Below are 54,731 nucleotides of genomic sequence, written 5' to 3'. Positions count from 1 at the left end.
GCGATCAGGTCATGCAGGATGCTGACGGTTTCACCTAGTTCAGACATATGTTCAGTCCTTCACGTATAGCTGCCGGGGACGGTCGCAAAACGGCTCTGCCGGGCCGCTGTCCCGAATCAGAATCGATTCGGTAATCTCCAACCCCCAGTCATCCATCCACAATCCGGGCATGAAATGAAAGGTCATGCCCGGTTGCAGGACGGTCTCGTCCTCCGGGCGCAGCGAGATCGTGCGCTCGCCCCAGTCCGGCGGATAGCTCAGCCCGATAGGATATCCGCAGCGCCCGGTGCGGTCGATCCCGGCCTTTTTCAGCGCGCCGTTGAGCGCGTTGGCGATGTCACAGGCGCGGTTGCCCACGCGGGCGGCATCGAGCCCCGCTTCGAGCCCCGCCACCAGCGCCGCCTCGGCGCGGCGCATGTCATCGGGCGGCGTGCCCAGGAAGATCGTGCGGCAGAGCGGCGCGTGATAGCGCCGGTAGCAGCCCGAGATCTCGAAGAAGGTCGCCTCGCCCCCCTCGAAGGCGCGCCCGTCCCAGGTCAGGTGCGGCGCGGTCGCATCCGCGCCCGAAGGCAGCAGCGGCACGATCGCCGGGTAGTCGCCCCAATGCCCGTCCGCGCCACCGACCGCATCGCGGTAGATCTCACCCACGACCTCGTTCTTGGGTGCGCCGGGCGCCACACGCTCCACCAGGCCGTCGATCATCCGCTCGGTGATGCGCGCGGCGCGGCGCATGAAGACGATCTCTTCCTCGGACTTGATCGCACGCTGCCAGTTGACCAGCGCGGTCGCATCGACAAGCTCGGCCTCCGGCATTTCCTCGCGCAGCACCAGGTAGGCCTTGGCGGAGAAGTAGTAGTTCTCCAGTTCCAGCCCCAGCCGGGCGGCGCCCAGCCCCATCGCCTTGAGGTCGGCGGCCAGCGCCTGCATCGGGTGATAGACGGTCGATTGCACGAAGTGGTCGGCATAGGAGGTCACGCAGCCATCCTCCATCCAGACGGTGCGCCGTGCGCCGTTGCCGTCCTGCAGCCGCCCCCACCAGATCGGATCGGTGTCATGGGTGACGATCACCCCCTGATGGACATAGAAGGACCAACCGTCATAACCGGTCAGCCAGGCCATGTTCGACGGGTCCTCGACGAAGAGCACGTCGATCCCGGCCGCTTCCATTGCGGCCCGCGTCCTGGCCAGGCGGCGCTGATACTCCTGCGCGCTGAACGGGGCATTCTCGATAGGCATTGCTCGATCTCCTTCCTGGCCTGCGGGCCGGAACGCTCAGGTCCGCACGAGGCCAGACTGCAAGGCAGTTGACTTTCGCGCGGCCGACATGCTGCTTTGGGTCGCTGCCCGCCCTTCCGGTCGTTTCGCTTCGCTCCGGAACGCGGGGCAGTGGGTATGGACATAAAAATGCTGCTTGGGGGGCAGGTTACCCCAACGAAGGCGACCAAAGATCGCCCGGTAGCGACAAGGGATCGGATCGGTGCTGAAACTCGACGCCCGCGATATCGAGATACTTCGTGTACTCTCCGCCGAGGGGCGGATCACGAAGGCCGAACTTGCGCGCCGCATCAACCTCTCGCCCACGCCCTGCTGGGAGCGCCTCAAGCGGCTCGAAGAGGCCGGCGTGATCGCGGGCTACCATGCCGAGATTTCGCCGCGCGCGCTCGGCCCGCATGTGACAATCTTCGTCGCGGTGGAGCTGGAGGGGCATAAAGCCGAAGCCTTTCAAGCATTTGAACGTGGCGTCATGGCCTACGAGGAAGTCACCGGCTGCTGGGCGCTGGGTGGCGGGTTCGACTACCTCATGCAGGTCGTGACCACCGATATCGACACCTATCAGCGGCTGATCGACACCATGCTGGAGGCCCGGATCGGGCTTGCCCGCTACTACACCTACATCGTGACCAAGCCAGTCAAATCCTCTGCCGGCATACCTCCCGGACTGCTGCCTGACCCCGGCTGACAGAAGAATCCACTGCCACCCCCGGCCAAGTTTGGAGGAATCCTCTGCGCGGGCCGCAGGCTTTGGAGCCACTTTCGCCAAGCCGCGACTTAGGCTGCGCACAAACCGCATTCCCCACCGGAGGATCGAATGACGCAGACGCAACCGCTGCCCAACAGCCCGCTTGGCCATCTCTCGGACCCGCGCCTCGTGCGGCAGTTCTCATACATAGACGGCAAATGGTGCGGCGCCGCCGACGGCGCCACGATCGACGTGACCAACCCGGCCGACGGAAGCTGGCTGGGCGAGGTCGCAAGCCTTTCGGCCGACGAATCCCGCCTTGCCGTGGACGCCGCCCATGCCGCCTTCCCGATCTGGTCCGGGCTGCTGCCGCAGGAACGTTCGCGCATCCTGCGCCGCTGGTACGAGCTGATGATCGAGCACAAGGAAGATCTGGCGCTGATGATGACGCTCGAGCAGGGCAAGCCGATCTCGGAATCGCGCGGCGAGATCGACTATGCCGCCTCCTTCGTGGAATTCTACGCGGAGGAGGCCAAGCGCCCGAATATCGAGGGCGTCACAAGCCACCTGCCCGATGCCGAGGTCGAGGTCTGGCGCGAGCCGATGGGCGTGGCCGCGCTCATCACTCCCTGGAACTTCCCCTCTGCCATGCTGACCCGCAAGGCCGGCGCGGCGATGGCGGCGGGTTGCACGGTCGTGGCGCATCCCTCGGGCGAGACGCCCTTCTCAGCCCTGGCGCTGGCGGAACTGGCCGAACGCGCCGGCATGCCGGCGGGCGCCTTTAATGTCATCACCGGCCGCGCCAGCACCGTGGTCGAACCCTGGACCAGCGACAAGCGCGTGCGCGCGCTGTCCTTCACCGGCTCCACGAATATCGGGCAGTTGCTCTACCGCCAATGCGCCGACACCGTGAAACGGCTGGTGATGGAGCTTGGCGGCCATGCCCCGTTCATCGTCTTCGCCGATGCCGATCTCGATCAGGCCGTGGCCGAGGCGGTGAAGGCGAAATTCGCAACCTCGGGCCAGGATTGCCTGGGCGCCAACCGATTCTATATCGAGCGGCCGGTCTACGACCAGTTCTGTCGCAAATTCGCCGACGCCACCGCCAAGCTGACCGTCGGGCCGGGCCTCGACGATCCCGATATCGGGCCGCTTATGAACGCCGCCGCCATCGCCAAGCAGGAGGAGCACGTCGCCGACGCCCTGAAACAGGGCGCGCGCTGCCTGGTCGGCGGCAACCGCCACGCCGCGGGCGATCTCTTCTTCGAGCCGACGGTGCTGGCAGATGTGCCGGACGCCGCCTGCATCATGCACGAGGAAACCTTCGGGCCGGTCGCGGCGCTGACAGCCTTCGACACCGAGGAGGACGTGCTGGCGCGCGCCAACGACACCGAGTACGGGCTGGTCGCCTATCTGCACACGATGGACCCGCGCCGCATCTACCGCGCCTCGCGCGCGCTGGAATACGGCATGGTCGCGGTCAACCGGACCAAGGTCACGGGTGCGCCCATTCCCTTCGGCGGCTACAAGCAGTCGGGCATCAACCGCGAAGGCGCCCGGCTGGGCATGGAAGCCTATACCGAAGTCAAGTATGTCTGCCGCGACTGGGCCTGACACCCGCATGGATATCAAGCCGGGGGCCGCAGTCCGCCCCCGCGGAACAAGCAAGAGGAAACCGAGATGCTGACCAACGATCAACTGAGCCAGTGGGACCGCGAAAACTTCTTCCATCCCTCCACCCACCTGGCGCAATTCGCCCGCGGCGAGGCCCCCAACCGCATCATCTCCGGCGGCAAGGGCGTCTATATCGAGGACCGCGACGGCGTGCGCCTGCTCGACGCCTTCGCCGGCCTTTACTGCGTCAATGTCGGCTATGGCCGGCCCGAAATCGCCGAGGCCATCGCCACGCAGGCGCGCGAACTGGCCTATTACCACGCCTATGTGGGACACGGCACGGAAATCTCGATCACGCTGGCCAAGATGATCCTGGACCGCGCACCCAAGAACATGTCGAAGGTCTATTTCGGTCTCGGCGGGTCGGACGCGAACGAGACCAACGTCAAGCTGGTCTGGTACTACAACAACGTGCTGGGCCGCCCCGAGAAGAAGAAGATCATCTCGCGCTGGCGCGGCTATCACGGCTCGGGCCTGATCACCGGCTCGCTGACCGGGCTGGAGCTGTTCCACAAGAAATTCGATCTGCCGATGAGCCAGATCATCCACACCGAGGCGCCCTATTACTATCGCCGCGCCGATACCAGCCTGTCGGAGTCGGAGTTCGTGGCCCATTGCGCCGCCGAGCTTGAGGCGCTGATCGAACGCGAGGGCGCCGATACGATCGCCGCCTTCATCGGCGAGCCGGCGCTGGGGACCGGCGGCCTGGTGCCGCCGCCGGCGGGCTATTGGGAAGCGATCCAGCCGATCCTGCGCAAGCACGACATCCTGCTGATCGCCGACGAGGTGGTGACCGGCTTCGGGCGCCTGGGGACGATGTTCGGCTCCGACCATTACGGGATCGAGGCGGACATCATCACCATCGCCAAAGGGCTGACGTCGGCCTATGCGCCGCTCTCAGGCTCCATCGTTTCCGACAAGGTCTGGAAGGTGCTGGAACAGGGCGCGGACGAGCTGGGTCCGATCGGCCACGGCTGGACCTATTCCGCGCACCCGATCGGGGCCGCCGCGGGCGTAGCCAACCTCAAGCTCATCGACGAACTCGGTCTGGTGTCCAATGCGGGCCAGACCGGCGCCTATTTCAAAGCCGCGATGCAGGACGCGATCGGCGCGCATGCCAATGTCGGCGACGTTCGGGGCGAGGGCCTTCTCTGCGCCGTCGAATTCGTCGAGGACAAGAAGAGCCGCACCTACTTCGACCCCGCCAGCAAGGTCGGCGCCCGACTGGCCGCCGCGCTGCTGTCTGAAGGCGTGATTTCCCGCGCCATGCCGCAGGGCGATATCCTGGGCTTCGCGCCGCCGCTCTGCATCACGCCCGACGAGGCGGATATCGTGGTCGACAAGACCGCGAAAGCCGTCAAGGCGGTCCTGGGCTAACCCGCCGCAACGGGACACAAAAACCGCGTCGAATCGGCCAGTCTCCCGCCGGAGGCTGGCCGTATTTTCATAGCCGGCGCACTAACCGACTGACGGTGAAAGAAAATCCGGAATCACGGCGTTATTGGAAAAATAATATTACCAATTACCACCGCTCACGTTATGATCGCCCGGCGAGGGCTGCGCGACGCAAGCGCGGCTGCCAAAGCCGACTCAAACGGGAGGATGACCATGAAGACATCACTGACAACGCGCCGCGGCGCGATGCTGAAATTCGCCGGAGCCGGGGCGGCCGCGCTTGCCGCACCGCATGTGGCCGGCGCGCAGGCCAACGGCACGACCTGGAAGATCCAGACCTCCTGGCCCGGCGGCGCCGGCCTTCAGATTTTCAAGGACTGGTGCGGCACGATTGCCGAAAAGACCGGCGGCGAACTGGCCTTCCAGCCCTTCGGCGCAAATGACGTCGTGGGCGATTTCCAGCTTTTCGACGCGGTGAAGAACGGCGTGCTCGACGCCGTGAACCCGTTCACGATCTATGCTCAGGGCATCATTCCCGCCGCGACCTTCCTGACCAGCTATCCGCTGGGCCTGCGCAACCCGCATGAGTGGGACGTGTTCTTCTACGGCCTCGGCGGGCTGGAGATCGCGCGCGAGCTTTATGCCAAGCAGGGTATGTATTTCGTGGGTCCGGTCCATCACGGCCCGAACATCATCCACTCCAAGGTTCCGATCCGGTCAATCGACGACTTCCGCGGCCGCAAGATGCGCCTGCCGGGCGGCATGGTGGCCGAAGTCTTTACCGAAATCGGGGCGGAAACCACCGTGCTTCCGGGCTCCGAGATCTTCCCGGCGCTGGAGAAGGGCACCATCGACGTGGCCGACTACGTGGGTCCGGCGGTGAACTACTCGCTCGGCTTCAGCCAGGTGACCAAGTATATCTCGATGGGCCCTCCGGGCTTCATGTCGCTTTACCAGCCGGTCGACCTCATGGACATCACCGTGGGCCAGGCCGCCTGGGACGCGCTGAGCCCGGAAATGCAGCAGTTCGTGGAAATGGAAACCCATGTCTATTCGGACATGCACCATGCCGCGATCCAGGCCGCCGACCAGGAAGCTTGGGGCAAGTTCGAGGCCGACGGCACCGAAGTGACGCGCCTGACGCAGGACGACGTGGAGCTGATGACCGAGGTCGCGGTGCCGATCTGGTTCAAATATGCCAACCGCGATCCCGATGCGGCGCGAATCTTCAAGATCCAGCTCGACTACATGCAGTCCGGCTCGCTGGGCTACGTGGACCCGGCGCAGACCGAGGGGCTGACGCTCGATCTCTGATCGGTTATGAGGAACCGGCCGCCGCTGCGGCCATAGACCGCCCGCCCCGCCTGTCGGGGCGGGCGGTGACACAAGAACCCGCTAGAAAACATTGGATGCCCGCATGCCTGGTCTCAGCTTCACGCTGCCGCATTGGTTCTACTGGGTCGGACTGATCGTCTTTCCCATCGTGGCGATGATACTGTCGCGACGTCCGAAACCCGCCCGGCGCACCTATTCGGTCGCCCTGGGCTACCTGATCCTCGTCACCGGCGGCATCGTCGGCCTGCACCGGTTCTATCTCAAGAACCTTCTGGGCCTCGTATTCCTGCCGATCTTCATCTTCATCCTTGCAGCCAACGGCTACGAGCGCGATGCCCGCAGCGAACAGTCGGACGCGAACAACCTGCTTCGCGTCGCGCAGAGCACGATCGCACGGGAAGAACCCCGGATCGAAAGCGCCCGCGCGGATGTCGAAAAGCTGGAGGCGGAACTGGCGCAGGTCGAGCCCGGCTCCTTCGCGGAACGCTCCGCCGAGCGCCGGTTGGAACGGTCGCAGAGGCAGATCGAGACCGGCGAAGCGCGGCTGGAAAGGTCGCGCGCGGACCTGGAAGCCGCCCGCCCGGTGGCCGAGGACGCCGGCGAGCGCCGCGCCTTCTGGTCGAACGCCGCGCGCTATGCCTTCTTCCTGATCCTGGCCATGCTGGCGGCCGACCTGCTGCTGATGCCCGGCATGGTGCGCCGCGCCAATGCGACCCTGCCCGAGGCGGAGGAGATCAGCGACGAGGAGCGCGCGCTGCGGGCCCTTGAGGAGGAAGACAGCCCGAGGCACGACAGCGAATACGCGGAGAACTGGATCGACCGGCTCTCGCTCTTCTGCGGTGAATTCGTCAGCTACTGGGCCGTAATCGCAGTCTTCGTCTACTATTACGAGGTCATCGCGCGCTACGTCTTCAACAGCCCCACGAACTGGGCGCATGAGGCGATGTATCTGATGTTCGGCATGCAGTATTTGATCGCCGGCTCCTATGCGATGCTGACCGAAACCCATGTACGGGTGGACATCTTCTATGCCCCGATGCGGCGCAAGAACAAGGCCATCGTCGACCTGGCCACGTCGGTCTTCTTCTTCATTTTCGCCGGCACCTTGCTGGTGACCTCCTGGATTTTCGCGATGGACGCCATCGCGGTGCCGTCCGGAAACGCGGTCATATCCGACTGGGCGCGCGGCGAGATCGGGCTGGGCACGATGCTGGGCAGCCTGTCGCTGAGCGATTGGACCGACCCGGCGATCCGCTGGGGCGAGATCAGCTTCAACGAATGGGAAGTGCCGCTCTGGCCGATGAAATGGGTAATGGTCCTGGGCGGACTGCTTCTGGTGCTTCAGGGCATCTCGAAGCTCGCCAAGGACGTTCGCGAAATCGCGCGGGGGAACTGACGGATGGGTATCGACATTTCGATCGAGCTTCTGACGCTCATCATGTTCGGCAGCCTTCTGGTGCTGCTGATGGCGGGCCTGCCGCTGGCCTTCGTGACCGGCGGGCTGGCCTGCGTGTTCCTCTTCGTGCTGGGCGACGAGCGCGCGCTCAACATCGTGCCGAGCCGAATATTCCCGCTGATGACGAATTATCAGCTATCGGCCATTCCACTCTTCATTTTCCTGGCCGCGATGCTGGAAAGGGCGGGGATCATCAACGAGATGTTCGACGTCATCTACAAGCTTCTGGGCGGTGTGCAGGGGGGCCTGGCCTCGGCTACGATCATCGCCTCGACGATCCTGGCCGCGATGGTGGGGGTGATCGGCGCGGCGGTGGTGACGATGGGCATCATCGCCCTGCCCGCGATGCTCAAGCGCCATTACGACCCGAAGATCGCGATGGGCTCGATCATGGCCGGCGGAACGCTGGGCATCCTGATCCCGCCCTCGATCCTGGCGATCATCTATGCCGTGGTCGCGGAACAGTCGGTGGGCGAGCTATTCATCGGCGCGGTGCTGCCGGGCCTGATGCTGTCGGGCTTCTACATTCTCTATGTCACGGTGATGTGCTACATCGACCCGCGCAAGGGCCCGCCGATCCCGGTGGAGGAGCGCGTGAGCAACGCCGAGAAGCTGCGGCTGCTGGGCAACATGGCGGCACCCCTGATGCTGATCGTGGTGGTGCTGGGCGTCATCTTCACCGGCGTCGCCACCCCGGTGGAGGCCGCGGGCATCGGCACGTTCGGCGCCTTCATCGTGGCGGCCATCCACCGCAAGCTGGACTGGCAGACCGTGCGTGAAGCCTCGATCACGACGCTGAAAGCCTCGGCCATGGTGATCTGGATCATGTTCGGCGCGACGATCTTCGTCGGGCTCTACGTACTCGAAGGCGGGCAGCAATTCGTTCAGGAAAGCCTGGCGGCGACCGGCATGGGCCCCTGGGGCATCCTGATCATGATGCAGGTGATCCTCATCGTTCTGGGCATGTTCCTGGACTGGGTGGGTATCCTGCTGCTGGCGGTTCCGATCTTCGTGCCGATCATCAAGGCGCTTGGCGCGGAGGCTTTCGGCTTCGACAACCCCGACGACCTGGTGCTGTGGTTCGGCGTGCTCTACCTGGTGAACATGCAGATGAGCTTCCTGTCGCCGCCCTTCGGCTATGCGCTCTTCTACCTGCGCGGCGTGGCGCCCGAGGAGATCCCGATGTCAGACATCTTCCGGTCCGCCCTACCCTTCCTGTTCCTGCAACTGGTCGGGCTGGCGATCTGCATGCTCTTCCCGCAGGTCATCACCTGGTTGCCTGAACTGGTCTATGGCTGATCCGCGCCGGGGCTGCTAAGACGCGGCCCAACGGAGAGACTCACGCAGGCGGGGCTCCGGTCCCGCCTGTATCGTTTCCGCTGCATCGTTCGAAAGGGCTGCCGCCATGACCTTCACCCGCTCGATCAAGATAGCCCCATCGATCCTGTCCGCCGATTTCGCCGATTTCGGCAGGGAAATCGAAGCCATCGAGGCGCAGGACTGCGACTGGGTGCATGTCGATGTGATGGACGGGCATTTCGTGCCCAACCTGACCTTCGGCCCGCCGCTGGTCAAGGCGATCCGCCGCCATGTGACGACCGTGATGGACGTGCATCTGATGATCGCGCCGGTCGATCCCTATATCGAGGCTTTCGCCGAGGCCGGCGCGGACATCATCACCGCCCATGCCGAGGCCGGCCCCCACACCCACCGCACGCTTCAGGCAATCCGCGCCACCGGCGCGAAGGCGGGGCTCGCGCTCAACCCCGGAACGCCTGCCAGTGTGGCCGAGCCGCTTCTCGACATGGTCGACCTGATCTGCGTAATGACGGTCAATCCCGGCTTCGGGGGGCAGAAATTCATCGACTCGCAGATCGAAAAGATCCGGCAGTTGCGCGCGATGATCGGCGACCGGCCCGTGCATATCGAGATCGACGGCGGCGTGACGCCCGAGACCGCCCCGCGGGTGGCGGCGGCAGGCGCGGATGTGCTGGTCGCGGGTTCCGCCGTCTTCAAGGGCGGATCGGTGGCCGACCCGGCGCCCTACGGCGCGAATATCCGCGCCATACGCAAGGCCGCCGAAACCGCGACGCAGGCCGCCGCCGAGTGAGCCTGCCCATCATCTTCGATCTGGACGGCACGCTGATCGACAGCGCGCCCGACATTCACGGCGTGGGCAACGCGGTGCTGGCCGAGGAGGGCCTGCCGCCCCTGACCTTCGCCGAGGCGCGCAGTTTCATCGGTAACGGCGCGGGCGCCTTCGTCAGCCGCATGATGGCCGCGCGCGGAATTTCCGAGGCACCAGAGAACCACACCCGGCTGACGAAGGCCTTCATCGCGCGCTATGAGGGCGCGGTGCAGTTGACCCGGCTCTATCCCGGCGTGGAAGCGGCGTTGGATGAGTTGCGCGCGGCGGGCCATCCGCTGGGGCTCTGCACCAACAAGCCCCATGCGCCCACACTTTCGGTGCTGCGCCATTTCGGGCTGGATGCCTTTTTCGCGACCGTCGTGGGCGGCGACACGCTGGTGGTGCGCAAGCCCGACCCCGCGCCGCTGCGCCATGCGATGACCGGCCTGAAGGCCCGCGCCTGCCTTTTCGTGGGCGACAGCGAGATCGACGCCGAGACCGCACAAGCCGCGGGCGCGCCCTTCGCGCTCTTTACCGAAGGTTATCGCAAGGGTCCGGTGGCGGGCATCCCGCACAGCGCGCTCTTCGCGGAATTCAGTGACCTGCCCGCCATCGCCGCCGCGCTTTGAGCCCGTGGGGCACCCGGCCCCGGACGCTCTGTCCGGGGCCGGGTGCAATCCACGCTCAGCCGTCGACGCGGATCACCGCGTTGGACGGGTCATAGGGGCTGTCCTCGACCACTTCGCAATCCCAAAGCTGATCGAGCATCCTGACCTTCAGCTTTGTGCCGACCTCGGCTAGGTCCGGTGCGACATAGCCCATACCGATCTGACGCCCGAAGGCCACCGACCAGCCGCCGGAGGTCAGCCGGCCAACCTTGGTATCGCCGTCATAGAGCGCCTCATGACCCCAGGGATCGGCGTCCGACGGCCCGTCGATCAGCACGGTTACGCATTTCGAACGGATGCCCGTCTTCTCCATCGCGGCCTTGCCGCAGAAATCCTTGGACATGTCGATGAAGCGGTCGAGCCCGGCCTCCAGCGGGGTCGCGTCGCGGCCCAGCTCGTTGCCGAAGGCGCGATAGCTCTTCTCCTGCCGCAGCCAGTTCTGCGCCCGCGCACCGCAGAGCTTGAGCCCGTGCTTCGCACCCGCCGCCATGAGTTGATCCCACAGGTAGGCCGACATCTCGATCGGGTGGTGCAACTCCCAGCCCAACTCGCCCGTATAGGCCACGCGCACCGCCATCACCGGGCACATGCCCAGCTCGATATTGCGCATCGAAAGCCAGGGGAAGCGCTTGTTGCCCAGCACCGTGTCGGGATCGGCGTCCTTGACGATCTCCTTGAGGATGTCGCGCGATTTCGGTCCGGCGATGGCGAAGACGCCCCATTGTGTCGTGGCGTCGTGGATCTCGACATAGCCGAATTCGTCGCGCTTGTCCTCGGCCGCCTTGCGCAGCCAGTCGCTGTCATAAGCGGTCCAGGCACCAGCGGAGACGAGGTAATAATCGTCCTCGCCGCGCCGCACGATGGTATATTCGGTGCGCGTGGTGCCCGCATCGGTCAGCGCATAGGTCAGGTTGATGCGGCCCACCTTGGGCAGCCTGTTGCAGGTGAACCAGTCAAGGAAGGCCGTCGCGCCCGGCCCGCGGACGATATGCTTGGTGAACGCGGTCGCATCGAAGAGCCCGGCGCCGTTGCGCACCGCTTCGGCCTCGGCCTTGGTGTACTCCCACCAGGCACCGCGACGGAAGCTGCGGCCGTCATGGTCGAAACTCTCGGGCGCGTCCTTGGGGCCGTAATAGTTGGGCCGCTCCCAGCCGTTGACGCAGCCGAACTGCGCGCCCTCGGCCTTCTGGCGGTCGTAGACCGGCGCGGTCCTGAGCGGACGGCAGGCTTCGCGCTCCTCGTCGGGATAGTGCAGGATATAGACGTGGGAATAGGCTTCCTCGTTCTTGCGGCAGGCATATTCCGTCGTCATCCAGTCGCCGAACCGTTTGGGATCGAGCGACGCCATGTCGATCTCGGCCTCGCCCTCCACCATCATCTGCGCCATGTAATAGCCGGTGCCGCCCGCGGCGGTGATCCCGAAGGAGAAACCTTCGGCCAGCCACATGTTACGCAGGCCCGGCGCCGGGCCGACCAGCGGGTTGCCGTCGGGGGTGTAGCAGATCGGACCGTTGAAATCGTCCTTCAGCCCCACCTCTTCCGAGGACGGAATGCGGTGGATCATGGACATGTATTCCTCCTCGATCCGCTCCAGGTCGAGCGGGAAAAGGTCGGCGCGGAAACTGTCGGGCACGCCATAGGCAAACCGCGCGGGCGCGTTCCATTCATAGGGCCCGAGGATCCAGCCGCCGCGTTCCTCGCGCACGTACCACTTGGCGTCGGCGTCGCGCAGAACGGGGTGCTCGCCGTGGCTCTTGCGGTACTCGACCAGCGCGGGGTCGGGTTCGGTCACGATGAACTGGTGTTCCACCGGGATCGCCGGGCTCCTGATGCCCAGCAGCTTCGCGGTGCGCTGCGCATGGTTGCCGGTGGCGGTGACCACATGTTCGGCATGGATCTCGAAGGTCTCCTCCGACGGCACGAGGTTGCCGCCCTTCTCGGTCATAACCGTGCCGCGCACGATCCATTCCGAGCCGGTCCATTCATAGCTGTCGACCTGGCGCTTGCGGATGATCTCCACCCCGAGCTGACGCGCGCCCTTGGCCATCGCCATCGTCACGTCGGCGGGGTTGATGTAACCGTCGGTCGGGTGAAAGATCGCGCCCTTCAGGTCGTCGGTATTGACCAGCGGCCAGCGCGCCTTGATCTCGGCGGGGCTCAGCCATTCATAGGGCACGCCCACCGTCTCGGCCGTGGTGGCGTAGAGCATGTACTCATCCATGCGGTCCTGGGTCTGCGCCATGCGCAGGTTGCCCACGACCGAGAATCCGGCATTGAGGCCGGTTTCCTCCTCCAGCGTTTTGTAGAACTTCACCGAATAGTCGTGGATATGGCCGACCGCGTAGCTCATGTTGAAGAGCGGCAGTAGCCCCGCGGCGTGCCAGGTGGAGCCCGAGGTCAGCTCGTCGCGCTCCAGAAGCACGACATCCTTCCAGCCGAATTTCGCGAGGTGATAGGCGATCCCCGTGCCAACGGCACCGCCGCCGATGATTAGGGCCTTGACGTGGGTCTTCATGGCTTGGCTCCGCGCATGTCCAGATTCTGGTACCGTCATAATGGCTGGCGCGGCGAAATTGAGGGGTGTATCGACATTCCCCGTGCCGAAACCGACACGCAGGCTTGGCAAGCGGGGGGCCGGACCCGGCGGCACACCGCCACCGGGGCCGGGCTCAGTGCAGGACGGTGCCCCGAACGGGTTCCGCGGCGTCGCGCCGGCCGGCGCCGCATTCCACGGCCCGCTGCGCGAGCACGCCGAGCGTACCGGCCAGGTCCACTGCGCAACCCAGCATGTCGGGCCGCATCATCAGCGAGGCGATAAGCATGGCATCCTCGCGCGCGCCCTCGGCCGCGGTGGCGACGAACCGCGCGAAGACCGCCTCGTCGGAGCCCACGCAGACGCATTCGGTCCCGTGGCGCATGAGCGGTCTGCGGCCGCAGCGCGTCATCAGGCCGATCAGCCGCTCCAACGCGTTGAGACACGGCCGCGCGGCCGCCGGGCCGAGTGCCGTGGCCAGCGCGTTCCAGACCTCGGCCTGATGCTCGGGCCCGGCACACCAGAGCCGCAGATGCCGGACCAGCAGCGCCTCCAGCGGCGGCAGCGCATCGAGCCGCGCGACGGGCGCGGCGCCGTGTTCGCTTCCGTCGTTCATTTGGTCAGGATCAGCTTGCCGGCGCGGGTGATGCGCAGCGTGTATTCCTGCCCGTCGAGCACGATTCGGGCGCAGGCACCGCCCGCCACCAGCTCGCGCGCATCGTGCACGGGCGGTCCGCCGGCGGCAGACGGGCTATTGCGGGCGGTCGTCTGGCAGGCCATCACCGCACCCGCTCCATCCGGTCGAGCAGCGCCTCCAGCAGCGTCGCGCCCGGCAGGCCGTCTTCCGGCACGAGCCGCAGCACCTCGTCTCTCAGCACGCATCCGGCACCGGCGGGATATGGCGGCTGGACCGGCCCTGTCACTTTCGCAAACATCTTCAAACACCTCTTCGTTGCGGTGCCCTGGCTGGTCGGTCGAGTGGCTGGGGACGGCCCCAATCTGCCCGATCCTCGGGCACCCGTCAATCCTGATTGTTTTAGTTTGTTATTTGCAGGCCACGCGATGCCGAAGGGGGCGTTGTGCGGCCATTCCGGGCACGAACGGCGCCACAGCCGGGGCGCGCCACACCGCAATGCCTACGGCATGTCCGCGCCCTCTGGACCATGTGCCCCGCCCGGCCTAGCCTCACCGCCGGAAGGAGACATTCATGACCAACCCGCTCTTGCAGGACTGGACCACGCCCTTCGGCCTGCCGCCCTTTGCCGAGATCGACGATGCCGATTTCGCGCCCGCCTTCGAGACCGCGCTCGCCCGCGCCAAGTCCCGCGTGGCGGAGATCGCGGCGGATCCGTCGCCGCCCGATTTCGCCAACACGATCGGCGCGCTCGAGCGGGCCGAGCGCGACCTGGACCGCGTCGCGGGGGTCTTCTTCAACCTCGCCGGTGCCGACAGCAACGACACCCGGCAGGCGCTCCAGCGCGAGTTGGCGCCCAAGCTCTCCGCCCATGCGTCCGAAGTCACGATGAACCGCGATCTCTTTGCCCGGATCGAGGCCGTCTGGCAGGTTCGCGACTCCGCCGGGCTGGGCGACGAGGAAAGACGCGTACTGAAACTCTATCGCCGCATGTTCCGGCGCGCCGGCGCGGAATTGCAGGGCGCGGCATATGACCGGCTGAAGTCCGTCAAGGACCGGCTGGCGGTGCTGGGCACCAGCTTCACGCAGAACCTTCTGGCCGACGAACGTGGCTGGCACATGGAGTTGTCGGAGGACGACCTGAAGGGCCTGCCGGGTTTCGTCATGGATGCGGCCCGCGCGGCCGGGGCGGAGCGCGGCCTGAAGGGACCCGCGGTGACCCTCTCGCGCTCGCTCATCGTGCCCTTCCTGCAATTCAGCCCGCGCCGCGACCTGCGGCGGCGCGCCCATGTCGCATGGGCCGCCCGCGGCGCCAATGGCGGGGAGAGCGACAATCGCGCCATCGCCGCCGAGATCCTGGCGCTGCGCGAGGAACGTGCGCATCTGCTTGGCTATCCGGATTTCGCGCATTTCAAGCTGGAAACGGAAATGGCCGGCACGCCGGAGCGCGTGCGGGATCTGCTGATGGCGGTGTGGGAACCCGCCCGCACGCAGGCGCTCCGCGACGCCGCGCGGCTGGAGGAGATGCTGCACGAGGACGGCATCAACGGCCGGCTGGAACCCTGGGACTGGCGCTACTATGCCGAAAAGCGCCGGGCCGGGGAACACGATCTGAACGAGGCCGAGCTGAAGCCCTATTTCCAGCTCGAACGCATGGTGGAGGCGGCCTTCGACTGCGCCGGGCGGCTCTTCGGGCTCAGCTTTCACAAGCTGGAGGCGGACCTCTACCACCCCGATTGCCGCGCCTGGGAGGTGCGTCGGGACGGGCGGCACATGGCCGTCTTCATCGCGGATTATTTCGCGCGCGGCTCCAAGCGGTCCGGGGCCTGGTGTTCTTCCTTCCGCCGCCAGCACGGGCTGGACGGCGGCCAGCGCCCGATGGTCGTCAACGTCTGCAACTTCGCCAAACCCTCGCCCGGCCAGCCGGCGCTACTGTCCTTCGACGACGCACGCACGCTCTTTCACGAATTCGGCCATGCGCTGCATGTGATGCTGTCGGATGTCATATATCCGATGGTTTCCGGCACCGCGGTAGCGCGCGATTTCGTGGAACTTCCCAGCCAGCTCTTCGAGCATTGGCTGGAGGTCCCGCAGGTGTTGGAGAAACACGCCCGGCACGCGGAAACCGGCGCGCCGATGCCCGACGCCCTGCGCGAGCGGGTCTTGGCCGCGACGACCTATGACCAGGTCTTCGCCACCGTCGAGTACACCGCCAGCGCGCTGGTCGACCTGGCCTTCCACAGCGGCGACGCGCCCGCCGATCCGATGGCCCGCCAGGCGGAACTGCTGGCCGGTCTCGACATGCCGCACGCTATCGGCATGCGCCACGCCACGCCCCATTTCGCGCATGTCTTCTCGGGCGATGGGTATTCGTCGGGCTATTACAGCTACATGTGGTCGGAGGTGATGGATGCCGATGCCTTCGCCGCTTTCGAGGAGGCCGGCGACGCCTTCGACCCGGCACTGGCCGAGAGTCTGGCACGCAACATCCTGTCGCGCGGCGGCACGGCGGAAGCCGAAGACCTCTATACAGCGTTCCGCGGCCGGCTGCCGGGGGTGGAGGCGCTGCTGAAGGGCCGCGGTCTGGCTGCCTGAAGGCGCAGCGAGCGTCAACCGGCGGCGGGGCGGGCTACGTCCTTGTGGATGATGACATCGGCCTGCGGATAGCGATCCATGATCGCGCGGCGCAGACCCGCGCCGATGTCATGGGCCTCCCGCAGGGTCTGGCCGCCGTCGAGCTCGATATGGATGTTGACGAAGATCCGCCGCCCGGCCATGCGCGTCTTGAGGTCGTGGAAGCCGTGCACGCCCGGCCAGCCCCGCGCCAGTTCCTCGATCCCGGCGATCACCTCGGGGTCGGCCTGCCGGTCCATCAATGCGTCCCAGGCACCCTTGCCGATCCGCGCGGCCCCGACCAGCAGCCAGGCCGCCGCGCCCAGCGCCACGACGCTGTCGATACTGTAGAGCCCCAGCGTGCCCGCCACCGCGAGCGACAGGATCGCCCCGAACGCGGGCAGCAGGTCGCCCATGTAATGCAACTGGTCCGCCGCCACCACGCGTGAGCCGGTGCGCCGCGCAACGCTCCGCTGCCAGGCCACCAGCGCCAGGGTCAGCATGATGGATATAGCCATCACCGCGACCCCGCGGCCCTCGGCGTTCAGCACGACGGGCGTGTCTCCCAGCAGGCGCCGGATCGCGGCCCACCCGATGACGCAGGCGGAGACGGTGATGAAAACGCTCTGGGCCAGTGCCGCCAGATCCTCTGCCGAGCTGTGGCCGAAGGAATGATCCTCGTCGGGCGGACGCGCGGCATAGACGATCGCCATCAGCCCCATCGCGGAAACCATGAGATCCAACGCGCTGTCGGCCAGGCTCGCCGCGACCGAAAGCGCCCCGGTTGCCGCCAGCGCCCAGAGCTTGAGCGCCACCAGGATACCGGCCACCGCGACCGAAGCCAGACCGGCGGAGATATCGAGCCTGTGATGCGTTCTGTCGGTCATCGCGCGGGTCCGGGCACAAGGGCCGCGCAAGGCCGCGCGGGAAGGCCCGTCCTAGTCGCGCAGTTCATCGGGTTCAACACCCCAGATGTCGCGCTTGCGCACCCAGCCGGTATTGCCGCCGGCCGTGATCTGGCACCAGTCGGGCCGGCAGGCACCCAGCCGCGCGATCACCCCGGCCTCGGCGCGGGCCACCGGCAGCGCCTTCTCCAGCGGCTTGCTCAGCAGGTCCACCATCTCGGCCTCGACGATCACTGTGCGCACGCCCGAGAGCAGAGCGTAATGCATCCAGCCGCCCGCGCCGTCGCGGTCGCGCACCCGCCGCCAATGGCCGAATTCGGCGGTGATCTGAAGCGGCATGTTCTCGTGCCTGAAGACCCAGTCCACGCGGTGCGTCAGGCTGGGGCCGCGCCGGACATTGCCCTCCGCCGTCTTCATCGAGACATAACGCGGCAGCGGCAGGTTGGTCACCGGACCGCGCTCCGCCCCCTGCGCAGCGCCGTCCGCCAGGGCGGGGGGGACCGGGCCGCAGACCAGAATCGCCACGGCCACGCAAAGCCACGCCAGTCGCATCCTCATGCCCCGCTTCCGCCCGTTTCCATTTGTCGCTGCCTCCGGGGTCTTGCCCGCGGCTTTCGCCTTGCCCCTTGGCGGCCGATCTTGTCACTATGGGCACAGGAATTCCAGTACGGGATGATGCGAAATGCCAGGCCAGAAACTCAGTGTTGTCGTGACGCGACGGTTACCCGAAGCGGTAGAGACCCGCATGAAGGAACTCTTCAATGTAGAGTTGCGGGAAGATGACGCGCCGATGTCGCGTGAGGAACTGACCGGGGCGATGCGCCGCGCCGACGTTCTGGTGCCCACGATCACCGACACGATCGACGCGGGTCTCCTGGCGCAAGCGGGCGACAAGTTGAAACTGATCGCCAATTACGGTGCCGGCTTCGACCATATCGACGTCGCGACGGCGCGGCAGCGCGGCATCCTGGTGTCCAACACGCCCGGCGTGCTGACCGAGGACACCGCCGACGCCACCATGTCGCTGATCCTCTGGGTCATGCGCGGCTTCCGGTCGGGCGCGAACCTGATGCAGTCGGGCAATTGGGAGGGCTGGTCGCCCACCGCGCGGCTGGGTCACCGGGTAGGCGGCAAGCGGCTGGGCATCCTGGGCATGGGCCGGATCGGCAGCGCCGTCGCCCGCCGCGCCCGCGCCTTCGGCCTGCAAATCCACTACCACAACCGCAAACGGCTGCATGAGAGCATCGAGGAGGAACTCGATGCCACCTATTGGGAAAGCCTCGACCAGATGGTCAGCCGCATGGACATCGTCTCGGTCAACTGCCCGCACACGCCCTCGACCTTCCACCTGCTCAACGCGCGGCGGTTGAAATTGCTGAAACCCAGCGCAGTGCTGGTCAACACCTCCCGCGGCGAGGTCGTGGACGAGAACGCGCTGACGCGGATGCTGCGCACGGGCGAGATCGCGGGCGCGGGGCTCGACGTCTACGAACACGGCACCAACATAAATCCGCGGCTGCGCCAACTCGACAATGTGGTGCTGCTGCCGCATATGGGCTCGGCCACGATCGAGGGGCGGATCGAGACGGGCGAGAAGGTGATCATCAACATCAAGACCTTCGCCGACGGCCACCGGCCGCCCGACCAGGTCGTGCCGAGCATGCTCTGACGCGGGGCGATCCGGGCTCTGGCGCGCGCCGCGCTCGCGCGGCTCGTCTGCAACCTAACGAAGGCCCGCAGTGTCTACCGTAACCGCTTCGATCCAGGTCTTCAGGACGCGCCGCTAGATACCACCGCAGACCGCGCAATCCGCGCGGCGCGCGACCCTGACAATGCGGTTCTCGCCATGGAGCGCATCATAAAGCATCAGCCGCCCGCGCAGGCTCTCGCCCGCGCCGGTGATCTCCTTGATCGCCTCCATCGCCATCATCGCGCCGACGACGCCGGGAAGCGCGCCGATCACGCCCGCCTCGGCGCAGGAGGGCGCCAGCCCCTCGGCCGGTTCCCGCGGAAAGACGCAGGCATAGCAGGGCGCGCCGCGCGCCGGGTCGTAGAGGCTGATCTGCCCTTCCCACTGGGTGATCGCGGCGGCGATCAGCGGCGTGCGGGTCGCGACGCAGGACGCGTTGACCAGATAGCGGGTCTCGAAATTGTCGCTGCCGTCGAGCACCAGATCGTAATCGGCGAAAAGCGCCTCCGCCGTCTCCGCGTCCAGCCGCCGCCGGTAGGGACGAACCGTGACGTGCGGATTGATCTCCCGCATCGCGATCTGGGCGGAAAAGACCTTGGCCATGCCCTGACGTTCGTCGGTGTGGATAACCTGGCGCTGGAGGTTCGACAGGCTGACCTCATCATCATCGACGACGCCGATCGTGCCCACGCCCGCCGCCGCCATGTAGAGCAGCGCGGGCGAGCCGAGCCCACCGGCCCCCACGACCAGAACCCGCGCGCCTTTGAGTTTCTTCTGTCCCGGCCCGCCCAGTTCGCGAAGCACGATGTGGCGCGCGTAACGCTCCAGTTCGGCGGCGCTGAAGGTCCCTTGCCCGGCGGGGGGCTCAGTTGGCGCGGCCCGCGCCCGCAGGTGCCGCAGGAGCAGCGCATAGCCCCCCGCGAGCGCGCCCAGCCCCGCGAGGATGCCCCAGTTGGCAAGCGACCCGCCCGTGGCGGCGCGCAGCGCATGACCCTGCGGCAACGTCATCTGGATCAGCGCGACGGCCCCGAAGAGGATGCCCAGCAGTGCCGCCTGAGGCCCCCAGGGCACCCGAAACACCCGGCCGAGCAGCAGCAGCCCCGCCGCGAGCGCCAGCACCAGCGCCATCAGCCGCGCCCCGTGGAACCGAATCCGCCCGCCCCGCGGGCGGTCCCGCCCAGCGCGTCCGCCGCCTCGATGCGCGCCTGCACGACCGGGGCCATCACCATCTGGGCAATGCGTTCGCCATGGCCGACGGTGAAAGCGTCCTCGCCCAGATTGATCAGGATGACGCCGAGTGGGCCGCGATAGTCGCTGTCGATGGTGCCCGGCGTGTTGGCCAGTGTCACGCCATGCTTCAGTGCCAGGCCGGAGCGCGGGCGGATTTGCACCTCGAAGCCAGGCGGGATTTCAAGCCGCAGCCCGGTGGGCACCAGCACCCGACCGCCGGGCGGCAGGCTCAGCCCCGCCGCCCGGTCGGCCGGCGCGAGGTTGGCGCGCAGGTCGGCGCCCGCCGCACCCTCGGTCTCATAGGCGGGCAGCGCCACCTGCGGATCGGCGCCGGATTCGCGCAGCACACGCAGGACCGGCCCCGCGGCAGCGGCCGTCAGCGGCGGCGGGACGTACTCCGCGCCCTTCCCGCTCATGCCAGCACCTCGGCGATGCGGGCGGCCAGCCGCGCCGCAACGTCGTCCTTGGACATCCGCGGCCAGGCTTCGGCCCCGGCCTCGGTGATCAGCGTCACCGCGTTCTCCCTGCCCCCCATGATGCCGGTCGCGGGCCGCACATCATTGGCCAGGATCCAGTCGCAGCCCTTGCGGGTGCGCTTCGCGGTGGCGTTGGCCTCCACATCATCGGTCTCGGCGGCGAACCCCACAACCAGTGCCGGGCGGCCCTGCGCCATCTGCGCGACCGTGGCGAGGATGTCGGTGTTCTCGGCCAGCTCGAATGCGGGCACGTCGCCGCGCCCCAGCTTCTTGATCTTCCGGTCCGAGGCCGCCGCCGCGCGCCAGTCGGCGACCGCCGCGGCAAAGATCGCAACATCGGCGGGCAGCGCGGCCTGCACCGCATCGAGCATCTCCGCCGCTGTCTGGACCCGGATCACCCGTACCCCGGCAGGCGGCGGCACCTCGGCGGGGCCGGTCACGAAGGTCACATCCGCGCCCAGCACGGCGAGCGCGCGCGCCAGCGCCGTGCCCTGCGCCCCGGAGGAGCGGTTGGCGATGTAGCGCACGGGGTCGAGCGGCTCATGCGTGGGGCCGGACGTGACCACGACATGCCGCCCCTTTAGCGGACCGTCCGCCAGGCGGGCCTCGATCGCCGCGACAATCTCCAGCGGCTCTGCCATGCGGCCGGGACCGTATTCGCCGCAGGCCATGTCGCCCTCGTTCGGGCCGACACGGGCCACGCCGTCGCCCGCCAGAACCGCCAGGTTTCGCTGCGTCGCGGGGTGTTCCCACATGCGGACATTCATCGCGGGCGCGATCAAAACCGGCGTGTCGGTCGCCATCAGCAGGGTGGAGGCCAGATCGTCGGCATGGCCATGCGCCATCTTCGCCATCAGGTCGGCGGTGGCCGGCGCGACCACCACCAGATCGGCGGCGCGGCTCAACTCAATATGGCCCATCTCGGCCTCGTCAGTCAGATCGAAGAGGTCTCGATAAACCTTCTGCGCCGCCAGCGCCGACGCCGATAGCGGGGTCACGAACTCCTCCGCCGCGCGGGTTAGCACCGGCGTTACCCGCGCGCCACGTTCACGCAGACGGCGGATCAGGTCGAGCGACTTGAATGCGGCGATCCCGCCGCCCACGATCAGAAGAATCCGTTTGCCTGCAAGCATTTCAACATCTCCCCGGCGCGCGCCTTGTCGATTTCTACGCGCCCCGTCCGCCCGTGGCAAGCGACGGCCCGTGCATGTTGCGCCACGCGCCGATCCGGGGGAGAGTGCGGATATGACACACACCACCGCCCCGGACCGGACCCGCGCCGCGCCGCCGCTCATGCGCGCTGTCGTCCTGACGCTCATGGCGCTCGTCGTGGGCTTTGCCGCCGCGCTTGCGGCGATCGGCTTCGTCGAAGGCGTCTCATGGCTCAACCATGCGCTGCTGATCTCGCCGCGCGCGCGGGTGCAACTCGAAGGAAATCCAGGCCTGGTCACTGCGGCGACGGTGCTGGTTCCGACGCTGGGCGGGCTGATCGTGGGGGTGATGCTGAGCCGCTTCTCGCCCGAGGGCCGCGCGCTCGGCCCGCCGGATGTGGTGCGCGCGGTCCAGTTGCGCGCGCCGCTGCCCTCGACCCGCGGCGGCGCGGTCTCCAGCCTCGCCGCGCTGGTGTCGCTGGGCTTCGGCGCCTCGGTGGGCCAGTACGGCCCGATGGTCTATCTGGGCGCGATGATCGGCGGCTGGGTCGAGAGGCTGCGCCTGGGCGTGCCAAACCTGCCCGCCATCGCCGTGGCCTGCGGCGTGGCCGCGGCGATCTCCACCGCCTTCAACGCGCCCATCGCCGGGCTGGTCTTCGCCCATGAGGTGATCCTGCGTCACTATTCGATGCAGGCCTTCGCGCCCGCCACGGTTGCCTCGGCGACGGGCTATGTCGTCGCCAATGTCATGTTCGAGCGTCCGCCGCTCTTTCTGGTGGATTTCGGCGGCGTAGCGCATGGCTACGAATTCCTGCTCTTCGCGCTGCTGGGGCTGGCCTCGGCCGGGGTCGCGCTGATCTTCATGCGGCTGGTGCTGGCCAGTGCCGTGCAGGCCGCGCGCCTGCCGCTTCCGCCGGCGCTGCGCCCTGCGCTGGCGGGGCTCGCGGTGGGGGTGACGGCGCTGGCACTTCCCGACGTGCTGGGCATCGGTAGCGAGGCGCTGCGCTTTGCCACCATCGAGGGCGCCTTCCGCCCCGGCGAGTTGGTGGTGCTGGTTGCCGCCAAGATCGTGCTGACCGCGCTTTGCGTGGGCTTCGGATTCGCCGGCGGCGTGTTCAGCCCGGCGCTGCTGATCGGCATCCTGTTCGGCGCGCTTTCCTGGTCACTGCTCGACACCGCCGGCATCGCCGACACGTCCGGCGTCGCGGTCTATGCCGTCTGCGCGATGATGGCCGTCACCAGCCCGGTGATCGGGGCGCCGCTGACCACGATCCTGATCGTCTTCGAGCTGACACGGAACTACGACCTGACCATCGCGGCGATGGTCGCGGTGGTGTTCTCCAACCTGATCGCCTATCGCGTCTTCGGGCGTTCGATCTTCGACGTGCAACTCGCGCGGCGCGGCGTGGACCTCTCGGCCGGGCGGGACCGCGCGCGGCTCGAGGCGATGACCGTGGCCGAGTGGATGAGCACTGATTTCCCGTCCGCCACGGCCGAAATGCCGGCGGACGAGGCGCAGCGCACAGGCGCCGCAAGCCCCTATGCCGAGGTCTTCGTGACCGACGCGGAGGGGCAACTCGTCGGCGTGCTGCGCGCCGGGCGGCCCGGTGCCGGCAGCGCCGCCGACGCCGCCGAGTCCGCGCCGGTCACTTTCCATGCCGACACCACGATCTGGCAGGCGATGCAGGAACTGGGCAGCTTCATCGGCGATGCCGTCCCAGTGGTCAGCCGCGACAACGGGCGGCTTGAGGGCGTGATCAGCGAGGCCGCGCTGATCCGCGCCTACCTGGCCGCGATGCAGGATCTGAGGGGGGAGGAGAATGCGCCGGTCTAGATGGTTCCTTGTGGTTCTGGCGCTCTGCGCCACACCGGCGGGCGCGCAGCAGGACGCCGGGCCGGACCCGCTGACCGTCGTGAGCTGGGGCGGCGCCTATGAGGCCGCGCAGCGCGCCGCGCTTTTCGAGCCCTTCACGCAGGCCACCGGAACACCGCTCGACATTCGCAGCTACGACGGCTCGCTGGAGGCGTTGCGCCAGCGGGCGAAGATCGAAGGCTGGGACGTGATCGACATGCTGGAGGACCAGGCCATCGCGGCCTGCGACGCCGGGCTCCTGCGCCCGCTGGAACCCGCGCAGATCGGCGGGCCGGCGGCGATGCGCGATTTCATGGAGGGCGCGTTCCGCGGCTGTTCGGTGGCGCAAAACGTCTTTGCCACGGTCATGGCCTATGACGCGCGGGCCTATCCCGGCGTGAAGCCCGCCACGGTCGAGGATTTCTTCGATCTCGCTCGGTTTCCTGGCCGCCGCGCGCTGCCGCGCAGCCCCGATGTGGTGCTGGAATGGGCACTGATGGCCGAAGGCGTGCCCACGGCGCAGGTCTATGACCTGCTGAGCACCGACCGGGGCCTCCGTCTGGCGTTGCGCAAGCTCGACACGATTCGCGACGAAATCCTGTGGTGGGAGGAGACCGCAGCGCCGGCCGAATGGCTGGCCGAGGGCCGGGTGGCCATGGCCGCGGGCTATAACGGGCGGTTCTTCGCGGCCCAGCAGGCGGGCGCACCGCTCAGCGTGATCTGGGACGGCCGGATCATCGGGGTCGAGGTCTGGGCCGTGGCCGCCGCCAGCGACGCGCCGGAGGCGGCGCTGGACTTCCTGCGCTTCGCCAGCGCGCCCGCGCCCCAGGCCGCGCTGGCCGAGCGCATACCCTACGGTCCTGCGCGACGCTCGGCACTCAAGCGGGTCGGGCTGCACCCCGAACATGGCGTGCCGATGCGCGACCACCTGCCCAACGCCCCGCAGCACGGCGACCGCGCGTTGGTGCGCGACAGCGACTGGTACGCCAACACCCATGCGCTGCGCACCCGCCGCTTCGAAACCTGGCTGGAGGGCGAATGACGCGCCGCGCATCCTAATCCGGTAAGAAACCCGCGCAGGGATCGCCGCGCTCCGCAGGGTCCGTCACCAGCCAGAGATCGTAGGGCACCTCCCCACCGTCCGGCGCGGCCTCCAACTGTCCGATGCTCAGCACGTCCAGACCGGGGTGCGCATGGGCCAGCGCGGCGGGGATGCCGCGGTCGACGCGCGCATGACCGTTTCCGGTGATGATCGCGACCGGCCCGCCCGTGGCCTCCAGCGCCACCAGCGTCGCACGCGCCAGCGCGGTATCGCGCAGGCGCTGCGCGGCCACCATGCCCGGCAGAAGGCCGGCGGGCAGCGCGTCGCAATGCGCCTGCATCTGCTCGGCCTCCCGCGCCGCCTGTTCGTCCGCCGCCAGCGGGCGGTCCAGGCCGAACCGCGCGGCCTCCGGGCCGAAAATCTTCGCCGGGTCCTCGCGCACGGCGCGGCGCACGGTCTCGCGGGGCAGCGCCCCGCCGACGATCCGCGCCCCCGGCGCGGCGGTGAAAAGCGGATGGTACATCGCGAAATCGGGCCAGCCCGAGGCCGCCCAGTCCAGCGCGGCGGCAAGCGCGTGCGGGTCGTCACGGTTCCCCTCGGTCACGCGGGCGGCCTGATCCGGCGTCAGCATCTCGAACACGATGGCCGCGGGTTTCAGCGCCGCCAGCGTGCGGGCCTGATTGGCGTGATGCGCGGAATTGTCGTGGAACTCGCCGAGAATGACGACCTGTGCGCCGGGCAGATCGTCGAGCGCCTCCGCCTCGATTCGCCCCGCCGCAGCCCCACCGGGCACCAGCATGAGCGACAGGAGGGCGAGCGCACGTAGCATGGACGTCTGCTTGCACAGTGGCCCGGCGCGGACAAGCCCGCGCGTCAGTCGAGCAGCGCCATGACCTCTTCCGATTCGGATTGAAGCGATTTGCGCATCTTCGCGAAAGCCGCCGCCTCGAGCTGGCGGATGCGTTCCTTCGAGAGGTTCATCTCGTTGCCGAGGCTCTCCAGCGTGCGCGGCTCCGCGCGCAGCTTGCGCTCGGTCACGATGTAGCGCTCGCGCTCGTTCAGGACGCCCATTGCCTGCGCCAGCCATTCGCGCAGCGTCTCGCGGTCGCGCCGGGCCTGCACCAGGGCATCCGCCTGCGGGCCCTCGTCCTCGATCGTGTCCATCCATTCGCGGCCCTCGTCCTCGGCCGATTGCGTGGCGTTGAGCGAGAAATCGGAGCCCGCAAGCCGGCCCGACATCATCTCGACATCATGCAGTGGCACGCCCACTTCGCGCGCGATCTGCTCACGCAACTGGTGGCCGTCAAGCTCCTCGCCGCGCTGGGTCGCCTCACGCTCCAGCCGCGCCTGTACGCGGCGCATGTTGAAGAAAAGCGTCTTCTGCGAGGACGTGGAGCCAGTGCGCACCATCGACCAGTTTCGCATCACATAATCCTGCACCGAGGCCTTGATCCACCAGACCGCGTAGGTCGAGAAGCGCACGCCGCGATCCGGGTCGAACTTGTCGGCGGCCTTCATCAGGCCCAGGCTTGCCTCCTGGATCAGGTCGTTCATCGGCGCGCCGTAGCGCTTGAACTTCGACGCCATCGAGATCGCCAGCCGCATATAGGCGGTGATCAGACGATGCAGCGCCTGCTCGTCGCGCTTGTCGCGCCAGGCATAGGCAAGCTGCAACTCCGTCTCGGCGTCGAGCAGTTCCGCCTTCATCGCCTTGCGGGAAAAGTTCTGGTCGGCATTCATGTTCGCGGCCATGGCGCCCCCTGTAGAATAATGGGCTTCCCTCTTATGGTTTTGATACGCAGGACTTCCGCATACGGATCATTCTACAGTTTATACGGTCCCATTACGACATTCCGTCACTTCAAGGTCAAACCGGCGCGACCGGATAAAGTTCCGGGGCATTGCCGAAACATTCAGCGCCGGTGATGCGACAGCCCACGCAATATGATTGGACCCCTGCGAGAAAGGGCGCAATCTTCACGCATGGATTACGAACTGGTCATCGGGGATCGCACGCATTCGAGCTGGTCGCTGCGGGGCTGGCTGCTGCTGGAGCGATTCGGCCTGCCCGTCCGTACCCGGATGGCGCGGCTCTACAGCGGCGATTTCGATGCCGTCCTGTCCGAATACGCGCCGGCCCGGCTGGTGCCCGTCCTGCGTACCCCCGGCGGCGTGGTCGTGCAGGATACGCTCGCCATAGCGGAAACCCTGGCCGAGCGGCATCCGGATGCCGGGATCTGGCCCGCAGACCCGGCGGCGCGGGCCGCGGCGCGTTGGCTGGCGGCGGAAATGCATTCCGGCTTTCAGGCGCTGCGCACGGACTGCCCGATGCATCTGGGCGTGGCCTATGGCGATTTCGAACCCCCGCCGGCGGTGCTGGACGATCTTGCCCGGATACGCACGCTCTGGGACATGGCGCGCGGGCAGGCAGACGGTGAGGGGCCCTGGCTCTTCGGCGCCTACTGCGCGGCGGATGCCTTCTATGCCCCGGTCGCGGCGCGCATCGCGGGTTACGGGCTGCCGGTGGACGGGGCGGATGCGGACTATGTCGCGGCGCATCTGGCCGACCCGGCCTTCCGCCGCTGGCGCGCGATGGGCCGCGCCGAGGGCGTCCACCAGCCCGTTTATGACCGGCCCTGGCGGCAGGTGACCTGGCCAGGCCCCGCGCTGCTGGAGGCGCGGGCGGCCGCAGCCGGGCCTTCGGAGAACGCCGCCTGCCCCTATTCCGGCAAGCCGGTCACGCATTTCCTGGATATCGGAGACCGCCGCTTCGGTTTCTGCAATGCCTTCTGCCGCGACAAGACCCTCGCGGACCCGGAAGCCTGGCCCGCCTTCATGGCCATTTACGATTCCTAAACCACTCCCCCGTTAGGCGTTAACCAAGCTGAACGCGAGGAGGCAGGATGGTTGCGCGCGCCTATACGGTCGCCTTCGAAGGGGTCGAGGCCCGGATCGTCGAAGTGCAATGCGCCGTCAGCCCCGGATTGCCCGCCTTCTCGCTGGTGGGACTGCCGGACAAGGCGGTGTCGGAGGCGAAGGAACGGGTCCGCGCCGCGCTGACGGCGATGTCCATCGCCCTGCCCTCCAAGCGCATCACGATCAACCTCTCGCCCGCCGACCTGCCCAAGGAGGGCTCGCATTTCGACCTGCCGATCGCGCTGGCGCTGCTGGCCGCGCTCGACATCCTGCCCCGCGACACGATGGAGGAGACCGTGGCGCTGGGGGAGTTGTCGCTGGACGGATCGCTGGTGCCGGTGATCGGCGCGCTGCCCGCCGCGCTGGCCGCCGCCGAGGCCGACCGCCGGCTGGTCTGCCCGCGCGCCTGCGGGGCGGAAGCCGCCTGGGTCGGCGCGGCCGAGGTGATCGCCCCGGCCACGCTGCTCGACTGCGTCAACCATTTCACCGGCCGAAAGGTGCTGGCCGCGGCCGAGCCGGGCGAGGTGGAGGAACGTTCCGGCGCGCGCGACCTGCGCGACGTGAAGGGGCAGGAACGCGCCAAGCGCGCGCTGGAGATCGCCGCGGCGGGCCGCCACCACCTGCTGATGGTGGGCACACCGGGGTCCGGCAAGTCCATGCTCGCCGCGCGCCTGCCCGGTATCCTGCCACCGCTCGAAGCGGCGGAGGCGCTGGAAACCTCGATGATCCATTCGCTTGCAGAACTCCTGGACGAAGGCGGCATATCGCGGCTTCGGCCCTATCGCGCGCCGCATCACACCGCCTCGATGGCGGCGATCGTGGGCGGCGGCAAGGGTGCGAAGCCGGGCGAGATATCGCTGGCCCATAACGGCGTGCTCTTCCTCGACGAGTTCCCGGAATTTCCCGGTATTATGGAGCAAACTCACCAAATATGATGATTGATACGCTGTAAATGATGATGTACATTGCCATGTATGAAGAACACACCGACATATGAACGCCCGAACACCGTTTCCGGCCTTAAGGCCAAGCGCAAGGAACTGAGCGACCTGCGCGCCCGCTACAAAGCCGAGATCAAGAAGCTGACCGTGGATATAGACCACCTGGACGCGGCGATCCGGCTTTTCGATCCGGCAGCCGATAGCTACGCCATAAAGGAATACGTGACGAAGCACCGGGCCGAGAAGGGCAGCGTGAAGCGGTTCGTCTTGAACGCTTTCCGCGAGGCAGACGGCCCGCTCACGTCCCGCCAGATCACGGAAGCTTGGGTTGATGATCGCGGCCTTGCAGCAGATGAGGCGACCTATGCGCTACTGCGGAAGCGGATCGGGGCTTGCATAAAGGGCTGTGTCAATCAGGGGCTTATCAAGGACGTGGGCTGGACCAAGGACCACGACCAGAACGGCCCGTACAAGATGTGGACACTAAACGAGGGCGCAGCCCCTTGAGGCATGTTCTCGTTTGTTCCGGCATCGTAATAGGATAATCCCGACTCATCACCCCTGTTATTGAACCCTTGACGAATCTCGTCGTCACCCCCATAACGCGGGGGATAGATTTGCGGAGACACGTTCATGACAGGCGATCCGATCACCCTTCTTAAGGATGAGCGCGACAAAATCATCAAGAAGCGCAACGAGGCGTGTGCGCCTTTTGATGCGCAGATTGCTGAATACGATGCGGCCATCGCAGCAATCGAGGGCGTACGGGGTGACCGGGGGCGGTCTGGCGTTCAGTCTACTGTGCTGTCAGGTTCTGGCCCGAAGATGGCCCGCGATGAAGCTGTGATCGAGGCCATCAAGAATGGCAAGCGGCAGCCCGTCGCAATTTTGGATTTCATCATTCGGCACCTTGGCATTGAGACCACGATCAACAGTGTCCGTACGCGGCTCTCGCGGCTGAAGAATGAGGGGCGGATCGCACATGACAGTCGCGGCTGGATAATGCCGCATGAAATTTCAGAGGGGTTGCCCCTCAACGAGAATGACCGACCCTCGGGTCGGTCAGACGCCGAGGAAGGTGACGCTTCCTCAGAAAAGGTCGAATGGGAGTAACCGGGAGCCATTCGATCAATCTTCCTGACCCGCGCGGGCCAGACCCGGCACTGGAAGTTGCCGGGGAGTAGATGGGGGTGGCCACTATGCCGATAACCCCTTCCAGCCGGTGTGCGATGCCGTAGCATGGCTATCCGGGTGCAGCCCCGTAGGGTGGCATCTACTAGGCGGGGAGGCCGAAAGGTCTCCCCGTTCGCATCTTTAAACTAAGCAATTGTAGGGAATCCGTCCAGCGTTTCTTTACCTCACACGCCTGATCGCTGCCAATACCCGGCCCATTGCGACGATTGGGGCGCGGTGGCGGTGGCGCTAACAGCCATCGCGAACTGGTTTGCGTTCGGCTGGCGGTTCATGTCTTCGCGCCACGCCATTTCGGAGGCGTATGCGTGGAGGTACTTCCCGGCGATATGATGATGGATGCCGATCTCGGCCCGACGCAGACGGCTAAAGAAGCTTTCGGCTTGGTTCGTGCAGGCGCCATCCTTGGAGTACGCTTCCTTGTGGTTGATGCGCTTTATCGGGAAATGTGCCGCCAGTTTGTCCCAATGGGACGCCTCGTCCGCATGGACGGTTGACCCCGGCTCGACGTGCGAGCGGACAAACGACACGCCCGCCGCTTCGTTTTGGGCAACATGGGTGTGAGTTGAGCCGCCGCGCTGGCGACCGACGATTACGACTTGGCGCTTGCCTGATTGGTTTTCCATCTTGCGGCGGTCCTTGCGGTCCATCCGCTCATTGGCGGGCTTCACGTAGCCGCCGAAATACGCGCCATCAACTTCGACGTCGCCCGAAAGCGCACCGTGGTCGCGGGCAATCCCTATGGCCTCGCGCACCTTGTGCAGAAGAACGAAGGCGGTCTTGTAGTCAACGGACAGATCACGGGAGAGTTGAAGCGCGCTGTAGCCCTTCGCACCGTTTATGAAGACCGCGATTGCGGCCAGGATGTCGCGCACCTGAAGCTTGCGGCTGTGAAAGATCGTGCCACTGGTGACACTGAACTGTTTGGCGCAGCCCTTGCACTTCCAGACCGGACGGGACTTGAGGTCGTAGTGATCCAGGCAGCCGCACTCGGGGCACACCGGATCGCCATCCGTATCGGCCCAACGGATCGCACGAAAAGCCTCACGGGCTTGCCGGTCAGACATGCGCATGACCTTCACAAGCGAGAGCGTTTTTGCGGCGGGAGAAAGGAGAAAATGCTGTGCCATATCATATCCGATGATGTTGTACACCGTATATAGGTGTAGCATTCACCGGATACAAGGGTTATATCATCGGATATGATGTTTTTTGGAGGTCAGGTCATGCCCAAGGACACGGCAGTCGTGGAAAGCTACGAGGCCAAAGCTAAGAACATATTGAAGGCCGAACTCAAACGGCGCGGGATAACCTATGGTCAGCTCGCGGATCGCCTGACAGCACTCGGGACGCCGGAAACAGAGCGGAACATAGCGAACAAGATAAGCCGGGGCAGCTTCACAACCGCGTTCTTCTTGATGTGCATGGATGCGATAGGGGTGCAGTCTCTCAACTTAGGGTCTTAAGGCCTGAAATGCCCAACGCACCCCGTTTGATTTCTTACGTTTTTGGGCGTAGGAATAATGAAAAGATTTGGGACGGGGTTGGCTTCATTGATACTAGACGATGATTTCGGGGTTCCCAGGGAGCCGCAAAGTGTTGACAAGTGGGAAGAATCCCGCGCTCCGGTTTCAAAGTGCCTATTGGCTGGGGAAATTGGTAGAAGCCTCAGCGATCTTCGCGTTGCCAGCGAGTCACATCTTTTCCGTCATTCCGCCCGAACAATTACATATATCTGGGCGATGGATGGAAACGGTGACATTTATATAGCGGTCGAGGAACTCGCCGAGACGATCGATGGGATGACGGTTGAGGGATACCCGAGAAGGCGCAATTTTCCGGTTCACCCAGCAGAGGAGAAGAAGCTGGGACATCCGACATTGCTCATGGGCGGCCCAGCTAGGACAGCCGGTGAGTTGTTCTTAGATGAGGTAGATGGGGAACTTTTGTGGTTCGTGAACGTAAGTTCTGGTAGATACTGTAGAATCACGCCGCCAACAGATGCGCAGGCTGGCAAGGTTCTTGAGAGGTTCAAGGGCCTCATAGACGAGAGCGTCCAATTGGACGATATACGTGAAACTTGAGGGGAATGCTATGACTTCAAAGGAAAATCCCAAAGTCCTGACATACCGTTTTCACGAATTTCGGCCCAGCGACCGTAAGGCCCTCAAGGGGGTTCTAGCAGAGGACGGGGGTTCCGATCTCTTTGTGGAGGCCCTTCGCATTTACCTCAGGAAGTGGGCGGATTCCGATTGGCTCACGGAATACGACATTGAGCGCGTGGGGCAGTGGACAGTGATGCATTTCCCCCAAGTGGCGCAATCTGTTGAAGATATGGCTAAGAAGGAGCTTGCGTCTGCGAGGAATGCGCAAGCTAAGAAAACTTACAAGGCAATGAAGCAAGCATCGCATACGGAGGCCGAAGCAGTCTGAAGGCCGCTTATCATTCCGAGACGTGCGGCTAAGTGTGGTTGAAAACATCATCATATTTGGTGAGTTTGCTCCATAATACCGGAATTTCCCCGCCCGGTGCTGGAGACGCTGCGCCAGCCGATCGAGACCGGCGACGTCGTGGTGGCGCGCGCGAATGCGCATATCCGCTATCCTTGCCGCTTCTTGCTGATCGCGGCAGCCAATCCGTGCAAATGCGGGTACCTGCCCGATCCGGCGCGGGCCTGCGCCCGTGTGCCCCATTGCGGGGAGGACTACCTGGGCCGAATCTCCGGCCCGCTCATGGACCGGTTCGATCTCCGGATCGAGGTGCCGCCGGTTTCGGTCGCCGATCTGGAACTGCCCGCCGCCAGCGAGGGCACGACCGAGGTGGCCGCGCGGGTCGCCGCGGCGCGCGCCGTGCAGGCGGCACGCTATGCCGGGCGCCCGGATGTCCGGGTCAACGCCGACACCGAGGGCGAGGAGCTGGAGGAGATCGCCCGTCCCGATGTCGAGGGACGCGCGCTGCTCAACAACGTGGCCGGGAAATTCGGCCTCTCCGCGCGCGGCTATCACCGCGTCCTGCGGGTGGCCCGCACCATCGCCGATCTCGACGGCGCGGCGCAGGTCGCCCGCCCGCATGTGGCCGAGGCGGTATCCTACCGGCTGGTGGCCGAGAGCTGATCGCGCAGGAAGCCGGTGGCGCGTGCCAGCGCCGCGTCGGCCTCCGGCAGCCAGCCCTGGAAGATCTGCCAGACATGCGGTGCGTCCGGCCAGAGATCGAGCGTGACATGCGCGCCCTGCGCCTCCAGCCGGTCGGCCATCCGCACCGCGTCGTCGCGCAGAAGTTCCGTGCGGGACGCCTGGATGAGCACCGGCGGGCAATCCGGGAAATCCCCGAAAAGCGGGGAGGCCCGTGGGTCCGCCGGGTCGCGCCCGCCGAGATAAAGATCCCGCCCGTCCTCGATCCGATGCGCGGGCAACAGCGCCTCGGACCGAGCGTTCGCGGCAATGGACTGGCCCGATAACGTCAGATCCGTCCAGGGCGAGAAGGCCACGGCCGCCGCCGGGCGCGCGGCGCCCGCCCGGCAGAGATGGCCCAGAAGCGCCAGTGCCAGCCCGCCGCCCGCGCTGTCGCCGCCCAGCGCGATGTCGCCGGGGCTATAGCCGCGCGCCAAAAGCCCATCCCAGGCGGCGCAGGTATCCGCGAAGGCGGCGGGAAAGGGATGTTCGGGCGCCAGCCGGTAGTCCGGCAGGCAGACCGCGCACCCGGTCAGGGCGGATATCCGCGCCGCCATCGCGCAATGCGTCCGGGGGCTGCCGAAGACATAGCCGCCGCCGTGGAAATAGAGCAGCACCGCCGGCGCCGTGACCCGCACCCGAACCCAGAGCGCCGGCACGCCACCTACGCGGTCGGGCTGGACCGTCGCAAAGGGCGGGTCGCGGAAGATGAGCCGCGCGGTGCGCTCGAACCGGACGCGCATCGCCTGCGGTTCGGCCGACCGGGCCAGCCACGGTTTCTCGACGCGCCTGAGCCAGCCGTCGATCAGCCGCAGCCGCCAGGTCACCGTCCCGCCCGGCGCGCCTCGATGGCGTCCCAGATCATGCCGGCCACGTTGGTGCCGTCGAAACGCTCCAACTCCTGGATGCCGGTGGGCGAGGTCACGTTGATCTCGGTCAGCCAGCCGCCGATCACGTCGATGCCCACGAAGATCTGGCCCTTCTCGCGCAGAAGCGGGCCGATCGCGGCGCAGATCTCGCGCTCCCGCGCGGTCAGGCCGACCTTCTCGGCCCGTCCGCCGACATGCATGTTGGACCGGGTCTCACCGACCGCGGGCACGCGGTTGATCGCACCCGCGGGCTCACCGTCCACCAGGATGATGCGCTTGTCGCCCGCCGCCACGTCGGGCAGGAATTTCTGGGCGATCAGCGGCTCGCGGTTGATGCCGGTGAAGAGCTCGTGGAGCGCGTTCAGATTTCGGTCCTGCGGATCGAGCCGGAACACCCCCGCGCCGCCATTGCCGTAGAGCGGCTTGAGGATGATATCGCCATGCGCGTGCTTGAAGTCCCTGAGCGTCTCCAGATCGCGCGCGATTGTGGTGGGCGGCGTGAGGTCCGGGAAGGTCAGCACCAGAAGCTTCTCCGGGTAGTTGCGCACCCAGAACGGGTCGTTCACCACCAGCGTCTCGGGATGGATCATGTCCAGGATATGCGTGGTGGTGATATAGCTCATGTCGAAAGGCGGGTCCTGGCGCAGCCAGACGACATCCTGGCTGCGCAGGTCGATATGGGCGCGTTCGCCCAGCGTGAAATGGTTGCCGCGCTCGCGCCGCACCTCCAGCGGCCAGCCGCGTGCGGTGACCGCGCCGTTTTCGAAGGCCAGATGCTCGGGCGTGTAGTAGAACAGCCGGTGCCCGCGCGCCTGCGCCTCCTCCGCGATGCGGAAAGTGCTGTCGGCGTCGATATCGACCGGCGCGATCGGGTCCATCTGGATGGCGACATTGAGCGGCATGGGCGGATCCTGTCTGTTCCTGCGCATCCTGTTTGGCCGACCCGCGCGCCGGTTGCAATCTCCGGCATTGGGAGGCGGGTGCCGCCGTTCAGTCCGTTATCGCGTTCTCGATCACCGAGATATGGCCTGTCGCGTCCACGCAGGCCAGATCAAAGCGCATCTCGCTGTCGCGCCCGGCGGGCAGTCCGCCCAGATACTCCTCGGCCGCCACGCGAAGCCGCGCCATCTGCCGGGTCGAAAGCCGCGCCGCAGCGGTATCCAGCGTGCCGCTCTTCTTGACCTCCACGAAGACGGTCAGGGCGCCGCGATCCAGGATCAGGTCGATCTCGCCACCCTTGCCGCGCCATCGCCGGGCGCGCAGGGCGTGGCCCCGGCGCAGGTAGTCGCGCGCCACGGCCTCCTCCGCCGCGAGCCCGGCGTGATATCCGGTCAGCCCGGTCAGACGCCCTTCTCCAGCTTCAGCGCCAGCTTGTAGACCTCCCGGCGCGGCAGGCCGTAGGTTTCGGTCACGGCGGCCACCGCGTCCTTCACGCTGCCTTCGGCCAGGTGCATCTTCAGCGCCTCCTCCACCTCATCGGCGCTGGCCTGCCGTTCGCCGGGACGATCCACCAGCACCACGACCTCGCCCCGCGGGGCGTCCTGCGCGTAATGCGCCGCCAGATCGGCCAGCGAGCCGCGGCGCGTTTCCTCGAACTTCTTGGTCAACTCGCGGCAGACCGCCGCCTGCCGCGCACCGCCCAGAGCCTCCACCATGTCGGTTAACAATTTCCCAACACGCTTGGGCGACTCGTAGAAGATCAACGTGCCCGGCACATCGGCCAGGTTTTTCAGGTAGCTCAGCCGCGCGCCCTGCGCGGGCGGGGCGAAACCGGCGAAGAAGAATCGGTCGCTGGGCAGGCCCGAGACGGTCAGCGCCGCAAGCAATGCCGAGGCACCCGGCGCCGCGCGCACCTCGATCCCCTCGGCGATCGCCTCGCGCGCCAGAACATATCCCGGATCCGAGATCAGCGGCGTGCCGGCCTCCGACACGCAGGCCACCGACCGGCCCTCGCGCAGGAACGCGAGCAGGCGCGGGCGCTGCGCCGCGCCGTTGTGGTCGTGATAGGCGATGAGCGGGCGGTCACCCGGCGCGATTCCGTGGATGTCCATCAGCTTGCGCGCGGTGCGGGTATCCTCGGCCGCGATCACATCCGCCGCGGCCAGAATGTCGAGCGCGCGCAGGGTGATATCGCGCGCCGCCCCGATCGGCGTGGCCACGAAATTGAGACCGGGCGCGAGACCGGCGGGAGATTGCGGCAATGGCGCCTCCTGCGGCAGAGCGACGTTTACTTGGCGACAGCGACCCGATAGGTTTCCGGCAACCGCCGTGCTTCAGTCTTGATCTGTGTTCGAGGAGACCGCGAATGTCCAGCCTTACGCATCGCGCCGCGCGCGCCACGAGACGAGGCATCCTGCTGGCAGGCCTCGGGCTTCTGGCCGCCTGCGGCGCGACCGTCGGGGGCGGCCCGCTGATCAACACGCGCAACGCCGTGCCAGTGGCACTGCTGGCGCCCTACGGTTCCGGCGACGCCCGGACCGAGGCGCTGGCGCAGAGCCTCGAGAACGCCGCGCGCATGGCGCTGGCCGATCTCGACGGCGCCGAGATCGACCTGAGGGTCTACAATACCGGCGGCAGCGCGCAGGCCGCCGCGCAGGCGGCGCGCGAAGCGGTGAACGGCGGCGCGAAGATCATCATCGGGCCACTCTTCGCGGAATCGGCGAACGCGGCGGGCAAGGCCGTGGCCGGGCGCGGCGTCAGCGTCCTGAGCTTCTCCAACAACCCCGAGATCGCGGGCGGCAATGTCTATCTGCTGGGCAACACCTTCGAGAATGCCGCCGACCGGCTGTTGCGCTACGGCACGGCGCAGGGCCGCAACCGGGTGATGGTGGTCCATGCGCAGAACCTCGCCGGGCGCATCGGCCAGCGCGCCGTGGAACGCGCCGCGGCCCGCACCGGCGCGACGCTGACGGGCACGGCGAGCTACGAGTTCTCGCAGCAGGGCGTGGTCGATGCCATCGGCCCGATCGTCGAGCAGGCCACGCAGACGGACACCAACGCCATCGTCTTCACCTCCGACAGCGCCGGCGCGCTGCCGATCCTGACGCAGCTTCTGCCGGAGAACGGCGTCGGCCCGGAGGAGGTGCAGTTCATGGGACTGACGCGCTGGGACATCCCGGCGCAGACCCTCGCGCTGCCCGGCGTACAGGGCGGCTGGTTCACCATGCCCGATCCCGGCCTCGCCTCGCGGTTCGAGGCGCGCTATGCGCAGGCTTTCGGTCAAGCGCCGCATCCGCTGGCCGGGCTCGCCTATGACGGCATCGCGGCCATCGGCGCGCTGATCAAGACCGGCGGCGCCGGGGCGCTGGGGGCCGAGGCGCTGACCCAGCCCTCCGGCTTTGCCGGGGTCAACGGCGTGTTCCGGTTCCGCCGGGACGGCACCAACGAGCGCGCGCTCGCCATCGCGCAGATCCAGAACAGCGAAGTAACCATCCTTGACCCTGCCCCAAGAAGCTTCGGCGCCGCCGGTCTCTGACCCCGCGGATCTCCGGCCGCGCGCGGCCCCCACAGCCCTGATCTGTCCGGCACGGGAGATTTTCGATCCCGACGCCCTCCGCGGAGCCTTGGCCGCGCAGTTCGAGGACTGCGCCGACGCGCGGGCGATCCGCGCCGCCGCGGTCGCGGAGATCGGCGCGGCCTACAAGGCCGGCTTTGCCACGATATCGGAGACATTCCGCGACCGCCCGCTGGAGGCACGCGCCACCACCAGTGCCTATTCCTGGCTCACCGATCAGGTGGTGACGGCGGTCTTCTGGGTCGCGCGCCGCTACCTTCACCCGCTGCCCAACCCGACCGAGAGCGAGCGTCTGGCGATCTTCGCCGTGGGCGGCTACGGCCGCGCCGAGATGGCGCCTTGTTCGGATGTGGACCTGCTCTTCCTGACGCCTTGGAAGATCACCCCCTGGGCGGAAAGCGTCATCGAGTCGATGCTCTACATCCTGTGGGACCTGCGGCTCAAGGTAGGCCATGCCAGCCGCACCGTGAAGGATTGCGTCCGGCTGGGGCGCGAGGACATGACGATCCGCACCGCGCTTCTGGAACATCGGTTCCTGGATGGCGACAACAGCCTCGCGGCGGCGCTGGACGCGGCGCTCTGGGACGATCTCTTCAAGGGCACCGGACGGGAGTTCATCGAGGCCAAGCTGGCCGAACGCGACGCGCGGCATGAGAAGCAGGGCGGACAGCGCTACGTGCTGGAACCCAATGTCAAGGAAGGCAAGGGCGGGCTGCGCGACCTGCAATCGCTCTTCTGGATCGCCAAATACCTGCACCGGGTCGATGCCCCGCATGACCTGGTCGGCCTGGGCATGTTCACGCGCGAGGAATTCGAGACCTTCGAGCGGGCAGAGGCATTTCTCTGGGCGGTGCGCTGCCACCTGCACCTGATCGCTGGCCGCCCGATGGACCAGCTTACCTTCGACAATCAGGTCGAGGTCGCGCAGCGGCTGGGCTACGAAGATCGCGGCGGGCGACGCGAGGTGGAACATTTCATGCAGGACTATTTCCGCCACGCTACGGCGGTGGGCGACCTGACGCGCATCTTCCTGACCGCACTGGAGGCCGCGCATGTGAAGAAGGAGCCTTCCGTCGTGGGTTTCCTGCGCCGCGCGGGGCGGCGGCGCAAGCTCAAGCCGGGCTACGACATCGCCCAGGGCCGGATCGTCGTGGCCGACGAGACCGCCTTCCTGGCCGACAAGCTGAACCTGCTGAGGCTCTTCGAGGAAGCGCTGCGCACCGGCTACCTGATCCACCCCGACGCGATGCGGCTGGTGACCGGTAACCTGCACCTGATCGACGATGAGTTGCGCAACGATCCCGAGGCCACACGCATCTTCCTCGACCTGTTGCTCAAGCACGGCAACCCGGAACGTTCGCTCAGACGGATGAACGAGTTGGGTGTGCTGGGCGCCTTCATCCCCGAGTTTCAGAACATCGTGGCGATGATGCAGTTCAACATGTACCACCACTACACAGTGGACGAACACACCATCCAGTGCATCTCCAACCTGGCGGAGATCGAGCGCGGCGAGCGGGTGGAGGAGTTGCCCATCGCCTCGTCGATCCTGAACGAGGGCGTCAACCGCCGGGTTCTCTACGTGGCGTTGCTGCTGCACGATATCGGCAAGGGCCAGCCCGAGGACCACTCGATCCTGGGCGCGCGCATCGCACGGCGGCTGGCGCCGCGGCTGGGGCTGGACGCCGCGGAGGCAGAGACCGCGGAATGGCTGGTGCGCCATCACTTGCTAATGTCCGACGTAGCCCAGAAGCGCGACCTAAGCGACCCGCGCACCGTGCGCGACTTCGCCCGGCTGGTGAAATCGCGCGACCGGCTGAACCTGCTGCTGGTGCTGACCGTATGCGACATCCGCGGCGTCGGCCCCGGCACCTGGAACAACTGGAAGGCCGTGCTGCTGCGCGAGCTCTACAATGCGACGGTCGAGACGCTGGAGGGCGGACTGGAGGAAGCCGGGCGCGCCAAGCGCGTGAACGAGGCCAAGGCGGCTCTGCGCGCCGAGTTGGGCGACTGGCCCAAGGCGGCGCTCAAGCATGAATGCGACCGGCACTACCCGCAGTACTGGCAGGGGCTCGACACCGGCACGCAGGCCGTCTTCGCGCGGCTCTTGCGCGATATCGGCGATGACGAGATCCGCATCGAGCTGACGCCGGACGCCTATCGCGACGCGACACGGGCCTGTTTCGCACTGGCCGACCATCCGGGCATCTTCTCGCGGCTCGCGGGCGCGCTGGCGCTGGTCGGCGCCAATGTGGTGGAAGCCAAGACCTTCACCTCCTCCGACGGCTACGCGACGCCGGTCTTCTGGCTCCAGGACGCCGCCGGCCATCCCTATAGCGAGGAGAAGCTGCCGCGGCTGCGCAGCATGATCGAGAAGACCCTGAAGGGCGAGGTCGTGGCCAGCACCGCGCTGGCCGACCGTGACAAACTCAAGAAACGCGAGCGCCGCTTCCGTGTCCCGACTTCGATCACCTTCGACAACGAGGGTTCGGAGATTTACACGATCATCGAGGTCGATACGCGCGACCGTCCCGGCCTGTTGCACGATCTGACGCGGGTGCTGGCGGCCAACAACATCTATATCGCCAGCGCGGTGATCGCCTCCTATGGCGCGCAGGCGGTGGACAGTTTCTACGTCAAGGACATGTTCGGCCTGAAACTCCATTCGCAGGCCAAGCGCGACGCGCTGGAACGCAAGCTGGCCGACGCCATTGCGAAGGGCGCGGAAAGGGCCCAGGAATGACCGCGCCGATCCGGCTGGTGCGGGGCTTCTTCACGGTCGGCGTCTGGACGCTGGCCAGCCGCATGCTGGGTTTCCTGCGCGATATTCTGATTGCGGCGTATCTGGGCGCGGGGCCGGTGGCCGAGGCCTTCCTGATCGCCTTCTCGCTGCCCAACATGTTCCGCCGCTTCTTTGCCGAGGGCGCCTTCAATATGGCCTTCGTGCCGATGTTCGCCAAGCGGCTGGAGGCCGGCGATGACGCCCGCGGTTTCGCGTCGGACGCGATGACGGCACTGGCCACGCTGCTGGTCGTCTTCACGCTTCTGGCGCAGGTCTTCATGCCCTGGCTGGTGCTGGCGATGGCCTCGGGCTTCGCGGGGGACGCGCGGTTCGACATGGCGGTGGCCTTCGGGCGCGTGGCGTTCCCCTATATCCTCTTCATCTCGCTGGCTGCGCTCCTGTCGGGCGTGCTGAACGCGATGGGCCGCTTCGCCGCCGCCGCCGCCGCGCCGGTGCTGCTCAACGTGCTTTTCATCGGCGCCATTCTGCTGGCCGGCGCGCTGGGCTGGGATATCGGCACGACTCTGGCCTGGACCGTGCCGCTGGCGGGCGTCGCGCAGCTTGCGCTGGTCTGGCGCGCCGCCGACCGCGCGGGGATGCGCGTGCGTCTCCACCGCCCCCGCATGACCCCGGAACTCAGGCGCCTGGCGGTGATCGCCGCGCCCGCGATGCTGGCCGGCGGGGTGGTGCAGATCAACCTTCTGGTCGGCCGCCAGGTCGCGAGTTTCTTCGACGGCGCGGTGGCATGGCTGAACTATGCCGACCGGCTCTACCAGTTGCCGCTGGGCGTGGTGGGCATCGCCATCGGCGTGGTACTGCTGCCCGACCTGTCGCGGCGTCTGCGCGGCGGGGACGAAGCCGGCGGCCAGCACGCCTTCAGCCGCGCCACCGAGTTTGCGCTGGCATTGACGCTGCCCTCGGCCGCGGCGCTGATGGTGGTGCCGCATGCGCTGATCTCGGTCCTCTTCGAGCGCGGCGCCTTCGGGGCCGGCGACAGCGCAGCCACCGCCGCGGCGCTGGCGATCTATGGCGCGGGTCTGCCCGCCTTCGTGCTGCAAAAGGTGCTTCAGCCGCTCTACTTCGCGCGCGAAGACACGAAGACGCCGTTCTATTTCGCGCTCGCCGCTCTCGTGGTGAACGCCGCCTTCGCGATCGGGCTGAGCTTCACGCTGGGCTATCTCGCCGCCGCGCTGGGCACCACGCTGGCGGGCTGGGCGATGGCGGCGCTGCTCTGGCGCGGCTCGCGGCGGATGGGCGCGGCGGCGCAGTTCGACGCGCGCCTCAGGCGGCGTCTGCCGCGCATCCTGCTGGCCACCGGGCTGATGGCGGCGGGGCTCTTCGCGCTGAACCTCGTCCTGGCGCCGGCCTGGGAGAGCGGGCTTTGGCGCGGACCGGCGCTGGCGCTTCTGGTGGCGGCGGGAATGCTGCTCTACGGGCTGGCCAGCATCGCGACCGGCGCCTTCACGGCCACGGATCTGCGCTCGGCCCTGAAGCGCGGCTGAGCGGCCCCGGCTGTCTAGCGCTGCCGCGCGCGCGCCACCCAGTCGCGCATCCGCTGGACCCCACCGGGGCTGACGACGAAGGACATGAAGAACCCCATGACGAAGCCCGCGAAATCCGCGACCCAGTCGTTGCCGCCGCCGAAGATCAGCCCGAAGACGAGTTGGATGCCCAGCAGCACCGCGATGAGCGTGAAGGCGCGGTATCGGTTGTGGCCGGTCGCACTGAGATTCATCCACAGGATATAGCTGAACGCGCCGATCAGCCCGTAGACGCCCGGATACCCACCCACCAGAGGCGTGCGTTCGTCGAGCAGCAGCACGTAGGCCAGCGCCCCGAAGACGGCGGAGCCGAAGAAGACCGACAGGAGCGCGGCGGGGCTGAAGATCTCCCCCACCATCTTGCCCAGCGCCAGGATGAAGACCACGACAAAGAGCGCATGGGTGAAACCGGCATGGATCAGCGGATAGGTGAGCAGCCGTGCAAGCTCGGAGGGCGGGAACTGGCCGGTCTGCACCATCCAGTCGAAGACCGGGTCGATCACGCCCCAGTCGCGGATCGCCGTCAACCGCCAGCCCACCGCCTCGGGTCCGCCGATGAATCCGCGTTCACCCGCACCGAAGAGCAGTTCGATCCCGGTAACGAGGAGCGCCAGGAAACTGACGGCCCAGGGCAGCGGGTTGAGCGGCGAGGCGTTGTGATCTGGCTGGAACATGCACGGAAACCTCCGGTTGACGCCTGACGGTCCGGCGGCGATAAGCCTGCGGACGGATTTTCCTCCTGGGGGATACTAGAGATGGGCGATACGGTCCACATGCCTGATAGCCGCGCGCCGGATTTTCCGCAGCGCGTGTTTTCCGGCATCCAGCCCTCTGGCGGGCTGACGCTGGGCAATTATCTGGGCGCCATCAAGCGTTTCGTCGAGATGCAGGACAGCGGCGTCGAGACAATCTATTGCGTGGTGGACATGCACGCGATCACCGTCTGGCAGGAGCCAGACGCGCTGCGCCGCGCGACGCGGGAACTGGCGGCGGGCTACCTGGCAGCGGGGCTCGACCCGGCGCGCTCGATCCTCTTCAACCAGTCCCAGGTCCCGGCGCATGCCGAACTGGGCTGGATCTTCAACTGCGTGGCCCGGATGGGCTGGCTGAACCGGATGACCCAGTTCAAGGACAAGGCCGGCAAGAACCGCGAGAAGGCGAGCGTCGGGCTCTTCGCCTATCCCAACCTGATGGCGGCCGACATCCTGGCCTATCACGCCACGCATGTTCCAGTCGGCGAGGACCAGAAACAGCATCTGGAGCTGACCCGCGACATCGCGATCAAGTTCAACAACGACTATGGCGTGGAGTTCTTTCCGGTGGTGGAGCCGGTGATCGAGGGCGCGGCGACGCGGGTGATGTCGCTTCGCGACGGCACCAAGAAAATGTCGAAATCCGACCCCTCGGACATGAGCCGGATCAACCTCACCGACGATGCCGACACGATCGCACGGAAGGTGCGCAAGGCCAAGACCGATCCCGAACCGCTGCCCGAGGCGCCCGGCGGGCTGGAGGCGCGGCCCGAGGCGCGCAACCTGGTGAACATCTATGCCGCGCTTTCCGGCGGTTCCGTGGCGCAGGTGATGGCCGAGCATGGCGGCAAGCCGTTTTCCGAGTTCAAGCCGCTGCTGGCCGATCTGGCGGTGGCGGAGCTTGCGCCGATCTCGGCGGAGATGGCGAGGCTCATGCACGACCCGGCCGAGATCGACCGCATCCTGGCCGACGGCGCGGCGCGCGCCCGCGTCCTCGCGCAGCCGATCCTGGAGCGTACCTTCGATATCGTGGGCATGGTGCGTGGCTGACCGCGCGCCCTGACCGGCGGCGCGCGCGCGGCGCAAGACATTGCGTTGCGGCCGCCATGCGCGGCCCAAGATTTTGCGATGCGGCCGCCATGGGCGGCCGCGGGGCCTCCGGCGGGGATATTGGAGGCAAGAAGAAGGCCGGTGGAGGATTCCGGACGGTCAGACCAGCCGCACCTGCGTGCCGACCTCGGCCATCTCGAAAAGCTCGGCGATATCCTCGTTATAGAGGCCGATGCAGCCCGAGGAGGAGCGCCGCCCGATCTTGCGCGTGTCATGGGTGCCGTGGACGCGGTAAAACTGCCATGCGAGATAGAGCGCATGCGAGCCCAGCGGATTGTCCGGGCCGGGGCCGACCACATCGGGCAGGCTGGGGTCGCGCTCCTTCATCGAGGGGGTGGGCCGCCAGGTCGGGCCGACCACCTTGCGGACGACGCGGGTCAGACCGCGGCGGGTAAGATCCTCGCTCATCGGGACAGAGGAGGGGTAGAGCCGGTAAATGCTTTCATCCTCGGACCAGTAATGCACCGCGCGCGAGGTCGTGTCGGCGAGGATCGCGCCACCTTCCAACGTCTCGAAATGGTCCTGCCAGACGAGCGTGCGGAAGCTCGAGGCGTTCCGGCGCACCGTCACCGGGGGCGTATCGCCGGGGAGGCCCTGCGCCAGCGCCGGGCTGGCGAGGCTGCCCAGCATTGCCGCGCCCGTGACGAGCATGCCTCGGCGGTCGAATCTGCGTTGCGTCATGGTCCTGCCTTTCATCGTGTTGACCCGATCTGGGGTCTGATTGCCGGAAGCCAAGCGCACCCGCCATTAAAATTTTCGTGGGGCGGGTGGCGGTGTGCCGGATCGGCAACTTTCCGCGGCGGGCGGCGGCGGCTTTGGCATGAATGCACATTAGCGGTGCGAGGGCGCGTGTTTTCGCGCTTCTGCGAACGCCTTATATTGATGGAAACAGATCACGGAGCAGAGCAATGACCAAAAGCGTTCACCCGGCGACCCGCATCGGACATGTCCATCTGCGCGTCGCCGACCTCGACCGGTCCATCGCCTTCTATGGCGGGGTTCTCAGATTCGAGTTGCAGCAGAAATACGCCTCCGGCGCGGCCTTTCTGTCGGCGGGGGGCTATCACCACCATATCGGGCTCAACACCTGGGAGAGCCGTGGCGCGACGCCGCCGCCGCCGGGACATACGGGACTCTATCACACGGCGTTCCTCTATCCCGACCGGGCGAGCCTGGGTGATGCGGTGCGCCGGGTTCTGGCGGCGGGCATCCCACTCGACGGCGCGGCCGATCACGGCGTCAGCGAGGCGGTCTATCTGCGCGACCCGGACGGAAACGGGGTGGAGCTCTACCGCGACCGGCCGCAGGAGGACTGGCCGCGCGACGCCGATGGCGGTCTGAAGATGTCCAACGCGCCCCTCGACGTCCCCGCGCTGATCGCCGAGGCGGCCTGACGCTGCATCCGGCTGGACGCCCCGCGCTCGCGGTGACAAGATGCGCGCTCGGCAGGCAGGGAGGGCGCAATGGCGGTCGGCACGAATATCCGCACATGGTTCGACGGGACTTGGCACGAGGACGATCCGGCGGTGATCCGCGCCGCCGATCACGGGGCCTGGCTGGGCACGACCGTCTTCGACGGGGCGCGCTGGTTCGACGGGCTGGCGCCGGACCTGGAGGCGCATTGCGCGCGCGTCAACGCCTCCGCCCGCGCACTGATGCTGACCCCCACGGTGGAGACCGCGCGCATGGTGGAGATCGTCCACGAGGGGCTCGCGGCCTATCCGCGCGATGCGGCGGTCTATATCCGTCCGATGTACTGGGGCATCGACGGCGGCTATCTGGGCATCATTCCGGAACCCGGCGCGACGGGCTTCTGCATCTGCCTCGAAGAGGTGCCGATGCCCGATCCCGACACCGCCACGACGCTGACCACGACGCGGTTCCGCCGCCCGGTGCTGGAGGATGCGGTGGTCAACGCCAAGGCGGGCTGCCTTTATCCCAACAACGCGCGGATGCTGGCGGAGGCCCGTGCCAAGGGTTTCGGCAATGCGCTGGTGGCCGACGCGCTGGGCAATGTCGCGGAGACGGCGACGGCCAATGTCTTCATGGTGCGCGACGGCGAGATATTCACGCCGGTGCCCAACGGCACGTTCCTGGCGGGCATCACGCGGGCGCGGCATATCTCCAACCTGGCGGCGGACGGGGTGCAGGCGCATGAGACGGTACTGACATTCGAGGATTTCCATACCGCCGACGAGGTCTTCCTGACCGGCAACCTGATGAAGGTCACGCCGGTGACGCGGTTCGACGACAACCATTACCAGATCGGGCCGGTCACGCGACGGCTGCGCGACATGTACTGGGATTGGGCACGCAGCGAGGCTTGAGGCGGCAACGGCGCGCTTGCAACGCCGCCCGCGCCCGGCCATCATCCACCGGTCAAGGGAGGCCGCAGGACCATGCGCAAGTTTCTCGTCGTGCTCGACGACAGCAAGGAATGCCTTAACGCGATGCGCTTCGCCGCGATGCGGGCCGCGCGCACCGGCGGCGGAGTGCAGATCCTGGCGGTCATTCCGCCCGAGGAGTTCCAGCACTGGATCGGTGTCGCGGATATCATGCGCGCCGAGGCCCGCGAGCGGATCGAGGTGCATTTCGAGGTCTTCGCCAAATGGATGCGCGACCGGCAGGGCGTCGATCCGGAACTGGTGATCCGCGAGGGCGAACCGGTGCCGGAAATCCTGGCGCAAATCGAGGAAGACCGCGATGTCGGCGTGCTGGTCCTGGGTGCGGGACTTTCGCGCGACGGTCCTGGACCGCTGGTGACGCATCTCAGCCGGTCGTCGGGCACGCTACCGATCCCGATCACCATTGTGCCGGGTGGGCTCAGCAAGGAAGAACTGGAATCGGTGTCCTGACCAGTTTGGAATCGTTCTAAATCTTGACATGACGGTGGGGCGGGCGCATATCTCAAGGCATAGAAAAGAGGTGCGCGCGATGTTCATTCAGACGGAATCGACCCCAAACCCGGCGACCCTGAAATTCCTGCCCGGACAGACCGTGCTGGAAAACGGCACGGCCGACTTCCCGGCCCCCGACACGGCCGGGAAATCACCGCTGGCCAGCCGGATTTTCGCGGTCGAGGGCATCAAGGGGGTGTTCTTCGGGCATGATTTCGTGACCGTCACCAAGGACGACTCGGTCGCCTGGGAACATGTGAAGCCCCCGATCCTGGGCGCGATCATGGAGCATTTCCAGTCCGGCCAGCCGGTGATCGAGGGCGACCGCGACGAGAACGCGCACGCCGACCACGATGGCCCGGATGCCGATATCGTGCGCCAGATCAAGGAGTTGCTGGATACTCGCGTGCGTCCCGCCGTGGCGCAGGACGGCGGCGACATCACGTTTCACGGCTTCGACCGGGGCGTGGTCTATCTGCACATGCAGGGGGCCTGCGCGGGCTGCCCGTCCTCCACGCTGACGCTGAAGATGGGGATCGAGAACCTGCTGCGCCATTACATCCCCGAGGTCGTCGAGGTCAGGCCCGTTGCCGCCTGACGCCGCCCGTATACTGGCCTTCGACACATCGGCCGCGCATTGCGCGGCCGCTTTGCTGTCGGGCGGGACGGTCCTGGCCACCCGCAGCGAGGAAATGGACCGCGGACAGGCCGAACGGCTCTTCCCGCTGCTCGAGGAGGTGCTGGCCGAGGGCGGCCTCGGGTGGCGCGATCTCGATGCCGTGGCGGTGGGCACGGGGCCGGGGAATTTCACCGGCATCCGCATCGCAGTGGCAGCGGCGCGCGGGCTGGCGCTGTCGCTAAGCCGCCCGGCGATCGGGGTGAGCGGGTTCGAGGCGCTGGCAGAGGCCGCGCCCGGCCCGGTCCTGGCCTCCATCGACGCGCGGCGCGGCATGGTTCATCTGCAACTTCTGGACGGGGAGCAGGCCGCCGCGCCCGTGACCGCGCCGCTGGATGCGCTGCCGCCCCTGCCCGGCGCCGCGGGCGCCGCCTGCATCGGGCATGAGGCCGGGGCGGTGGCCGCGGTTCTGGGCGCACGCGCCGCCGCGCCGCGCCTGCCTGTCGCCCAAGCCATCGCTCAAGTTGCCGCGCGCCGCCGGGACCGCCCGCAGCCGCGCCCTGCACCGCTCTATCTGCGAGGGGCGGACGCGGCGCCCGCCTCGGACCAGCCGCCGGTCATCCTGCCGTGACCCCTGCCCCGCCGACGCTGCCCGAGGCGCTGGCCCGGCTGCACGCCGCGGCCTTCACCACGCCCCGCCCCTGGAGCGCCCCGGAATTCGCCTCCCTGCTGGCCGAGCGCTCCACGGTCTTCTGCGGCGGCGAGGCGGGCTTCGCACTGGGCCGGGTCGTCGCGGGCGAGGCCGAATTGCTGACCATCGCGGTCGCACGCGACCTGCGCCGCGCGGGCCGCGGGCAGACCCTGCTGGCGGAATTCGAAGCCCTGGCCGCAGCGAAAGGGGCCGCGGAGATATTCCTGGAAGTGGCCGAAGACAACGCCCCGGCGCGCGCGCTCTACGCCCGAATGGGATACCGGGGTGCGGGCCGCCGCGCCGGTTACTATCGCAGGCCTGACGGACGGCCGCTGGACGCGCTGGTGCTGCGCAAATCGTTCGCCTCAGGCTGAGCACCCCGTCCAGACGGGAGAACCTGCCGGTCCAGCTGGCGCGACGACCGGCTTGCCTCTTGTGCTGCACGCGCCGCCCTGCTTGAAATGGATCATGCAGATCTACCTTCCCATCGCCGAGGTTTCCGTCAACGCTTTCCTGCTCCTGGGGCTCGGCGGGATGGTGGGCGTCCTGTCGGGGATGTTCGGCGTCGGGGGCGGCTTCCTGATGACCCCGCTGCTCTTCTTCATCGGCATCCCGCCCGCCGTGGCGGTGGCGACAGGCGCGAACCAGATCGTCGCGTCCTCGCTGTCCGGGGTACTGGCCCATTTCAAACGCAAGACCGTCGATCTGCGCATGGGCACGGTGCTTCTGGGCGGCGGTCTCGTGGGCGCCGCGGTGGGCGTGCAGGTCTTTGCGATGCTCAAGGCGATGGGTCAGGTCGAGTTGCTGGTCAAGCTCTGCTATGTGGTGTTTCTGGGCATCATCGGCGGGCTGATGTTCATCGAGAGCCTCCGCGCGCTGATGCGCGCGCGCGACCCGTCGCGCAGGGGCCGGGTAATCAAGCGGCACCAGCATATCTGGGTCCACAACCTGCCCCTGAAGATGAAGTTCCGCACATCCGGGCTTTACATCAGTGCGATCCCGCCACTCATCGTCGGCGCCTTCGTCGGTGTGCTTTCCGCGATCATGGGCGTGGGCGGCGGCTTCATCATGGTGCCGGCGATGATCTATCTGCTCGGCATGCCGACCAAGGTGGTGGTGGGCACGTCGCTCTTCCAGATCATCTTCGTCGCCGCATTCACCACACTTATGCACGCCACCACAAACTTTTCGGTGGACATGGCACTGGCCGTGTTCCTTCTTGTCGGCGGCGTCTTCGGGGCACAGATCGGAACCCGTATCGGGGTCAAGATGCAGGCTGAACGGCTGCGCATCCTGCTGGCGGTTCTCGTACTAGTGGTCTGCGGAAAGCTGGCGCTCGAACTGTTGATCGAGCCGGCCGAACTCTACTCCCTCGGCAAAGTGGCGGAATGAACATGGAGCGCATCCTGGCATTCACGCTTCTGCTGCTCCTGCCAATCGGTGCATCGGCCGAGGAAGAGGTCGTCGCGGGGCTGAGCCAGAACCGCGTCTCCATCACCGCCAATTTCGACGGCTCGGAGATCGTGGTCTATGGTGCGGTGAAGCGCATGGCGCCGCCGCCCGAGGCCGGGCCTCTCCAGGTCATCGTTACCATCACCGGCCCATCGCGCCCGGTCGTCGTGCGGCGCAAGGAACGGGTCTGGAGCATCTGGGTGAACACCGACTCGGTCGAAGTCGATGCCGCGCCGAGTTTCTATGCCGTGGCCAGCACCGGCCCGCTGAACGAGGTGCTCTCGGAAGTCGAGGATCTGCGCCACCGGATCAGCATCAACCGCATGATCCGATCGGTCGGCGCCCCTATGACGATCACCGATGCGCAGACGTTTTCGTCCGCCGTGGTCCGTCTGCGGGAAAAGAACGACCTCTACCAGACCGCCGAAGGCGGCGTGCGGCTGGATCAGGAGACGCTCTTTCGTGCCAATGTGGCCCTGCCCGCCAACCTCGTGGAAGGCCACTACACCGCGCGCATTTTCCTGACCCGCGACAGGCAGGTCGTATCAAGCCACGAGACTGTGATAGAGGTCAGCAAGGTGGGACTGGAACGCTGGATTTTCGACCTCGCCCATGAAAAGCCACTGCTCTATGGGCTGCTGTCGATCTTCATCGCCATCCTGGCGGGTTGGGGGGCCTCGGCGGTCTTCCAGCGCATCCGGCTCTGATCCACGCCAGATCCGTCAGCCACGCCCGATATAGGGCATCTTGGTCGCCATCAGGGTCATGAACTGGACATTGGCCTCGAGCGGCAATTCGGCCATGTGCAAAACCGCGCGCGCCGCGTCCGCCACATCCATCGTGGGCTGCGGATCGCGGCGCGAGAGCGCCTCGACCATCGGGGTGCGGGCATTGCCGATGTCGATCTGGCCACAGGCGATATCGAAGTCCCGCCCATCGAGCGACAGCGCGCGGGTCAGCCCGGTGATCGCGTGTTTCGTGGCCGTATAGGCGACCGAACGCGGCCGCGGCACATGCGCGGCGATGGAGCCGTTATTTATGATCCGCCCGCCCTGCGGACGCTGCGCGCGCATCTGCGCGAATGCCGCGCGGGCGCAGAGAAACGCGCCTGTAAGGTTGATGTCCACGACGCGGCGCCACTCCGCCGGGTCGGTCTCGTCGATGGTCGCCGCCGCCGGAAAGACGCCGGCATTGTTGAAGAGCACGTCGAGCCGACCGAGGCCCTGCACCAGAGTAGCGAAAGCGCGGTCCACCTGGTCCGCGTCCGACACGTCGGCAGGCACCACCAGTGCGTCCGGGTTCCCGGCGGCGACCTCCTCCAGCGGGGCGGGACGCCGGCCCATCAACGCCACCCGCCAGCCCGCGTCCAGAAAGGCGCGCGCCGTCGCCGCGCCGATGCCAGACCCCGCGCCGGTGATCGCAGTTGTCCGTGCCATGGCGGCCCTCTCTCCAGTCCCCCGGCCGCCCCTCAGAACGCCTTGAAGGTCATGGTGGTGAGCGATCGGGTGATGTCGGGAATGTTGATCAGGTTCTCGTTGATGTAATGGCCCACATCCTGATCCTCGGGGACATAGACCTTGGCCAGCAGGTCGAAATCGCCGCTGGTCGAGTAAAGCTCCGACACGATTTCACGGTCATAGATGGCGTCGGCGACCTGGTAGGTCTTGCCGGGGGTGCAGCGGATCTGGACGAAGACGCATTGCATGGAGGGGCTCCCTTCGAGGCCGTCGGTTCGGGGCGAGTGTAGAAGCGCGGCGCGCGGGTGCCAACCGGCATTGATGGCGCGCGCCACGGCCGGTCAGTCGGGCGCCGCCTGTCGGCGCGCGGCATATTCGGCGGTGGTGTTGGTGTGCGGATAGGGCGCGTCGGGGACCTCCACGCCCAGGAAATCGCAGAGCCGGGGCCAGCCCTCGCCGGCTTCGAAGACCAGCAGGCGCTCGGGCGGGATGTCCGCTTTCACCGCGGCGACGTGATCGCGGAAGACTTTTGTGGCGAAGGCCCGGTCGTCGAGACGGCCGTCGAAAATCTGCCGGACGACCAACTCATGGGCCATCTCCGCCAGCGCGTTCTCCTGCGCCGTCTCGTGCTTGCCGCGATCGGCCATGAAGCGGCCGATCGTGGCCTGCACGCTGTCGAACCACTTGTCGGGGTCGCGGACCGACAGGATTACCTTCGCCGCAGGGTACTGCGCCGCGAGCTCCCGCCAGAAGCGGGCGCCGGGCCAGTCGACCTGCGACCGGAACCCGGCGAAAACCCGGTCCCAGTCCGGCGTCTCGCCTCGCGCCGCCGCCTGCCAGAGCGCAAGTTGTTCGGGGCTCTCGCGGACCTCGAACATGTGGTGGCATGGGCCGAAACCCAAATGCTCCAGCGCGCGTTTGAGAGAGTTCGTCCCGGTCCGCCCGAAACCCGCCCCGATGATCTCCAGTGCCATTCTCCGGTCCTCCCGGTTGCGGCGCCTAGCCCGGCACGGCTTCGGCGCGGTGATTGCCTAGCCCTCCTGCCCGGCGGCGGTCAGGGTCAGCGGCGGCGCATCGGGCGTCGAAAGGTCCGAAACGCTCAGCGGCGCGGTGGGCCGCGCCAGCCGATAGCGTGTGACCCAGATCAGCCGGTGCTCGGCGCGGGTGATCGCCACATAGGCAAGACGCTTCCAGAGCGGCGTGCCCGCCTCGGTCCGGCCCGAGCGCGCCGCGGCGTAGAGGTCGGGCGCGAAGACCTGCACCGCGGGCCATTGCGAGCCCTGCGCCTTGTGGACCGTCACCGCCGCGCCATGCAGGAAGGCGGCCCCCATATGGGCAGCAAAGGGAATGAAGGGTTCCTCGGCATCGGGCATCTCGATCTTCACGATCGAGGCGGCGGACACCTGCGGGTCCTCCGCCCCAATGACGTGGAGCCGGGAGAAACCCGGTTTGTTGCCCGGCCCCTTGTAGATCACCTGCGCGCCCTTGATCAGGCCGCGCGCCTCCAGGTCGATGCGTTTCCTGCGGTGCTTGAGCGGCAGTTCGATCCCGTCGCAGATCAGCGGCTCGCCCGGCAGCAGCGCATCGGGCGGCGCGTCATAGGCCGCGCGGAAAGCGTGGATCAGGCGGATGCGCGTCGCGTTGCGCCAGACCAGCACCGGCAAGCGTGCCATCAGCCCGGCATCCACGCGCGGCGCCACCACCACGCGGTCGTCGCGGGCGGCGGCCGCTTCGATCAGCCGTTCGAAGGCCTCGAATGTCAGCTCCGGGTCGCCCAGCGCATGGGCCAGATCGAGGATCGGATTGTCCTCGGCCTGCCGGTGTATGCGCGACAGGGTCAGCTTCCGCTCCGGCGGGAAAGTGTCGAAGACCATTTCCCCGGACTGGCCCACCGGGGCAAGCTGCGCGGGATCGCCGAAGAGCACGAGGGTCGGGAATATCTCCTTCAAATCGTCAAACTGGCGCGCATCCAGCATCGAACTTTCATCGACGAATCCGATATCGAGCGGGTCCTCGCGCCGTTTCCAGCCGCGGATGAAATCGGAGCCCCGCAAGCCCGCGGCGGCCAGCGCGCCGGGGATCGAGCGATGGTTGGCGAAGAAGGCCGCGGCCCGGTTGAGCGCGGCGTCGGTCAGGCCCTCGATTTCCGGCTTCTCGACGCTACCGGCCAGCCATTCGGCGATCTTTTCGTATTCCGGGTCGTAGACCGGGGTGTAGAGGATGCGGTGGATCGTGGTTGCCGGCACGCCGCGATTGCGCAGGACGCTGGCCGCCTTGTTCGTCGGGGCGAGGATCGCAAGCGTGCGCCGGTCGCGCCGCCGGCGGCCTTCCCAGTCGCCCGAGACCGGCTCCACCCCCGCATCGGTCAGCGCCTCGTAGAGCGCGGCGAGCAGCATCGTCTTTCCCGATCCGGCCTTGCCTATGACCGCCAGAACGTCGCTCTCGCCGCCCTCGCGCAGGGGGGTGAGTACCCCGTCCAGGATATCCACGCCCGCGTCCTTCAGAAGGGCGGCGATACGGTCATGGGCCTCGGCCTGGTCTTCGGAAAACTGCATCGCGCCCTTGGTGCTGCGGGGATCGGGCCCATGCTATCGCCCGCGACAGGCGGAGGCCAGCGCCGATCAGGCGGCGGCGGCGCGGCCGGATCGCGCTTCGCCAGCACCCCGGCGGCCAGCCCGGCCGGCCTTGGACGGATCGGATCGTGGGCTGCCTCGTTGCCGGTGGCGGCAGAGGGAGCAACCATGGTCTGATGCGGTAACGTGTACTGCGCGCAATGGCCCCGGTCAGACCAGGATCAGCCCGCGCGAGAGCGCCAGGGCAACCGTCTGAACTGTGTTGGCAGCACCCAGCTTGAAGCGCGCCGAATCCAAGTAGACGCGCAGCGTGTGTTCCGAGATCGAAAGGCGTTCCGCGGCTTGGGCGCGGTTGAGGCCCAGCGCGAGCAGGGTCAGCGTGTCGGCCTCCCGCGGCGACAAGGCGCTGGCGGGAACGTGGTCCGATCCGCGTTCGATCTCCAGCGCCTTCTGGTTGATGAAATGGGCGATCAGGATCAGGTTCGCCGCATGGGTCTGCCGGAAAGCCGCCCAATCCGCATCATGGCAGCCGTGATTGACAGTGAAGACCGCGAACTGGCCGTTCGGCCCGCGGATCGGCACGGAGATACCCTGGTTGCCTACCCCGGTTTCGATCGCCTCGGCCAGGAAGTCGCGGACCTTGCGGCCTGACCAGTCCAATTGTTTCCAGTCTACCGGGTTGAAGCGCTGGTAGCAGCCCAGAACGACCGGGTCGATCCGGGCATAGTCTTCCTCGATATATCGGCCGACCCAGGTCTCGTTATAGGTGCGGGCCGCGTATTGCCCGCCCTCGCCTTTGACGGAATGATAGATCAGATGCTCGACCTCGTAGAGATCGCGGAGCCCCTCTACCAGGGTTTGCAGACCGTCAAGCGATGTCGCCTGATCCATGCGCCCGATAAAGCGCTCCAGTCTTGTCGGCATGCACTTTCCCCGCACCGCCGGGACCGCTGCCCAACCTCACGTCCGCAGCCGCGACCAGGATCGTGTCGTCGAGTTGTTCAGCCAGTGCCAGCATCCCGTTCTTCTGTGCGAAGGACTTGAGATCCTCCAGAACGTCGATCATCCATTCCTGTGCCATTCAGAGTGCATCCCGATCGGTTAAAAACTGGGGGGTGTATCCCCTTGACATACGGACTATCTATCGCGGGGAGACTCGTGATATGAGGATGTCTTATGCAGAGGTTCTTGATTTTCTTATGTCGGTGCGTGTGGTTCGTAATCCGCGGCACCACACGAGATGCAGACAGCGTTCAGATTTGGGGAAGTCTTGTAATCCCTGTTTTTGGCACAGCGTTCATCCTACCTGTCTTCGCACCGATATTGCGCGGATGGGGGGTTGATATGCCAAGCCCGATTCCCGTTGAGGCATACCCCATCTTTATTGGGTTAGGGTCAGGACTCATAGCCAATAGATGACGGTTGCGGCGAGTGCGATGGCGGAGAGGAATACCTTCGGGCATCGGTCATATCGGGTTGCGACCCGTCGCCAGTCTTTGAGCCTACCGAACATGAT

At 66.9% G+C, this 54,731-nt stretch carries 56 protein-coding genes and 3 pseudogenes (1 of these 59 running past the window's edge); 32 read left to right on the top strand and 27 right to left on the bottom strand.

Going from position 1 to position 54,731, the window contains the following annotated elements; genetic code table 11:
* Both argE and DDZ14_RS14285 read right to left on the bottom strand, forming a co-directional pair.
* Positions 1 to 47: the beginning of an acetylornithine deacetylase gene (gene argE, locus DDZ14_RS14290; protein WP_109425655.1), read on the bottom strand. The gene continues 1,120 nt to the left of window position 1, outside the view; only the first 47 of its 1,167 coding nucleotides appear in the window; the start codon lies at positions 45 to 47; its stop codon lies beyond the left edge, outside the window.
* 4 nt (positions 48 to 51) lie between these two features.
* On the bottom strand, positions 52 to 1,236 hold the full coding sequence (locus DDZ14_RS14285) for a M24 family metallopeptidase (protein WP_109425654.1): 1,185 nt from the start codon (positions 1,234 to 1,236) through the stop codon (positions 52 to 54).
* Between the two features lie 244 nt (positions 1,237 to 1,480).
* Between DDZ14_RS14285 and DDZ14_RS14280 the strand changes: the two genes are divergently transcribed.
* The 8 genes from DDZ14_RS14280 to gph all read left to right on the top strand — a co-directional run bounded on the left by DDZ14_RS14280 (position 1,481) and on the right by gph (position 10,577).
* A complete protein-coding gene (locus DDZ14_RS14280; RefSeq protein WP_109425677.1) occupies positions 1,481 to 1,960 on the top strand; it encodes an Lrp/AsnC family transcriptional regulator in 480 nt (159 codons plus the stop codon).
* A 129-nt stretch (positions 1,961 to 2,089) separates the two neighbouring features.
* Complete coding sequence (locus DDZ14_RS14275) at positions 2,090 to 3,574, top strand: NAD-dependent succinate-semialdehyde dehydrogenase (RefSeq protein ID WP_109425653.1); 1,485 nt, start codon at positions 2,090 to 2,092, stop codon at positions 3,572 to 3,574.
* Between the two features lie 66 nt (positions 3,575 to 3,640).
* Positions 3,641 to 5,011 (top strand): aspartate aminotransferase family protein, encoded by a 1,371-nt coding sequence (locus tag DDZ14_RS14270; protein ID WP_109425652.1) that lies wholly within the window; start codon positions 3,641 to 3,643, stop codon positions 5,009 to 5,011.
* Positions 5,012 to 5,242: 231 nt separating this feature from the next.
* On the top strand, positions 5,243 to 6,343 hold the full coding sequence (dctP, locus tag DDZ14_RS14265; RefSeq protein ID WP_233252596.1) for a TRAP transporter substrate-binding protein DctP: 1,101 nt from the start codon (positions 5,243 to 5,245) through the stop codon (positions 6,341 to 6,343).
* A gap of 103 nt (positions 6,344 to 6,446) precedes the next feature.
* The gene (locus DDZ14_RS14260; RefSeq protein WP_109425651.1) at positions 6,447 to 7,760 is read left to right on the top strand and encodes a TRAP transporter small permease subunit; all 1,314 of its coding nucleotides are present in this window, start codon (positions 6,447 to 6,449) and stop codon (positions 7,758 to 7,760) included.
* Between the two features lie 3 nt (positions 7,761 to 7,763).
* Positions 7,764 to 9,119 carry a TRAP transporter large permease subunit gene (locus DDZ14_RS14255; RefSeq protein WP_109425650.1) on the top strand — a complete coding sequence of 452 codons (1,356 nt, stop codon included), beginning with the start codon at positions 7,764 to 7,766 and terminating at the stop codon, positions 9,117 to 9,119.
* Between the two features lie 106 nt (positions 9,120 to 9,225).
* On the top strand, positions 9,226 to 9,930 hold the full coding sequence (gene rpe, locus DDZ14_RS14250; RefSeq protein WP_109425649.1) for a ribulose-phosphate 3-epimerase: 705 nt from the start codon (positions 9,226 to 9,228) through the stop codon (positions 9,928 to 9,930).
* Positions 9,927 to 10,577, top strand: a complete 651-nt coding sequence (gene gph / locus DDZ14_RS14245) for a phosphoglycolate phosphatase (RefSeq protein WP_109425648.1) — start codon at positions 9,927 to 9,929, stop codon at positions 10,575 to 10,577. The genes rpe and gph overlap by 4 nt, the downstream gene beginning before the upstream one ends.
* Positions 10,578 to 10,632: 55 nt before the next feature.
* Here the strand turns inward: gph and DDZ14_RS14240 are convergent, their stop codons facing one another.
* From DDZ14_RS14240 to DDZ14_RS19740, 4 genes are all read right to left on the bottom strand, one after another.
* The gene (locus DDZ14_RS14240; protein WP_109425647.1) at positions 10,633 to 13,131 is read right to left on the bottom strand and encodes an FAD-dependent oxidoreductase; all 2,499 of its coding nucleotides are present in this window, start codon (positions 13,129 to 13,131) and stop codon (positions 10,633 to 10,635) included.
* Positions 13,132 to 13,285: 154 nt separating this feature from the next.
* Positions 13,286 to 13,765: a hypothetical protein gene (locus tag DDZ14_RS14235; RefSeq protein WP_109425646.1), complete on the bottom strand. Its 480-nt coding sequence runs from the start codon at positions 13,763 to 13,765 to the stop codon at positions 13,286 to 13,288.
* Entirely contained in the window at positions 13,762 to 13,929 is a 168-nt protein-coding gene (hemP, locus tag DDZ14_RS14230; RefSeq protein ID WP_109425645.1) for a hemin uptake protein HemP, read from the bottom strand. Before hemP ends, DDZ14_RS14235 begins: the two co-directional genes overlap by 4 nt.
* The gene (locus DDZ14_RS19740) at positions 13,929 to 14,084 is read right to left on the bottom strand and encodes a hypothetical protein (protein WP_158275536.1); all 156 of its coding nucleotides are present in this window, start codon (positions 14,082 to 14,084) and stop codon (positions 13,929 to 13,931) included. The genes hemP and DDZ14_RS19740 overlap by 1 nt, the downstream gene beginning before the upstream one ends.
* 272 nt (positions 14,085 to 14,356) lie before the next feature.
* Here DDZ14_RS19740 and DDZ14_RS14225 point away from each other — a divergent pair, with 272 nt between their 5' ends.
* Positions 14,357 to 16,378, top strand: coding sequence for a M3 family metallopeptidase (locus tag DDZ14_RS14225; RefSeq protein ID WP_109425644.1), 2,022 nt, complete (start codon positions 14,357 to 14,359; stop codon positions 16,376 to 16,378).
* Between the two features lie 14 nt (positions 16,379 to 16,392).
* On the opposite strand, the gene DDZ14_RS14220 is transcribed toward DDZ14_RS14225, so the two are convergent.
* Entirely contained in the window at positions 16,393 to 17,283 is an 891-nt protein-coding gene (locus DDZ14_RS14220; protein ID WP_109425643.1) for a cation diffusion facilitator family transporter, read from the bottom strand.
* 51 nt (positions 17,284 to 17,334) lie between these two features.
* Positions 17,335 to 17,859 (bottom strand): SH3 domain-containing protein, encoded by a 525-nt coding sequence (locus DDZ14_RS14215; RefSeq protein ID WP_109425642.1) that lies wholly within the window; start codon positions 17,857 to 17,859, stop codon positions 17,335 to 17,337.
* Between the two features lie 124 nt (positions 17,860 to 17,983).
* On the opposite strand from DDZ14_RS14215, the gene DDZ14_RS14210 reads away from it, so the two are divergent.
* On the top strand, positions 17,984 to 18,970 hold the full coding sequence (locus tag DDZ14_RS14210; RefSeq protein ID WP_109425641.1) for a D-glycerate dehydrogenase: 987 nt from the start codon (positions 17,984 to 17,986) through the stop codon (positions 18,968 to 18,970).
* Positions 18,971 to 19,084: 114 nt separating this feature from the next.
* On the opposite strand, the gene DDZ14_RS14205 is transcribed toward DDZ14_RS14210, so the two are convergent.
* The 3 genes from DDZ14_RS14205 to coaBC are packed head-to-tail and all read right to left on the bottom strand — an operon-like array spanning position 19,085 to position 21,830.
* Positions 19,085 to 20,119, bottom strand: a complete 1,035-nt coding sequence (locus DDZ14_RS14205) for a HesA/MoeB/ThiF family protein (protein WP_109425640.1) — start codon at positions 20,117 to 20,119, stop codon at positions 19,085 to 19,087.
* Positions 20,119 to 20,637 carry a dUTP diphosphatase gene (gene dut, locus DDZ14_RS14200; RefSeq protein WP_109425639.1) on the bottom strand — a complete coding sequence of 173 codons (519 nt, stop codon included), beginning with the start codon at positions 20,635 to 20,637 and terminating at the stop codon, positions 20,119 to 20,121. The genes DDZ14_RS14205 and dut overlap by 1 nt, the downstream gene beginning before the upstream one ends.
* Positions 20,634 to 21,830 carry a bifunctional phosphopantothenoylcysteine decarboxylase/phosphopantothenate--cysteine ligase CoaBC gene (gene coaBC, locus DDZ14_RS14195; RefSeq protein WP_109425638.1) on the bottom strand — a complete coding sequence of 399 codons (1,197 nt, stop codon included), beginning with the start codon at positions 21,828 to 21,830 and terminating at the stop codon, positions 20,634 to 20,636. Before coaBC ends, dut begins: the two co-directional genes overlap by 4 nt.
* A 112-nt stretch (positions 21,831 to 21,942) precedes the next feature.
* Here coaBC and DDZ14_RS14190 point away from each other — a divergent pair, with 112 nt between their 5' ends.
* Positions 21,943 to 23,682, top strand: a complete 1,740-nt coding sequence (locus DDZ14_RS14190) for a chloride channel protein (RefSeq protein WP_109425637.1) — start codon at positions 21,943 to 21,945, stop codon at positions 23,680 to 23,682.
* Complete coding sequence (locus DDZ14_RS14185) at positions 23,669 to 24,742, top strand: extracellular solute-binding protein (RefSeq protein WP_109425636.1); 1,074 nt, start codon at positions 23,669 to 23,671, stop codon at positions 24,740 to 24,742. The genes DDZ14_RS14190 and DDZ14_RS14185 overlap by 14 nt, the downstream gene beginning before the upstream one ends.
* A gap of 13 nt (positions 24,743 to 24,755) precedes the next feature.
* Here DDZ14_RS14185 and DDZ14_RS14180 read toward each other — a convergent pair whose 3' ends face one another.
* Together DDZ14_RS14180 and DDZ14_RS14175 are read right to left on the bottom strand one after the other, a co-directional pair.
* Positions 24,756 to 25,571 (bottom strand): ChaN family lipoprotein, encoded by an 816-nt coding sequence (locus DDZ14_RS14180; RefSeq protein WP_109425635.1) that lies wholly within the window; start codon positions 25,569 to 25,571, stop codon positions 24,756 to 24,758.
* 44 nt (positions 25,572 to 25,615) lie between these two features.
* Positions 25,616 to 26,494 (bottom strand): RNA polymerase factor sigma-32, encoded by an 879-nt coding sequence (locus DDZ14_RS14175; protein WP_109425634.1) that lies wholly within the window; start codon positions 26,492 to 26,494, stop codon positions 25,616 to 25,618.
* Positions 26,495 to 26,725: 231 nt separating this feature from the next.
* Between DDZ14_RS14175 and DDZ14_RS14170 the strand changes: the two genes are divergently transcribed.
* The 4 genes and pseudogenes from DDZ14_RS14170 (at position 26,726) to DDZ14_RS14155 (ending at position 29,712) form a co-directional block, all read left to right on the top strand.
* Positions 26,726 to 27,598, top strand: coding sequence for a glutathione S-transferase (locus DDZ14_RS14170; protein WP_109425633.1), 873 nt, complete (start codon positions 26,726 to 26,728; stop codon positions 27,596 to 27,598).
* A gap of 47 nt (positions 27,599 to 27,645) precedes the next feature.
* Positions 27,646 to 28,581, top strand: a pseudogene (locus DDZ14_RS14165) (YifB family Mg chelatase-like AAA ATPase); the annotation flags it as partial.
* Positions 28,582 to 28,632: 51 nt separating this feature from the next.
* Positions 28,633 to 29,106, top strand: coding sequence for a hypothetical protein (locus DDZ14_RS14160; protein WP_109425631.1), 474 nt, complete (start codon positions 28,633 to 28,635; stop codon positions 29,104 to 29,106).
* A 126-nt stretch (positions 29,107 to 29,232) separates the two neighbouring features.
* Positions 29,233 to 29,712 carry a hypothetical protein gene (locus tag DDZ14_RS14155; protein ID WP_109425630.1) on the top strand — a complete coding sequence of 160 codons (480 nt, stop codon included), beginning with the start codon at positions 29,233 to 29,235 and terminating at the stop codon, positions 29,710 to 29,712.
* A gap of 245 nt (positions 29,713 to 29,957) precedes the next feature.
* On the opposite strand, the gene DDZ14_RS14150 is transcribed toward DDZ14_RS14155, so the two are convergent.
* Complete coding sequence (locus DDZ14_RS14150) at positions 29,958 to 30,920, bottom strand: IS1595 family transposase (RefSeq protein ID WP_109425675.1); 963 nt, start codon at positions 30,918 to 30,920, stop codon at positions 29,958 to 29,960.
* Positions 30,921 to 31,016: 96 nt separating this feature from the next.
* Here DDZ14_RS14150 and DDZ14_RS14145 point away from each other — a divergent pair, with 96 nt between their 5' ends.
* From DDZ14_RS14145 to DDZ14_RS14130, 4 genes and pseudogenes are all read left to right on the top strand, one after another.
* Entirely contained in the window at positions 31,017 to 31,256 is a 240-nt protein-coding gene (locus tag DDZ14_RS14145) for a DUF6471 domain-containing protein (protein ID WP_109425674.1), read from the top strand.
* Between the two features lie 57 nt (positions 31,257 to 31,313).
* Positions 31,314 to 31,874 carry a hypothetical protein gene (locus tag DDZ14_RS19435; protein ID WP_146193150.1) on the top strand — a complete coding sequence of 187 codons (561 nt, stop codon included), beginning with the start codon at positions 31,314 to 31,316 and terminating at the stop codon, positions 31,872 to 31,874.
* Between the two features lie 10 nt (positions 31,875 to 31,884).
* The gene (locus DDZ14_RS14135; RefSeq protein ID WP_109425628.1) at positions 31,885 to 32,223 is read left to right on the top strand and encodes a hypothetical protein; all 339 of its coding nucleotides are present in this window, start codon (positions 31,885 to 31,887) and stop codon (positions 32,221 to 32,223) included.
* Positions 32,224 to 32,301: 78 nt separating this feature from the next.
* Positions 32,302 to 32,904: pseudogene (locus tag DDZ14_RS14130) on the top strand (ATP-binding protein); the annotation flags it as partial.
* On the opposite strand, the gene DDZ14_RS14125 reads toward DDZ14_RS14130, so the two are convergent.
* From DDZ14_RS14125 to rsmI, 4 genes are all read right to left on the bottom strand, one after another.
* Entirely contained in the window at positions 32,880 to 33,788 is a 909-nt protein-coding gene (locus tag DDZ14_RS14125) for an alpha/beta hydrolase (RefSeq protein ID WP_109425626.1), read from the bottom strand. The pseudogene DDZ14_RS14130 and the gene DDZ14_RS14125 overlap by 25 nt on opposite strands.
* Positions 33,785 to 34,732: a glutathione synthase gene (gene gshB, locus DDZ14_RS14120; protein WP_109425625.1), complete on the bottom strand. Its 948-nt coding sequence runs from the start codon at positions 34,730 to 34,732 to the stop codon at positions 33,785 to 33,787. Before gshB ends, DDZ14_RS14125 begins: the two co-directional genes overlap by 4 nt.
* An 88-nt stretch (positions 34,733 to 34,820) precedes the next feature.
* Positions 34,821 to 35,174 (bottom strand): YraN family protein, encoded by a 354-nt coding sequence (locus tag DDZ14_RS14115; protein ID WP_109425624.1) that lies wholly within the window; start codon positions 35,172 to 35,174, stop codon positions 34,821 to 34,823.
* The gene (gene rsmI / locus DDZ14_RS14110; RefSeq protein ID WP_233252595.1) at positions 35,171 to 36,031 is read right to left on the bottom strand and encodes a 16S rRNA (cytidine(1402)-2'-O)-methyltransferase; all 861 of its coding nucleotides are present in this window, start codon (positions 36,029 to 36,031) and stop codon (positions 35,171 to 35,173) included. Before rsmI ends, DDZ14_RS14115 begins: the two co-directional genes overlap by 4 nt.
* Positions 36,032 to 36,135: 104 nt before the next feature.
* Between rsmI and DDZ14_RS14105 the strand changes: the two genes are divergently transcribed.
* The 3 genes from DDZ14_RS14105 to murJ are packed head-to-tail and all read left to right on the top strand — an operon-like array spanning position 36,136 to position 41,628.
* Positions 36,136 to 37,305, top strand: a complete 1,170-nt coding sequence (locus DDZ14_RS14105; protein ID WP_109425622.1) for a penicillin-binding protein activator — start codon at positions 36,136 to 36,138, stop codon at positions 37,303 to 37,305.
* The gene (locus DDZ14_RS14100) at positions 37,265 to 40,087 is read left to right on the top strand and encodes a [protein-PII] uridylyltransferase (RefSeq protein WP_109425621.1); all 2,823 of its coding nucleotides are present in this window, start codon (positions 37,265 to 37,267) and stop codon (positions 40,085 to 40,087) included. Before DDZ14_RS14105 ends, DDZ14_RS14100 begins: the two co-directional genes overlap by 41 nt.
* Positions 40,084 to 41,628, top strand: a complete 1,545-nt coding sequence (murJ, locus tag DDZ14_RS14095; protein WP_109425620.1) for a murein biosynthesis integral membrane protein MurJ — start codon at positions 40,084 to 40,086, stop codon at positions 41,626 to 41,628. The genes DDZ14_RS14100 and murJ overlap by 4 nt, the downstream gene beginning before the upstream one ends.
* Positions 41,629 to 41,642: 14 nt before the next feature.
* On the opposite strand, the gene DDZ14_RS14090 is transcribed toward murJ, so the two are convergent.
* Positions 41,643 to 42,341, bottom strand: a complete 699-nt coding sequence (locus tag DDZ14_RS14090) for a rhomboid family intramembrane serine protease (protein ID WP_109425619.1) — start codon at positions 42,339 to 42,341, stop codon at positions 41,643 to 41,645.
* 81 nt (positions 42,342 to 42,422) lie between these two features.
* Between DDZ14_RS14090 and trpS the strand changes: the two genes are divergently transcribed.
* Positions 42,423 to 43,469 carry a tryptophan--tRNA ligase gene (gene trpS, locus DDZ14_RS14085; protein WP_233252594.1) on the top strand — a complete coding sequence of 349 codons (1,047 nt, stop codon included), beginning with the start codon at positions 42,423 to 42,425 and terminating at the stop codon, positions 43,467 to 43,469.
* A 159-nt stretch (positions 43,470 to 43,628) separates the two neighbouring features.
* Here the strand turns inward: trpS and DDZ14_RS14080 are convergent, their stop codons facing one another.
* Positions 43,629 to 44,210 (bottom strand): L,D-transpeptidase, encoded by a 582-nt coding sequence (locus tag DDZ14_RS14080; protein ID WP_109425672.1) that lies wholly within the window; start codon positions 44,208 to 44,210, stop codon positions 43,629 to 43,631.
* A gap of 227 nt (positions 44,211 to 44,437) precedes the next feature.
* Between DDZ14_RS14080 and DDZ14_RS14075 the strand changes: the two genes are divergently transcribed.
* The 8 genes from DDZ14_RS14075 to DDZ14_RS14040 all read left to right on the top strand — a co-directional run bounded on the left by DDZ14_RS14075 (position 44,438) and on the right by DDZ14_RS14040 (position 49,892).
* A complete protein-coding gene (locus tag DDZ14_RS14075) occupies positions 44,438 to 44,923 on the top strand; it encodes a VOC family protein (RefSeq protein ID WP_109425618.1) in 486 nt (161 codons plus the stop codon).
* Between the two features lie 69 nt (positions 44,924 to 44,992).
* Entirely contained in the window at positions 44,993 to 45,856 is an 864-nt protein-coding gene (locus tag DDZ14_RS14070) for a branched-chain amino acid aminotransferase (protein ID WP_109425617.1), read from the top strand.
* Between the two features lie 72 nt (positions 45,857 to 45,928).
* Positions 45,929 to 46,384, top strand: coding sequence for a universal stress protein (locus DDZ14_RS14065; RefSeq protein WP_109425616.1), 456 nt, complete (start codon positions 45,929 to 45,931; stop codon positions 46,382 to 46,384).
* A 79-nt stretch (positions 46,385 to 46,463) separates the two neighbouring features.
* Complete coding sequence (locus DDZ14_RS14060; RefSeq protein ID WP_109425615.1) at positions 46,464 to 47,024, top strand: NifU family protein; 561 nt, start codon at positions 46,464 to 46,466, stop codon at positions 47,022 to 47,024.
* Positions 47,014 to 47,673 carry a tRNA (adenosine(37)-N6)-threonylcarbamoyltransferase complex dimerization subunit type 1 TsaB gene (gene tsaB, locus DDZ14_RS14055; RefSeq protein WP_109425614.1) on the top strand — a complete coding sequence of 220 codons (660 nt, stop codon included), beginning with the start codon at positions 47,014 to 47,016 and terminating at the stop codon, positions 47,671 to 47,673. The genes DDZ14_RS14060 and tsaB overlap by 11 nt, the downstream gene beginning before the upstream one ends.
* Positions 47,670 to 48,107, top strand: a complete 438-nt coding sequence (locus tag DDZ14_RS14050; protein ID WP_233252593.1) for a GNAT family N-acetyltransferase — start codon at positions 47,670 to 47,672, stop codon at positions 48,105 to 48,107. The genes tsaB and DDZ14_RS14050 overlap by 4 nt, the downstream gene beginning before the upstream one ends.
* A 94-nt stretch (positions 48,108 to 48,201) precedes the next feature.
* A complete protein-coding gene (locus DDZ14_RS14045; protein ID WP_109425613.1) occupies positions 48,202 to 49,125 on the top strand; it encodes a sulfite exporter TauE/SafE family protein in 924 nt (307 codons plus the stop codon).
* Positions 49,126 to 49,127: 2 nt separating this feature from the next.
* On the top strand, positions 49,128 to 49,892 hold the full coding sequence (locus DDZ14_RS14040) for a TIGR02186 family protein (RefSeq protein WP_109425612.1): 765 nt from the start codon (positions 49,128 to 49,130) through the stop codon (positions 49,890 to 49,892).
* Positions 49,893 to 49,907: 15 nt separating this feature from the next.
* Here DDZ14_RS14040 and DDZ14_RS14035 read toward each other — a convergent pair whose 3' ends face one another.
* The 7 genes and pseudogenes from DDZ14_RS14035 to DDZ14_RS14005 all read right to left on the bottom strand — a co-directional run.
* Entirely contained in the window at positions 49,908 to 50,621 is a 714-nt protein-coding gene (locus DDZ14_RS14035; RefSeq protein WP_109425611.1) for an SDR family oxidoreductase, read from the bottom strand.
* 32 nt (positions 50,622 to 50,653) lie between these two features.
* Positions 50,654 to 50,890, bottom strand: coding sequence for an Lrp/AsnC ligand binding domain-containing protein (locus tag DDZ14_RS14030; protein WP_109425670.1), 237 nt, complete (start codon positions 50,888 to 50,890; stop codon positions 50,654 to 50,656).
* A gap of 93 nt (positions 50,891 to 50,983) precedes the next feature.
* Positions 50,984 to 51,616 (bottom strand): sulfotransferase family protein, encoded by a 633-nt coding sequence (locus DDZ14_RS14025; protein WP_109425610.1) that lies wholly within the window; start codon positions 51,614 to 51,616, stop codon positions 50,984 to 50,986.
* A 57-nt stretch (positions 51,617 to 51,673) separates the two neighbouring features.
* Positions 51,674 to 53,197 carry an ATP-dependent RecD-like DNA helicase gene (locus DDZ14_RS14020; protein WP_109425609.1) on the bottom strand — a complete coding sequence of 508 codons (1,524 nt, stop codon included), beginning with the start codon at positions 53,195 to 53,197 and terminating at the stop codon, positions 51,674 to 51,676.
* Positions 53,198 to 53,425: 228 nt separating this feature from the next.
* Positions 53,426 to 54,139, bottom strand: a complete 714-nt coding sequence (locus tag DDZ14_RS14015; protein WP_233252592.1) for a LuxR family transcriptional regulator — start codon at positions 54,137 to 54,139, stop codon at positions 53,426 to 53,428.
* Positions 54,084 to 54,296 (bottom strand): hypothetical protein, encoded by a 213-nt coding sequence (locus DDZ14_RS14010; protein WP_109425607.1) that lies wholly within the window; start codon positions 54,294 to 54,296, stop codon positions 54,084 to 54,086. Before DDZ14_RS14010 ends, DDZ14_RS14015 begins: the two co-directional genes overlap by 56 nt.
* Before the next feature lie 321 nt (positions 54,297 to 54,617).
* Positions 54,618 to 54,731 (bottom strand): annotated as a pseudogene (locus DDZ14_RS14005) (IS5/IS1182 family transposase); the annotation flags it as partial.

Origin of the sequence: Maritimibacter sp. 55A14, from assembly GCF_003122205.1 — a bacterium.
Lineage (GTDB): Bacteria > Pseudomonadota > Alphaproteobacteria > Rhodobacterales > Rhodobacteraceae > QEYE01.
The sequence above is the reverse complement of the archived record's forward strand: the minus strand, read 5'-3'. Positions and strand labels throughout refer to the sequence as shown.

Excerpts from the sequence above, each read along its gene's own strand:
- DDZ14_RS14145 (WP_109425674.1), top strand. The coding sequence starts at position 31,017 with ATGCCCAAGGACACGGCAGTCGTGGAAAGCTACGAGGCCAAAGCTAAG.
- gshB (WP_109425625.1), bottom strand. The coding sequence starts at position 34,732 with ATGCCGCTCAATGTCGCCATCCAGATGGACCCGATCGCGCCGGTCGAT.
- DDZ14_RS14180 (WP_109425635.1), bottom strand. The coding sequence starts at position 25,571 with ATGCTACGTGCGCTCGCCCTCCTGTCGCTCATGCTGGTGCCCGGTGGG.
- DDZ14_RS14235 (WP_109425646.1), bottom strand. The coding sequence starts at position 13,765 with ATGAACGACGGAAGCGAACACGGCGCCGCGCCCGTCGCGCGGCTCGAT.
- hemP (WP_109425645.1), bottom strand. The coding sequence starts at position 13,929 with ATGGCCTGCCAGACGACCGCCCGCAATAGCCCGTCTGCCGCCGGCGGA.
- DDZ14_RS14025 (WP_109425610.1), bottom strand. The coding sequence starts at position 51,616 with ATGGCACTGGAGATCATCGGGGCGGGTTTCGGGCGGACCGGGACGAAC.
- DDZ14_RS14220 (WP_109425643.1), bottom strand. The coding sequence starts at position 17,283 with ATGACCGACAGAACGCATCACAGGCTCGATATCTCCGCCGGTCTGGCT.
- DDZ14_RS14190 (WP_109425637.1), top strand. The coding sequence starts at position 21,943 with ATGACACACACCACCGCCCCGGACCGGACCCGCGCCGCGCCGCCGCTC.
- dut (WP_109425639.1), bottom strand. The coding sequence starts at position 20,637 with ATGAGCGGGAAGGGCGCGGAGTACGTCCCGCCGCCGCTGACGGCCGCT.
- DDZ14_RS19740 (WP_158275536.1), bottom strand. The coding sequence starts at position 14,084 with ATGTTTGCGAAAGTGACAGGGCCGGTCCAGCCGCCATATCCCGCCGGT.
- DDZ14_RS14170 (WP_109425633.1), top strand. The coding sequence starts at position 26,726 with ATGGATTACGAACTGGTCATCGGGGATCGCACGCATTCGAGCTGGTCG.
- murJ (WP_109425620.1), top strand. The coding sequence starts at position 40,084 with ATGACCGCGCCGATCCGGCTGGTGCGGGGCTTCTTCACGGTCGGCGTC.
- DDZ14_RS14285 (WP_109425654.1), bottom strand. The coding sequence starts at position 1,236 with ATGCCTATCGAGAATGCCCCGTTCAGCGCGCAGGAGTATCAGCGCCGC.
- DDZ14_RS14275 (WP_109425653.1), top strand. The coding sequence starts at position 2,090 with ATGACGCAGACGCAACCGCTGCCCAACAGCCCGCTTGGCCATCTCTCG.
- DDZ14_RS14035 (WP_109425611.1), bottom strand. The coding sequence starts at position 50,621 with ATGGCACGGACAACTGCGATCACCGGCGCGGGGTCTGGCATCGGCGCG.
- DDZ14_RS14205 (WP_109425640.1), bottom strand. The coding sequence starts at position 20,119 with ATGGCGCTGGTGCTGGCGCTCGCGGCGGGGCTGCTGCTGCTCGGCCGG.
- DDZ14_RS14185 (WP_109425636.1), top strand. The coding sequence starts at position 23,669 with ATGCGCCGGTCTAGATGGTTCCTTGTGGTTCTGGCGCTCTGCGCCACA.
- DDZ14_RS14225 (WP_109425644.1), top strand. The coding sequence starts at position 14,357 with ATGACCAACCCGCTCTTGCAGGACTGGACCACGCCCTTCGGCCTGCCG.
- DDZ14_RS14065 (WP_109425616.1), top strand. The coding sequence starts at position 45,929 with ATGCGCAAGTTTCTCGTCGTGCTCGACGACAGCAAGGAATGCCTTAAC.
- DDZ14_RS14105 (WP_109425622.1), top strand. The coding sequence starts at position 36,136 with ATGTCCAGCCTTACGCATCGCGCCGCGCGCGCCACGAGACGAGGCATC.
- trpS (WP_233252594.1), top strand. The coding sequence starts at position 42,423 with ATGGGCGATACGGTCCACATGCCTGATAGCCGCGCGCCGGATTTTCCG.
- dctP (WP_233252596.1), top strand. The coding sequence starts at position 5,243 with ATGAAGACATCACTGACAACGCGCCGCGGCGCGATGCTGAAATTCGCC.
- DDZ14_RS14010 (WP_109425607.1), bottom strand. The coding sequence starts at position 54,296 with ATGGCACAGGAATGGATGATCGACGTTCTGGAGGATCTCAAGTCCTTC.
- DDZ14_RS14210 (WP_109425641.1), top strand. The coding sequence starts at position 17,984 with ATGCCAGGCCAGAAACTCAGTGTTGTCGTGACGCGACGGTTACCCGAA.
- DDZ14_RS14075 (WP_109425618.1), top strand. The coding sequence starts at position 44,438 with ATGACCAAAAGCGTTCACCCGGCGACCCGCATCGGACATGTCCATCTG.
- DDZ14_RS14020 (WP_109425609.1), bottom strand. The coding sequence starts at position 53,197 with ATGCAGTTTTCCGAAGACCAGGCCGAGGCCCATGACCGTATCGCCGCC.
- DDZ14_RS14135 (WP_109425628.1), top strand. The coding sequence starts at position 31,885 with ATGACTTCAAAGGAAAATCCCAAAGTCCTGACATACCGTTTTCACGAA.
- DDZ14_RS19435 (WP_146193150.1), top strand. The coding sequence starts at position 31,314 with ATGAAAAGATTTGGGACGGGGTTGGCTTCATTGATACTAGACGATGAT.
- coaBC (WP_109425638.1), bottom strand. The coding sequence starts at position 21,830 with ATGCTTGCAGGCAAACGGATTCTTCTGATCGTGGGCGGCGGGATCGCC.
- DDZ14_RS14070 (WP_109425617.1), top strand. The coding sequence starts at position 44,993 with ATGGCGGTCGGCACGAATATCCGCACATGGTTCGACGGGACTTGGCAC.
- DDZ14_RS14040 (WP_109425612.1), top strand. The coding sequence starts at position 49,128 with ATGGAGCGCATCCTGGCATTCACGCTTCTGCTGCTCCTGCCAATCGGT.
- DDZ14_RS14240 (WP_109425647.1), bottom strand. The coding sequence starts at position 13,131 with ATGAAGACCCACGTCAAGGCCCTAATCATCGGCGGCGGTGCCGTTGGC.
- DDZ14_RS14260 (WP_109425651.1), top strand. The coding sequence starts at position 6,447 with ATGCCTGGTCTCAGCTTCACGCTGCCGCATTGGTTCTACTGGGTCGGA.
- DDZ14_RS14215 (WP_109425642.1), bottom strand. The coding sequence starts at position 17,859 with ATGAGGATGCGACTGGCGTGGCTTTGCGTGGCCGTGGCGATTCTGGTC.
- DDZ14_RS14015 (WP_233252592.1), bottom strand. The coding sequence starts at position 54,139 with ATGCCGACAAGACTGGAGCGCTTTATCGGGCGCATGGATCAGGCGACA.
- DDZ14_RS14155 (WP_109425630.1), top strand. The coding sequence starts at position 29,233 with ATGACAGGCGATCCGATCACCCTTCTTAAGGATGAGCGCGACAAAATC.
- DDZ14_RS14270 (WP_109425652.1), top strand. The coding sequence starts at position 3,641 with ATGCTGACCAACGATCAACTGAGCCAGTGGGACCGCGAAAACTTCTTC.
- rpe (WP_109425649.1), top strand. The coding sequence starts at position 9,226 with ATGACCTTCACCCGCTCGATCAAGATAGCCCCATCGATCCTGTCCGCC.
- DDZ14_RS14090 (WP_109425619.1), bottom strand. The coding sequence starts at position 42,341 with ATGTTCCAGCCAGATCACAACGCCTCGCCGCTCAACCCGCTGCCCTGG.
- DDZ14_RS14175 (WP_109425634.1), bottom strand. The coding sequence starts at position 26,494 with ATGGCCGCGAACATGAATGCCGACCAGAACTTTTCCCGCAAGGCGATG.
- DDZ14_RS14255 (WP_109425650.1), top strand. The coding sequence starts at position 7,764 with ATGGGTATCGACATTTCGATCGAGCTTCTGACGCTCATCATGTTCGGC.
- DDZ14_RS14060 (WP_109425615.1), top strand. The coding sequence starts at position 46,464 with ATGTTCATTCAGACGGAATCGACCCCAAACCCGGCGACCCTGAAATTC.
- DDZ14_RS14080 (WP_109425672.1), bottom strand. The coding sequence starts at position 44,210 with ATGACGCAACGCAGATTCGACCGCCGAGGCATGCTCGTCACGGGCGCG.
- DDZ14_RS14150 (WP_109425675.1), bottom strand. The coding sequence starts at position 30,920 with ATGGCACAGCATTTTCTCCTTTCTCCCGCCGCAAAAACGCTCTCGCTT.
- DDZ14_RS14030 (WP_109425670.1), bottom strand. The coding sequence starts at position 50,890 with ATGCAATGCGTCTTCGTCCAGATCCGCTGCACCCCCGGCAAGACCTAC.
- DDZ14_RS14045 (WP_109425613.1), top strand. The coding sequence starts at position 48,202 with ATGCAGATCTACCTTCCCATCGCCGAGGTTTCCGTCAACGCTTTCCTG.
- DDZ14_RS14160 (WP_109425631.1), top strand. The coding sequence starts at position 28,633 with ATGAAGAACACACCGACATATGAACGCCCGAACACCGTTTCCGGCCTT.